The organism is Shimazuella sp. NTD247 (genome assembly GCF_059510415.1).
On sequence record NZ_JCAJZU010000006.1, the window covers coordinates 230,687 to 284,474 of the forward strand.

Here is a 53,788-nt window from a genome sequence, read left to right on the forward strand (position 1 = left end):
CCCATGTCTCAAAAGATTCACGCTTATGTCATGGATTTAGACACAAACAATATTCTACCTGTTATAATAAGCAATGGACTTTCTTTCATCCCTATGAATCATAATGATAAAGGTGATACCATGTTAGGTAAGATAATCGCTGGCAGGTACGAGATAATCGAAGATATCGCTGGTGGTGGAATGGCTACCGTTTATCGAGGTAGAGATACTATTTTGGATCGTATTGTTGCTATCAAAGTAATGGATCCGCATCTCGGCAAAGATGACGAATTTGTGAAAAGATTTATATTGGAAGCACAAGCAACAGGTAGACTATCCCATCCCAATATTGTGAATGTGTACGATGCCGGAGAAGAAGACGGCTTGTATTATATGGTAATGGAATTTGTCGAGGGTATAACACTCAAAGACTACATTATCGAAAAAGGCTTTTTATCCGCAGAAGAAGCAGTTGAAATTTGTATGCAGATCTGTGATGGGTTGGAACATGCGCATAAACAAGGCATCATTCATCGCGACATCAAACCTCACAATATTTTGTGTACACCAGACGGCAGATATAAGTTAACCGACTTTGGAATAGCTAGATTAGTTGATGGGGCATCACATTTAACAAAGACAGGTACTGTGATGGGTTCTGTCCACTACTTCTCACCTGAACAGGCAAGCGGACAAACAATCTCTTATCCATCTGATTTGTATTCTCTCGGTGTTGTATTATTTGAAATGATCACAGGCTCTGTTCCTTTTGATGCAAAAGAACATATTTTAGTTGCCATGATGCATCTGCATGATGAAGTACCAGACCCACGATTGGTGCAAGAAGATCTACCAGAATCATTAAAACATGTTCTGGATCGTGTGCTGGCAAAAAAACCTGAAGAACGCTATCAAACAGCAGGCGATTTTAAACAAGCATTACAACATATTTCCTCTCCGACTATCGCTGAAACACCGATTGATTTTACGGAACCTTATACTACATTAAGAGCAGAAGATAATTGGAATCAAGCGCCAATCCAAGAGAAAACCTCTTCAAACAGGTGGAAATACACAATAATTATAGTTGGAATGATACTAGTTGCCGGTTTAGGTTATTTCTTTTGGCCACCTGGTGAACCAAATGCAGATGAACAAAAAAATACACCTCCGCAGCAACAAACAAATCAGCAAAACGTGCAATCCTATATTATCGTAGCAGGTCTTTTTCAGCATCGTGCCAATGCTGAAAAATTGGTAGAAAAATTGGGGAAACATGAGCTGAATGCAAATATTTCTAAAATCGATAAAGATGGAAAAACACGCTACCAAGTGTACCTTGGATATTATGCAGATAAAGAAAAGGCAAAAGAACAACTTGCTATTGTACAAAAATCGGGAGTAGCTGATTCCAAAGAGGCATATATTACAGAAGCAAATTAACAAAAAGAAGGTGGTTCTAGTATTAGAACCACCTTCTTTTATATTTTAATAAATTCCGTGACTAGACAGAGAGGATTATCATCTTCATCGTATCCCCAATAAGTAGGATAAATGCCATGACCTTTGCCTGCTTGAAAACAAAAAGCATTGTAACCTACTTGGTTCATCGTTTTTTCGCCCCAAGTCCGGTTATCTTTGTACAATAACTTCATCCAATCTCCACCATCTTCTACTTCATCGCGACGAAAACGCAAGAGCTTAGCTGTTTCTAAATCCATAAAACATCCCACACCAGCATCCACTGCGTAACCAAATATTTCGCCATCGTTTAGCGCTCGACTATCTTGCCCTTTGGTAGTGGCTAGCTCCCACCGAGCTACGATCCCATCACCAAAACGCAACATCGCATGAGCTACTTGTCCATTATTGTCGTCATCGGAAGTAATTCGGTGCAAATACACGGGATAACGCCCTTGTGGTACCACTTGTACAAATGGTTCGTAATCTTCCCCTAATGGATATATGTATGGATCACAAGCAACGATCCGCCCTGTAGGAAGCAATATGGTTCCGATTTTTTTCCAATCTACCTCTGTAATATTAACGAAGCGATCCTTTTGTAAAGAAAATTGACTCATGGTACCCCTCCAATTTTTTTCTTATCATAACACAAGGAAAACGAAATTAAATTTCAATCATATTTCAATACATTAACAGTACATCATCACAAAGAAACATATCAGAAATAATTATCCGCCTATTTTAATCAAAAAGATTCCGACAATGAGCATCAGAATGCCGATAAATTGATTTTGTTTGATTTCTTCTTTAAAGAAAAACCATCCAATCAATGTGCCAAAAGCAATGCTGAGCTCTCTTGTCGCGGAAACATATCCAACAGGCGTACTTTGAAGCGCATACTGGGTTGCAGCATTTGCTCCAAAAGTAAATACTGCTCCAATAAGGGAGTGTAACGGATAGGAACGAAAAGTTTTGTAATAAGTGCGAAATGGCTTTTGATCCATGATCAATTTGCCAACAAAAATCCCAATAAACACCAAATATTTAAATAAAATACCGGACATCAACGCAGCACCCATACTATCAAAGGTTAACGCACATCCATTGATCGAACCAGCAAGAAATGCCCAACTTGTACCTGTTTCTAATGTAAATCTCCCTCGAAACTGCATCAAGAGAATTCCGACAATCACAATGAATATTCCAGCGAATCCCCAAGCAGTTAACGTAACCCCTAACAAAAATGACAACATCGTCGAAACCAGTGGTCCCAAACCTCTGACGATTGGATAAGCATAACTCAGTGGTAATGCTTGATAAGCACGGGCAAGTCCATAAAAATAAATCAATTCACAAGCAGTACTGCCAACCATATAAATCACCGCTTTTGGCGGGATAGATTGGTGCAAAAATAGATAAAACGCAATGGGGAAATACAAAATAATGGCGATTCCTGTGATTAAGGTAAAAAATATATCTTTTTCGATTACTTGCTTTGATACCGCATTCCAAGCTGCATGACCACATGCAGCGATGATAAGCAATACTAAGATAAATCCAGTCAATTCTCTTCTCTCCTCTTCTTTCCGGTGTAACATTTCTTATATTCTGATAGGAGTACTATAGTTTTTGCATGATAATCTATAAATAGACACATAAGATAGGAAATTGTGTTTTATTTTTTTAAAATAATAAAATTATTATATAAACCACTCCCTCATATGCGGTTTACATTTTCCCAATAACATTCTAGACACCGATAAAACGCTAACATAGCAGTGTGCTAAAGTTTCCCAAACGCAAAAATATAGCTTGTTTTCAACAAAATTCAGATCCTTTGATGAATAATCAAAAAATTTTTTAAAAAAATTTCGGAATATACTAGCCATTTCGCTTTGTCTATACTATAATAAAAGTGTAATCAATCCCAACCTGAGGAGCTATATATAGCCCCATTAGTGTTTTAGGAGGCATCATGCCTGACACGCCCCGTTGCCCGCACGGCGTTGACCCTCGTGGTGAGGGTTGCGAGAAGTGCGAGGCCGTCCGCCAGAAGAAGTAACTGGCCCTCAAGAGAGGATGGGAAGGATGAACCCCCGGTGTGGTGATCATCCGAAGCCTGCATATTCTACCTTGGTGATTTGGAACTCTGTTTCTAAATATAAGCTAGGTGTGCAGGCGAAATCAACAAACACCTGACGGTGTTTCCTATAGAATCGTGAAAAAACATGCGAACAGCATGTTTTTTCTTTGTGTGCAATTCAATATAATAGTGTTGTGTACTCACTCCCTGCTTTCATAAGGAGCATCATGAAGTCTACCGACTACCCCATTGATGAAGCATACACATCACCAAAAAAGGTGAAACTGAAGGAATGGGTAATTCTCGCAACCACAATCGAATCTACTGCTCACAAAAGTAATTCCAATGAATTTTGCGAAACTTCTGATGGGTATGAGTTTAAGCAAGGAGTAGTAATTATCCGTGGAAAGCTCGTGAAGAAGGGCTCCTGTCTAAAGCAGAAGCGGGCAGGAAAGCACTGGACCGAGTACAAGATTTCGAGTGACTTGACGCTTTATCATCTCCCTCGATAATCAACTGGGCAACCTTTACAAAGGTTGCCCAGTCTGCTTTTTTCATGAAATCCAATTCATTTCCTGTTCATAATCATAAGATATTGTTTTTATATTATCTAAAACTTCCATGAAAGGAACAAGAAAATGAATCAACAGGAAACAAATACGTTAAAAGTTCCTGGAGCCAAACTTTTTTATGAGATACATGGTACTGGTCCTGTATTACTTCTTATCCATGGAGCGTGTGGAGATTCAAGGACTTTTCATTTTATTGTCCATCAATTAGCAAGATGGTACACCGTTGTTGTGTATGATCGTCGTGGACATTCCCGAAGTACGCTCGAAAATCCGAACGAAGCCTATCATATTTCCACCCATAGTGAAGATGCCCATCTCCTCTTAAATCATATAACAGACCAACCTGCATATGTATTTGGCAGCAGTTCAGGTGCTGTCATTGGATTGGAACTCGCTTTGCGATATCCGCATCAAATTCACACGCTGATTCCCCATGAAGCACCTTTGTTGCAACTACTAGCTGGAAAAGACTTATCCTTTGCTAAAAATACAATGAAAGAATTACTTATAGATTATAAAAAGAAAAATACATCAACCGCGATGAAGAAGTTCTCCAGAGCAATTGGAATGCATGACAATTCCCATTCACCTGGTAATGAAGAGATAGATGATAATACAATTTATTTTCTTGAATATGAAGCAAAAGGTGTACTTGATTATCAGTTAGATTTGTTTACATTAGAGAAAAAGATGGATTCCACTGCTTTAAAGATATTACCTGCTGGAGGCGAAACAGGAAAAGACTTCTTCCCTTACAAATGTGCATCCTTATTGGCTAAAAAATTAGGTAAAAACTTAGTCGAATTTCCCAGTAATCATATCGGGTACATTTTTGCAGGACAAGCCTTTGCAGAACAGCTTCATCAAACCCTAACAAAAACAGTATAAGTTTCGCTTCATACAGACCAGATTCCGTTGATCTGTATTTTTTTTATGTTTTTTAGAAAGAATAGTCCTTTTGAGTCATATCAAAAATGTGTCTATCTTTTATACTTATTGTGAATACGAACGGGCGATGTGATGGGTGGGTTCAACTTTATGCGACGATTCCATATTGGATTTTTATTGTCTTTGGTTCTTTTATTTGCATTTTGTTTTCCAAAGCTTGCATCTGCACATGCTACGTTACTGGAAACCAACCCCCAGCAAGGCGCATTGCTGAAAACAGCTCCAAAAGTAATTGAACTGCATTTTAGTGAACAACTGCAGCTCGATTTGGTTACTATCAACATCACCAATACAAATGGTCAAAACCTCCCTGTCGATACTCAGCTTGCTCCAAAAGATCCCAGCCGTGTAATCGTAACCTTGCCAGCCATCAATAAAGGGACATACACGGTAAATTGGTCTGTTCTCTCCGAAGACGGGCATCCGGTAAATGGTATCTATACCTTTGCCTATGGGCAAAAAATTGCCAATACGTCAGGCGAGACGCAATCTTCAAACACACTTATTACTTTCTGTTTGATCAGTCTGCGGTTTTTGAATGAAGGATGGATATTACTCAGTGCAGGATTTATATGGATATCCTTTTTCGCGAGCAAGCGCGGACTGCTAACTGCTATTTGGTTTCCAGTTGATCGGGCAAAAGTTTATACAGCAATCGGCTGGCTGGTCATCCAAGTCATGATTTGGTTTTTATATGCTTCTGAACTGCCGCAAAATCTACCGACTAAGTGGCTGTTATCTGGACAATTTGACCTACTGCTGCAAACCCCATTTGCTTTTGTACTGTTAGTGCAGATCTGTTTGTTTGGATTACTGCTCCTGCCAAATATGGTTACAAGCTGGTACTTGGCTTTGTGGACCCTGTTAACTGCCTCCTATGCCTTTAGCGGACATACTTGGTCGAGTACAGATCACCTTCTCTCTTTATTTGCTCGTATACTTCATTTGGGATCAGGTGCGCTTTGGCTTGGCGGAATTGCTTACTTGCTTTTTATCGGAATAAAACAACAAACAAAGTTTGTTGGTGTTCTAAAACAATTTCGTTCCTTTTTCTCAAAAGCTGCACTTATTGCTTCTGGATTACTTATACTTAGCGGACTATTACTTGTAGGTGTCCAAACTGATTGGAGTGCAGTATTATCGCTTCAAACATTTTGGAGCCGATTTTTACTCCTGAAAATGCTTCTCGTCTTGGGCATGCTCTTATATGCATTTCTTCAAACAAGACAATGGAAAACGTTCGGCACATTAGAACAAGATTCCCTTCGTACCGAATGGATACTGGGATTACTCGCATTATTGCTTGGCATATGGATGAGCCAGATCGCATACCCTATTTTGGCTCAATGAGGAGAGATTTGAGATGAAAAAGTATCCTATCATGATAACCTGTTTTCTTGTATTTGTTTTTTTTGGAATGGTAAATATTGTCGATGCTCATGTAACCGTATGGCCCAAAGAATCGACGACAGAAACTTGGGAGAAATACACGATGCGTGTACCATCTGAAAAAGACAGCAGCACTACAAAAGTTCAACTCGATTTTCCAAAAGATGTTTCGGTAGAAACAGTAGAACCTGTAGCAGGATGGACTTATCAATTTATAAAAGGTTCAGATGGAAGAAATACAGGAATTATTTGGACAGCAACGGGTGATGGTATTAAAGCACATGAATTTTTTGAATTTCCTTTTATTGGAGCAAATCCAAAACAAGCGACAAGTTTATCATGGAAAGCACATCAAACATATGCTGATGGTACAGTAGTCGACTGGACAGGAGCACCAAATAGTGATAAACCAGCTTCTGTTACAACGATAAGTGTAAAATCGGATACAAATGCAGCTGATCATTCGATGATGAATATGAATCAAACATCCCAAAATACATCTACTTCGAAAATAGACTGGATCGCTATCGGGCTTGCAGCAGTTGCATTATTGTTATCGTTGATCAGTTTGTTTCGCAAGAAAGCTTAAAAAATCTCTCCATTAGGAGAGATTTTTTACCACTTTGGATATACTTTATAAGCTGCTTTAGTAGGAACTTGAATCATTAACATACGCAGCACAGGGTTTGTTTTCGATTGCAAAATAAATTTTTGATCATTTGCTGCATCCAATACAATAAAGTCTTTCTCTTGAAAATCGATTGTTCCTCTGCTTGTCCAACTTCCATCACCACGAAGAGACAAAGTAGCTAAACTGTATCCAGCAGGAACGATGTGTTCGTACTTATTTCCTTGCTCCACTTGTATATCCCACATCTGTACATCTGATGTAAGATGAATGGGAGAATCTTTTCCTATGATTGTCTTGTTCACCACACCATCCCTACTTTGAACAGGAAATGCAGACTCTTCAAATTGATGATAAGTTGGTACTTGTTTGATGGCCTCCCCAATAAATGGTTCAAACCAAATTTGAAAGCCTTCCATATTTGGTCCGATAAATCGCTCTTCATGGGAGACACCTGACCCTGTCTGCATGACTTGTGCTCCACCTGATCCTACTATACTCTTAGTTCCCAATGTATCCCCATGCTCTGCTTTTCCATTTATGATATATGTTATTATTTCAAACGCTTGATGGGGATGAAGTGGTATATAACCTTCTTGGTCCGCTTTTGCCCATGCCCAATAAAACAAAGGTCCGACTCGCTTTACCAAGGAACCTTCTCCAGAAAACCCAATCGGCTTTTGTTCTGTTATTTTTCCGTCATCAAAGCTACCAACTGCTTGTTGTTCTGGAGAATAAACTGTTATACCCATGAAAGACACCTCGATACTTTACATAAATACAAACCTATGTGCTACTATGCTATTATAATCAATCTACTTACTTTTGTGAAGTTGCTTTGAAAAAACTCTTCTATGAGAATGGAAACGAAATCAAAAGGCGTTGTATTAAAATAAACTGTGGAAGGAGGAAAAATATGAAATCAATTGCTATTTTTTGTGGTTCCAGCAGCGGTGCATCACCATTATATATCGAATCAGCAAAACAAGTAGGACAAGAACTTGCCAACCGAAATATTGCTCTCGTATATGGTGGAGCAAGTGTTGGTGTAATGGGAGCTGTCGCTGATGCAGTTTTATCAGCAGGCGGCAGTGTTATCGGTGTAATCCCACACTTTTTAGACGAACGAGAAATTGCCCATACTGGGTTAACAGAATTAATAACTGTAGAAACCATGCATCAGCGTAAGGCGAAAATGATGGAGTTATCCGATGGATTTCTCGGATTACCCGGGGGTGCTGGAACATTAGAAGAGTTTTTCGAGGTATTTACATGGGCACAATTAGGGCTTCATCAAAAACCATGCGGTCTGCTAAACACAAATCATTACTATGATGCACTCGATTCTTTCTTTTCACATATGATCTCGGAGAAATTTATGCAAGAAAAATACCGTTCTATCCTTACAATAGAAGAAAATATTGGAAATCTACTCGATAAATTCGAAAAATATACTCCGCCAGCAGTAAAAACATATATTAAAAATGTCAAGCAAACATAAATAAAGCCCAAACCAATAACGGTTTGGGCTTTATTTATTACTCTACTACATGAAGTGCCACATCAATATTTCCTCTTGTTGCTTTAGAATATGGGCAAACTTGATGCGCTTCTTCCAGCAATTGTTCCGCAGTTTGTTTGTCCACTCCTACGATTTGAGCATCCAATTGTACAGCAAGTCCAAAACCGCCATCTGTATCTTTTCCGATAGATACATTAGCAGTCACTTTTGTACTTTGTACTTCTTTTAATCGCTTTTTACGAATAACTAGATTTAAGGCACTATCAAAACATGCTGCATAACCAGCCGCAAATAACTGTTCTGGATTGGTCGCTTCCCCGCCAGCTCCACCTAGTGATTTTGGCATCTTCACTTCCAAATTAATAATCCCGTCATCTGATGTTACTCTGCCGTCTCTTCCGCCTTCTGCTGTTACTTTCGCCGTATACAATGCTTCCATTTTATATACCCCTTTTCTTATTTTTCTTTGAAATGATTCATTTGTTTGGTCAAACTTTGCAGACGTTGCAGCATATCATTAATTTCGTCTGCGGTTAGACCACTCTTGGAAAATAATGCTTCTGGAATACAGTAAGCTTTCTCTTTTAAAGCTTTTCCTTTTTCTGTTAAATTTACCAAAACAACTCGTTCATCTTTTTGCGAGCGATAACGTTTCACAAAATCATTGGCTTCCATCCTTTTCAGCATGGGAGTAAGGGTCCCCGAATCCAAATAAAGTAAACTTCCTAGTTCTTTAACAGAACACTCCTGATGTTCCCAAAGAACCAGCATCACCAAATACTGTGGATAGGTTAATCCCAAGTCTTCTAGCAATGGACGATATAGACCAATAATCTCCCTGGAACAAGCGTAGATGGAAAAGCAAAGTTGGGAATCCAGACGTAGCATTTCCTCTTTTGACATAACTATCTATTCTCCCCGAACTGCTTCATTGCTTATCAACACCAGCAAAACAGCCACCTTCTTTTGATTTTGTCAAATTGAATTGTACACAATTAAATTAACATCAATTTAGTTTCGTGTCAAGCATTCAGCTTTTCTATTAATTATGGTTGGTATTTCTGCATTTTTTTAAACTTATAGGCAAAAATGATACGCTACCAACATTGTTGATCCCACTTCACCATTCACTTGACATTCGACCACCAACATCGAAGAAAAAAGGAAGCAACCTGACTCCTTCTAGTTTTCGGAGAAAGGCTGCTTCATTTATGGGCAACACATTATATGCTCGACACTACTAGAATCTCTAGTAGTGTCTTTGTTCTCAAAAGGACGAAAATCGACTACTGCTTCTTCATGTTATTGTAATTCTGGAGAAGAACCGGCAAATTTTCCATTGAATTGTCTTCTTCAAAGTATTCGATCGCAGTCTGTCTTGTCTCCGTTCCATTTTTTATCCTAGTCTGACGTGCTCGATCTTCTGGAGACAGAAGATAAGGATTAGCCTGAAGCAAAGCCACAACGACCTTCGTAGCTAGTGCCGTCTTGGACTCAGCCATGAGAACCTCCATGTAGATGGTGAAGCAGCGGTTGCTACTCTTCTACATTTTACCACATACTTCCTTGGACATTTCTTTTCGAAGACGAGTTGCTAATGCATTCATGAATTAAATCTCATAAATCACTGGTTTAGCAAACTTATTTATAATAAACTTTAAACTATAATTTATATGCAACTTTGATAAGGAGATAAAAAATGGATCAATTTCACTTCAAAGTAAATCTCAAAGGCATGATTGATCTACTTTCGAACCATTTATACAGTACTCCACAAGTATTTATTCGAGAGCTCATCCAAAATGGCGTGGATGCCATTACTGCTCGACAAAAAATACAACCTGATCACCAAGGTGAAATAGGGTTGGAACTATTTACATCTGAAAACAGCAATCCCACTTTGTATATAGAAGATAATGGTATTGGTTTAACAGAAGAGGAAGTCCATCATTTTTTAGCACAAATTGGACAGACCTCAAAAAATAATCGAACAGATGATGATTATATTGGAAGATTTGGCGTGGGCTTGCTATCGTGTTTTATTGTCAGTGACGAAATTATTTTATTAACTCGCTCAATCAAAGAAAACAAAACAATTGAATGGCGTGGAAAACCAGACGGCAGTTATACGATTCAAGTTTTGGATCAGGAAATGGCACCTGGAACACGGATTTATTTACAATGTAAAAATGGATTTGAATCTTACTTCACGATCAAACAAATTCAAGAAATGGTTCGTTATTATGGGGAATTCCTCCCTTATCCAATCCATTTCTATGATCAGGAAAAAACGCGATTAAACGCAGACAAAGCACCTTGGGAACTGGGCACAAACGAGGCACTGCAGTATGCACAAGAACAATGGAATATCGAATATTTAGATGCCATTCCTCTATTTTCTTCTACTGGAGAAGCCCGGGGAATAGCCTATATTCTCCCTTTTTCCGTAAGAGTAAATGCAAAGCAACGTCATCGTGTTTATGTAAAGCAAATGTTACTGTCAGAAAAAGTGGAAGGTATGCTACCTGATTGGGCATTTTTTGTGACAAGTATTTTAAATGTCAATCAACTAAAACCTACCGCTTCTAGAGAAGAGTTCTCCAACGATGAGCGTTTAGAACAGGTGCAAAAAGAACTTGGTGCATGCATTAAGCGTTATTTAGTTCAACTCACTTACACCAACCCAAAGTTATTTGAGCAAATCATACAAATCCATTATGAATCGCTGAAATTTTTAGCAAAGGAAGATGATGAACTGTATGCATTATTCATCGATTGGCTGCCATTCTCTACGTCTTTAGGAAGAATGACAATCAAAGAAATTCGTCAATACAGCGACAACATCATCTATACACCAAACATGGATGAATACCGCCAGATCAGTCAAGTTGCAAAATCACAATCGGTTTGTGTGATTAATGGAGCCTATGTTCACGACTCAGAACTGATAGAAAAGCTAAACACGGTTTATCCAGAACTCACGATTGAAAGAACAAATCCGAACACATTTATGTACCAATTTACCGATTTATCCCTTGAAGATCGTCGAAAAGCTTTTGACTTCATTGAATTAGCCAATCAAGTACTACAAAACTTTCAGTGTACTGCTCAAATGAGAAAATATGAACCTACCGAGTTGCCTGCCCTTTATACGACTAGTGAAGAAGCGTTATTTATGCGAACAACAGAGCAAACACAAGAAGAAGCAAACGATCTATTTTCTTCTATTATTGGACAAATGACTAGTAACAAAGTAAAAGCAAATGATGCTCAGCTCTGTTTCAATTTCCGCAATCCAACCATTCAAAAAATAATACAATCGACCAATCAAGAACGAAACAAATTGGTGATTGAAATGTTATATGTTCAAGCATTACTGTTAGGCAATTATCCTCTGCGAAAACAAGAGTTTCAGCTATTAAATAAAGGACTTATTTCCTTTATTGAACAAGGGTTAGGTGAATAGAAGATGATCGAACAATACGAAGATTTATTAGAACAAGCATATCTTGCCCCAAGAGGAAAAGTGAAGATTGGTTTGTTAGAAGAAGCTATTCGGATCGCAGATGTACACCTCGGACTTGATGAACAATTTGAAGCAAGAATGGAATTGGTTGACACCTGTATTTTTTCTGGACATGGAGAAAAGGCTATTGTCGCATTTGCATGGTGTCTAGCTCAATACGACAAAAATCCAGAAATGTACAATGAATATCAAATGATGTGGAATTATAAATGGGTCACTGACCGCTTGCTTTTATTTCCAGATATTGAATTGGAAAAAGTCGAAGCAACACTAGAAGATCTCAGAAAACGGTTTATCCAAACAGGACACGGTTCTCATTTTTACTATTACATTAAACAAGAATTAGCTATGAATCTGGATAAACCTGATGAGGTTCAATACTATTATGACAAATGGATCAGAGAACCAAGTGATATGCTTTCGGATTGTCGTGCTTGTACACTAGCCAATCAGACAAAAACATTATTGTATTTAGGGAAATTAGATGAAGCATTAGCAGTTGCTGAGCCGATTCTGCAAAAAAAATTATCTTGTCACAGTGTTCCTCATCGCACGTATGGCGACTTTTTACTTCCTTTGTTAAAAGCGGATCGAAAAACAGAAGCAGATTCGTATTACGAAAAATGTTACCAGCTTATTTACAATCAGACGGGGTTTATGGATACATTGATACCTTTACTTAAGTATGCAACAATCACAGATTTATCCAAAGCTATCCCTATTTTAGAGAAATACTTTCCAGAAGCTATCGACACAGATGAATCTGCGATCCAATTTCAATTTTATACCATTGCTACTGCACTATGGGATCTCTTAGACGAAGAAAGCCGAAAGATAATAAACTTACCAAAATCAGTAGACATAGAAGAAATTCGCAAAGAACAATATCGTCTCGCACAACTGTTTGACCGTCAAAATAAAACAGAAGCTTTCTCCAGACAAATGCATCATACACTATCGGAAATCAAAAAACTCCATAAACAGCTTCAATAAATTTTTCAACCCTGACAGCAATTGTCAGGGTTGTTTTGGCATACTAGAAAATAGTTAAACACATGGAGGTTATCACTATGTTTTTTACAATGGAACAATTTCAAACAGAGTGGAAAGAGCATATTCAAAGCACACAAGAACTATTTAATAGACTAACGGATGAATCCCTAGATCAAAAAATTGATCAAGATCACCGTTCTTTAGGGGAAATCGGCTGGCATTTGATACAAACATTACAAAGCATGACAATAGTAGGACTTGCGCTGCCTAAAATAGAAGAAACAGAAGTGAAATCAGCATCTTATTTGGCTCAATCCTATAAAGCATTGACAGATGGATTACTTCATGCAGTTTCTACAGAATGGACTGACAAGACGTTACAAGAATCAAAAGAACTTTTCGGCGGTCAATGGAAAAATGGAGCCACACTGCGTCTAACACTTAACCATTCGATTCACCATTGTGGACAGATGACTGTTTTAATGCGACAAGCAGGACTTAATATCCCTGGCTTATTTGGTCAAACAAGAGAAGAGCAAATTGCCCAAGGAAAAGTTCCACTGCGTTAAGGGAGGATTCAAATGAGCAAATATGGGATGTATGTAAAATTTATTACTCATGATGGAAAACGCCCAGAATTATCGAAAAATCTACTACAAGTTGCAAACATGATGCATACAATAGATGGCTGTGAATTATATATCATAAATGAATCGCTAGATGACCCAAACGCGATTTGGGTAACAGAAGTTTGGTCCAGCAAAGAAGCACATGAGGCGTCGTTACACTTAGCAGGCAGTAAAGAATATATTGAAGCAAGTATCCCACTTATTAAAAAGGTAGAGAAAATAGAAGTCCAGCCCGTAGGGGGACATGGCATATCCTAATATCATTTATTTTTACAAACAGGACAAAAAAATTGTTCTGTTTTTTTATGTAGCTTAAAATGAATAATACCACCCTAACATTTGTGTTAAAATCCGATAAAGCACTTCAAAAATGAAATAATGGAGTTTTTTCTTATGGATGAGAAACAATTAAAACAGAAAAGCAAATTTCTTAGTCTTATTTTACGGCATCAACCTGAATTAATCGGTTTAGAACTTGATAAAAATGGATGGGTCCCTATTCCTTTGTTACTAGAGCAATGCAAAATACACAAGAAAATGATATCCCGACAAGAGTTGGATTATATTGTCGCAAACAATAACAAACAGCGTTTTGCTTATGATGACAAGAAAGAAAAAATTAGAGCAAACCAAGGTCACTCTATAAGCGTTGATTTAGCTTATGAACCAAAAATACCGCCAAACTTGCTCTATCATGGAACTGCAAAGCATCTGCTAGCAGAAATTTTACAAAGTGGATTAGAAAAAAAATCTAGGCACCATGTTCATCTGTCCACTTCAGTTGAAACTGCTAGAGAAGTTGGCATTAGACATGGTTCTCCGGTTGTATTAGAGATTCAGGCAGCGGACATGCATCGTGACGGCTATAACTTTTTCCAAAGTGAAAATGGTGTTTGGCTGACAGATCACGTACCTAATAATTATATCAAAGCAATACAGCCCTCTTGGGACCCTTCACGACGAAAATCATGAGATTCTTAGGTATTTGATTAAACAAACAAGATTCCATTCATTTTGAAAAAAGAAAACAATACTTAAAACATTATTTACGAGTGGGGAGAAGTTTTGGAGTAAAAGCTTTGAATACGCGCAATACATTACGATCATATGAAAAATACTTATAGAAGGAGGGATGACAATGGATCTTATCAATATTGACATTCGTATACTAACTTCCGCTGATGAACTAAAAAAGGTACGTGATTTGGAGACAAAAATTTGGATTGGAGATGACCCAATTCCAGTCCATCAAAGCGTAACCGCAGTGAAGCACGGAGGGCTAGTACTCGGTGCTTTTGACCAAGATCAATTAATCGGTTTTCAATATAGTTTTGCTGGGTTTAATGGTACAAAATCTTATCTTTGCTCTCATACACTTGGCATTATCCAGAAATACCGAAGCTGTGGGATTGGAGAAAAACTAAAACGAAATCAACGAGAAGAAGCAATTCGTTTAGGCTATGACTTGATTACATGGACATATGACCCATTGGAAACCGCAAATGGCTATCTAAATATAAAAAAACTCGGTGCGATCTGCAAAAACTATCTCATAAATGTTTATGGTGATATGACCGATTCACTCAATAGAGGGTTACCAAGTGATCGGTTTATGGTGGAATGGTGGATAAAGCAAGATCAAAAGCTGCAACCAGCGCTCACATCGATACAGGCAAATTCGATTTCTGTTTTGGACACCATGTATAATGAGAACAATCATTTGATGGCTATGAACCTAGATTTAACAAAGATAAATGCACAGACATCGCTCCTTGTTCCCGTACCAGCAAATTTTCAGTTTTTAAAACAACAATCCCCTGAAATTGCTTATGATTGGCGAATCAAAACAAGAAAAATTTTCGCTCATTATTTTCAACATGGCTGGTATGTAGCAGATTTTATCAAAAACGATAATGCTTCGAATGCTTTTCACCAATACGTTTTATTGAAACAAGGAGGGTGATATCAATGATCGACATAAAGCAAATTGTAATTCGACATATGAAAATGCAGCTGTTATCCCCCTTTACGACCAGCTTAGGAACGGAATATGACAAAGATTTTATTTTGGTTCAGATTGTATCCAAGAATGGTATCTCTGGATGGGCGGAATCTGTAGCATCCATTGATCCTTATTACAAAGAAGAGACTGTTCACACCAATTGGAGTATGATGAATGACTTCCTTATTCCCTTGTTATTGGAAGAAACAATGGAACATCCAGATGAAGTTAGCCAAAGATTTGCTCCTATTCGTGGAAACTATATGGCAAAAGCAGCGTTGGAGGGTGCGATTTGGGATATATATGCAAAACAACAAGGTCTATCACTTTCCAAAGCATTAGATGGAACCAAAAACCAAATTGATGTTGGAATTAGTATCGGCATCCAAGATTCCATCCCAAAATTACTCGATTTAGTACACGATTATATAAAAGAAGGATACAAACGAATAAAAGTTAAAATTCAACCAGGCTGGGATATCGAACCAATCGCCGCTATTCGTAAACAATATCCCACTATCCCGCTGATGGCAGATGCGAACACTGCTTATACATTAGCGGATATCGATCATTTGAAACAACTGGACTTATTTAATCTTATGATGATAGAACAACCACTGGCACATGACGATATTGTCGATCATGCAGCCTTGCAGCGGCATATCCAAACTCCCATCTGCTTAGATGAGAGCATCCACTCTGTGGAAGATGCACGCAAAGCCTTACAATTAGGGAGCTGTAAAATTATTAATATTAAAATTGGACGGGTAGGCGGTTTGACAGAAGCAAAAAAAATTCATGATTTTTGCGAGGCAAACCAAGTTCCAGTATGGTGTGGCGGCATGTTAGAATCGGGGATTGGTAGAGCACACAATATAGCAATAACAACGTTATCCAATTTCATTTTACCAGGTGATACTGCAGCATCTTCCCGGTACTGGAAAAAAGACATTATTGACCCAGAAGTAACCGTAGAAAACGGAGTAATTCGCGTTCCAGAAAAAAAGGGAATTGGGTATGAACCTAATTTAGAACGAATACAAGAATATACATTGTATAGTAAAAGTTATACAAAAAAATAGATACCATCTATCTTTATATGGTATCTATTTTTTTGAAAACTGCGAACCTTACAATAATAATAAATGAGAAGCAGTTATTACTATCATGGTAAAACATTTTCAGACGAAAATTCGATCTCACCTTAAAATTGTAATTTCTCTATTATTACTATCCAGCACTTCCATCTTTAGTGTACCGCCAAGATGATGTGATACTAATTCAGCCAATGTTCTAAGCGAAACAAGAAATTCATCGCTTCTTGTTTCGTCAATTGATTCTATACAGAGAAATGCATTTTTCGTATCTTCTGTCAGCATTGTCCTTTGGGCTTCCCGCCAATTCCAACATCTGCATATTGCTCCCTCATCATCTTTGTAAACAATTTCTCCTTCGTATGGGGAAGCGTTTTTATCACTTCCCAATGGGACAAACGGTTCATTACCATTTGCCCTTGTCAGCCGAATGTCACCTGCAAAATTGTCCATATCTTCTCCGCCGCATGGGAGCCCATAACGCAACGAAATCGCATTATAAATATCTACAAGCGGGTTTATTGTTCCGATATGATTTCCATTTTTCACTCTTTTTAATAGCCCTTCAATGGAACTCCTTGCTCCTTTCTTTGTCTTGAATTTTTGAAAAGCCTCTCTCCAAACCTGTATAACAGGGTTACTACTAAATTCCGCTAAACGGAGAAATCGATGAGATTCTTGCTCTGCTTCCTGCAGCAGATTCTTATAGATCTCAACATCCTGTATCGAATTATTAATTCCCTTACAAATAACCGTACCTATCTTTGCATGAGGAAATAACGACCAAAAATCACTCTCAATGATAAATCTAGTCATAAAATAATGTCTCCAATTCATTCATATCTTCTTGTCTCCGCTGTTTTATACTCTAATTTTCTTATGTTTTGGAAGGACTGGCAAAAGCGGCGAATATGCCTAGAACAATATAGAAACAACCAATAATCCGGTTTTGTAACTTTGAACTTCTTTTACTACCTGTAATCCGAGTCCTAATACTTGCTGCAAGAATAGCATACAAACCATCACTAATGAATGCCAGGATAATATATACTGCTCCGAAAAACAAAAATTGAATCGGAACTGATCCAGATGAAGGGGAGATAAATTGCGGAAAAAACGCTAAAAAAAAGAGTGCTGTCTTAGGGTTCATTATTTCCACGATCGCTGATTGATAAAAAATCTTAACTAATTTTTTGCGAGGTGCTTTTGAAATATCTAATGTTGTACTTTCGGATGTAGTAAACAGAGTCCTGCATCCCAGATAGATAAGGTACACAGCACCTAAATATTTAACTATATTAAAGGCTGTTGCCGATGTCATGAGGATCGCAGAAACTCCAATTGCTCCAGCTAAAACATGAATAGATCCTCCAAGAACTACTCCAAAAACAGATACCATACCCGCTTTCTTCCCTTGCTGTATGCTTCTTGTCATAATATAGAACACAGCTGGCCCCGGTATGATTAACAATGTAACAGCAGCAATTACAAACAGCCCAATCGTTGAGAACTCCATATAAAATGCAACTCCTCTTTATGATTTTTTATACATGATTGAATCGGGTTGCATGATAAACAGATCCACGGAACTATAATAATTTAGTCATTCATTACTTAAATAACTCTTTTCGCTGCTTACGCATCCACTGAGCTACCTGACTTTCCCCTTGTTCATTTGAATTTTCAAGTTCATCCACAATCGATTTATAATCGGTGTCATTTCGATTTTGACTCATTTTGGCTGCAGCTTGAACTGATGTGATTTCAATTTCAAAACCAACGATTCCTTTCATTTCCCTCTGAAGAAACTTTGGATCAAATGTATCCCAAGTCCGACCGTTTTCTCGATGAGACTCATAATGTTTAAGCATTGTTTTTAAAGACGTTTTCAGTTCGTCATCTGTTATTACCCGAGATGTTCCATAAGCATGTACAGCTAGATAGTCCCAAGTTGGAACTTCTTCTCGCTGATACCAGCTTGATGAAACGTAAGCATGCGGTCCTTGAAAGATGAGTAATACATCATTATTTTTATCTAACGTCTTTTTCTGGGTATTTCCGTATGCAATATGCCCTGTAGCATAGATTTTTCCATCCTCTTCCCAAATTTCCAATGGAATATGTGTAGCCAGAGGACGATGTCCATCAACCGTAATCAATAAGGCAAACGGGTTAGATTTCATCATTTGAACTGCCTCATCATGATCCATACGATACTGCTTAGGAATGTACACGGCAATCATCCTTTCCACTCATGTTTAATCTTTTAAAAATAAATATCCGATAAAAAAATAATATGATATAAATTGACATATAAAAAGGTACAATAAATAACAAATATACATGTCAAAAGAGGATACAGATGAAAAATACTATTTTTTCTTTTAAAAGTGATGCTCCTAAATATAAACAAATATACGAGCAATTTAAGTCTTTTATTGAACATGGTGACTTGCGGACTGATGAACAATTGCCATCTATTCGCCAACTTGCAGACTCGCTTCAAGTAAGTCGCAATACAACATTAATGGCATATGAGCAGCTTGTAGCAGAAGGTTACATTCGTGGTGAAGGAAAAAAAGGTTATTTTGTAAATGAATTAGAACCTTATATTTTCCAAGAACCAACCGCACTTCCTAACAAAAAACACACATCATCAATGGACTCTTATATCGTTGATTTTCGCGCAGGTGCGATAGACCAAACACATTTCCCCATAAAAACGTGGAGAAAGATATCCAATCAAGTACTCACTTTAAAAGAGAGCTTTTTTTATGGGGAACCCTTTGGTGAAGGAAATCTACGACAACAAATATCTGCATATCTGCTTCAATCCCGTGGAGTGAAAACAGATGCAAATTCCATTATTATCGGGAGTAGTACCCAACAGTTACTTCTCTATCTTGGGCATATTCTAAAAGAGGATTTTTCTAGTGTTATCGTAGAAAACCCAGGATACGATGGAGCTAGAGAGTCTTTTCAATTAAATGGTTTTACTCTGGAAGCCTTACCTGTTTATGAAACAGGTGCTGATTTTTCCCCATTAGAACAAATGAAATCACAATTAATTTATGTAGCTCCTTCCCACCATAGCCCACTTGGAGTAAGTATGCCCATCCAGCAGCGTCATGATCTTATTCGTTGGGCTAATAAGCGGCTGGGATACATTATCGAAGACGATTACGATAGTGAATTTCGTTATACACAACAACCATTCCCAGCTCTAGCATCTATCGATCGGGCAAGAGTAGTTTATTTAGGAAACTTTTCTAAATCCTTTCTTCCAGGAATTCGTATAAGTTATATGGTGTTACCACCATCTCTTCTCAATCGTTACAAAAATCGTTTCCTTCATTTCGAAAGTACCACTTCTCTTCTAAGCCAGCTCACAATGGCTAAATTTATGGAAGAGGGAGAATGGAATCGCCACATTAAACGCATGCGTCTTGTTTATAAAAGAAAAATACAGCAATTAGTATCTGTATTAAGAAAAGAATTTGAGCAAAATATATCTATTATAGGTGAGCAGTCTGGTCTGTATGTATTAATCAAAGTACACCTGGAGCATTCAGAAAAATGGCTGATCGAGCGCGCCTATTATCATCGTGTGAAAGTATATCCGACCTCCATTTACTTTATAAAAAATAATACAGAGGCACCAATGATCAAACTCGGTTTTAGTAATCTTACTTGTGATGAAATGGAACTTGGTGTTAAGTTGTTAAAAAAAGCATGGATGTAAATGGAAGCGATATTTTCTGAAATAGAAATCACATCTATCTGTTTCAATGACAATTTAACAGCAAAATAAAATGAATATACAAAAACACCCCAGATTGATAGTATCTGGGATGTTTCCAGTTATGTTAAATAGATTGCTTGTTTCTTTTCACTGCTCCATTTTGCTAATTCGATTAATTTTATGGTCATTAATCCCTCTTCTGCTGTTACAGGAGATGATTTCCCTTCACAAATATGCTCGTAAACCTTTTGATAATAAGTCACATATGATCCTGCAATCGTTTTCACTTTTTGCGTTACAGGTTTCCCTTCGATTTCAATCGTTAATTCCCCGTATTTGTCTGGATCATCTTGTCCCCAATCTGCACCAATTGGTTTCTTTCCTTCTATTAATGCTTGTTCCTGATTATCAAAACCGCATTTTATAAAACTTCCTTTTTCACCATGTACAATATATTTTAAGTCATGAGCAGGGGCAATTGATCCAGCATGTAAAATTGCTCGCATCGTATCATACCCAAGCACGACATGGAAATAATCATCTGTGACAGCACCTTCTCGTTGATTCACAACATCTGCCTGTACAAACTGTGGTGTACCGAACAAGTGCAGAGCTTGGTCAATCAAATGAGAACCTAAGTCATAAAGTATACCTGATCCTTCTCCTTCTTGCTCTCTCCAGCGGTTCTCTACATCTGGTCGATAACGATCAAAATGGGCTTCATAGATCTGAATTTCACCTAGTTTTCCTTGCTGTATCAAGTTTTTTATCGTCAGAAAATCATTGTCCCATCTTCTATTTTGATAAACACTGAGCATACATTTGTTCTCTTTTGCAATAGCTAATAGCTCCTCTGCCTCTTCTACGGTATTTACCATCGGCTTTTCTAACACAACATGTTTACCAGCTAACAAAGATCGTTTTGCCATCTCAAAATGAAGTTTGTTTGGAGTAGTGATGATGACGAGGTCAATAGAAGGATCATCTAATATTGGTTGGATGTCCGATACCACTTCGACATCTCCTATATCTTCTCTCACTTTGTCAGGATTGGATGAAAGAACAGTTTTGATCTCAAAGTAATCCAATACCTCTAGCAAAGGCGCATGAAATGTTTGACCTGAAAAACCATATCCGATAAGCCCTACCTTTAGTATTTGCATATTAGAACACCCTCTTTTCTTATTTATTCACCTCTTCTATATTTTCTGATAAACCAGCTCTTAAAGCAAATAGTGCAGCTTGTGTTCTATCTCGTATTTCCAGCTTTTTTAGGATAGAAGAGATATGATTTTTTGTTGTTCCTTCACTAATAAACAATTTTTGCGATACTTCTTTGTTATTCAAACCTTTTCCTAACAGACAAAGCACCTCAAACTCACGATTAGTAAGCTGTTCTAATTTTCTGCGTTCTGCTTTTTCTAATAAACTTTTGTCTTGCTTATTCTCGTGTTGATCTACTAGCTCTTCGATTAATTTTCCTGTTACCTCTTCTTGCATGACAACCCCACCACGATAAACACTGTGAATCGCTTGCACGATCGCCTCCGAAGGCATATCTTTGAGTAAATAACCTCTTGCACCGCTTACCATGGCAGAAATAATCAGCTCTTTATCATGAAATGTTGTTAACATTAAAATTTTCGTTTTCGGGTATTTTGCTAAAATTTGAGTTGTTCCTTTCACACCATCTAAAATCGGCATCCGGATATCCATCAAAACAACATCAGGTTGATATTTATCTACTAACTCCACTGCTTCTATTCCATTTGCACCTACTGCAATCACTTCAAGTGACTTCTCTAAATCTAATATCATCGATAATCCTTCCCGCATCAATCGCTGATCATCTACAATAATTATCCGGATCATTTCCCAACCTCCTCTCGCTGGTTGATAGGGATAACAACTCTTGTCTTAAACCCATTCCCTTTTTTCGTATAAAATGAACATGTTCCGCCAAATTCTTTCACGCGATTTTGCAAATTTTTCAATCCAAAACCTTGCTTTAAATGGTCAGTCCCCATACCATCATCTTGTATCTCTAATTGGCAGTATTCTTCTGTAAAAATAATTTTTATTTTAACTGTTTTTGCATCCCCGTGTCTTTTTGCATTTGTTAATGTTTCTTGCAATATACGATACAAACCAAAACTATACTGTGGAGATAAAGATTCAGGAAGATCCCCATGCCAATCATAACTAATTTCTAATTGTCTCATTTTTCATCTGATATACATAACGAATCAAAGCTCCTGTAATACTCGCAAATTTGACAACTCCACACGGCTAAAGCCGTGGGATTCTTGGGTAATCCCTGGTATTCCAAGGAAGTTTACCAAGCTTAGACCGTGAGCCCCACGGCAAGTAATCTTCTACCTTCTTTCACTATGTTTTTGGCTGCATTGATGTCTCGATCATGGGGAACGCCACATTCTGGGCATGTCCATTCCCGCAACTGGAGTTGCTTCACTTCTTTGTTTTTATAGCCGCAACTCGAACAAAGCTGACTCGACGGGAAGGATTTTCCCACTTTCACCAACTTCCTTCCGTATTCTTTCGCTTTGTATTCTAACATCGTAACAAACTCCGACCACGAAGCATCGGTGATCGATTTCGCCAGCTTCTGATTCTTCACCATGTTTTTTACTTGCAGCGTTTCGATGCTGATGACTTGGTTTTCGTTCACCAGTTTTGTCGATAGTTTCTGTAAAAAATCATGGCGGGCATGGGTAATTTTTTCATGGATGCGAGCAACTTGAATACGAGCTTTGTGCCAGTTGGAGCCATCTTTTTTTCTTCTTGCCATCGTTTGCTGCGCTCTTGCTAGTTTTTGTTCATATTGGCGAAAAAATCGGTTCGCATTCTTTTTCGTTCCATCATCAAAAATCGCAAAATCTTTCAGACCCAAATCAATGCCAATCGCTTCTTTTCTCGCTGGTATGGATCGCAAATAGCACCCCTCGCAAAGAATGGATATTTTATATTTACCTGTAGCTGTACGACGGATCGTTGCGGATAAAATACGACCACTTATTTCTCGGGAGAGAACAAACTTCACCCAGCCTAATTTTGGCAATTTAATTTTGTTTCCCTCGATTTCGATAGTTGGTCTACTACTTTTGGGATAGTTGCATTGACTCGTATACGCTTGCATCCGATTTTTCCTGCTTTTGAAACGCGGGGCATCGTTTTGTTTTCGAAAAAAGCGCTGAAAGGCATCCGCAAGATGTTTGATGGTGTTTTGCAGGGAAGTAGAATCAACTTCTTTCAACCACACCAACTCTCGCTTTTTCTCCGTTAGAAAACGGGAACAGATGCCATAGGTCAGTCCTTTCCCGGTTGCTTGATACACTTTGTTCCATTCACCAAGAAAATGATTGAATACAAAACGGCTACAACCGATGGATTTATGGATCATTGTCGCCTGTACTCTGGTAGGTCGAAGACGGTAAGAAAAAGCTTTATGCATGGAATCACCCCCTTATTGGAATTTTGCGAATAGTATAGATCGTACGTTCGATTCTTGTCAAGCTTACCTGAAAAATAGTCACACTTACGAAAGAACAAAAAAGTATCTTCTTCTGATGCTCGCTTTCATCCCACTACCCCTACCGTGGGTTTTCTTACTCGCAATGCTATAATAAAAGAGTAATTAATAATGACTTGCATAATGGGATGTAGCGTAAAAACAAACTCCAATGTAATTAACAAATAAACGTTGATGATAGTAGAGAAACAAACCTAATCCTACTAAGCCGATTAATAGCGGATATGGAAAATCAGTGTAAATATAAATCAAACCAGATACCAGCGAAATAACTAATTCTACTAGAAACATAATCCATAATCTTTTTTTCCATTTTAAAATTAGTACCGTCGTTATAACAAAAACCAAAATTGCTGAAAGGTTAAATAGGACATCCATGTTTGGCATAAAAAAATTTGCGCTTGCCATACACACCATTACGATCAAGCGGAATACCATTAGAGATGGATAAGGATTTTCTAAAACTTTTTTCATCTTACCCTCCTGTAAAAAGTATAAAATCACCTTCTCAATATAGAAAAGGCAATTAATTAAGTGAATTATTCTATAACTTCTCTCCGTTTAAAAACGAAACTAGCAATCATATAACAAAGGAATCCAAAAGGACCGAACATTAATGTGAAAAACAAAAGAACCGATTGCACCACAAGTGGTATTTTTTTGTTTTGTCGATTATCTTGAAATATATAGTGACCAACAAACAAATCAAAACAAAGCAAGTGAATCCAACATAGCAAAGCCAAATCAGGGTTTGACATAAGATGAATCACACCTGCAGAAGACCGAAAATCCTGCACAAAACCAAATCCATTTTGACCAATATATACGACTAGTCCAATTGTATACAAAATGGCTAGATAAATAGGAATTATTTTCTTATCCACAATAAATTGAGTGACTTTCCACTTTGGTAAAAAAATAAGAAACAACCAAAAGAATATAACAGTATTTGCAAATGAGTATAATGTTTCAAACATTTTTTGTTTCCCCTTCTTTAATAAAGAATCGTTTTACAAATGAGCTGATCGCAGCATACAGCCATATAATACAAGCTAGCAATGCAGCCACTGTGTAAACCGTTATATCAAAGACATCATTTCCTGTAGAAAATTGCAGGAACAAACTGCTGCCAACGATTAACCATGCAACTCCAGCCATATGAACAACTTTTCTTGCCTCTTTTAGGAAGTACCTTCCATTCATCGCCATCCACCCAATAACTGGTATGGCCTGAAGACCATGAAAACCAATAAAATGCAGCAGCATCTGATGTGGCATTTCTGGTTTTGGCGCAGGTTCATTGGTTATCATTACTGCATATACAATCATCCACACACCAGCTAGTAAAGCTAGTAATATCGAAAAACTGGCATAACGAGTTGCTAACAATATGAGAGGATAACTGCTCTTTTTCTGCTTCCAAACTAGTATCATAAAATAAAGAAGAAATATAATGATAAAAATCGAATCAATACCTAATCCCAAACCAACCAGCTGATCCATTCTTGTTCCCGCTTGGGTGAACCTCGGATCAAATCCTCTTATATTTTGTATCGTCTCCACTGCATATGCGATCCAAAATGTAACTACAAGCGGGTTCACAAACCATTTCCGCTGTGAACTTTGCAACTCGAGATATGAAAGTAACAAAGCAAGAGTTATAGAAAAAATACCAATCGCCAGATCAAATGAAATAAGCTTCGACCATTTTCCTTCTGGAGGAATCGTATTTCCATAGAGCAAATAAAAAAGATTCCGATCAACCCTAGTACTATACCGATTAAGCCTGTCAAAAAAAGCAACTTTTCTCTTTGATAAATTTCTTTCCAATGTAACAATGCTCTCTCCCCTTCTAATGATCTACTTCTATTTAACGAGAAAAAGAGATTTTCTACATCATCCATCGGATACAAAAAGGAGATGACTATTTTCCATTTCTATATTTGAAAAACATGACTTTTTTCCTATAGAAAATACAAAAAAATCATCGCTTTTATCAGCGATGCATTGATAGGTAACCTTAGTACCAGTATGGATCTTTGCGATATGATTCAGAGTAAGTATGTCTTGATTTGGCAGTCGATACTTTCGTCACTTTTTTCGGTTTTTGCTCATTTGTTCCAGCAAGACATTCATCAGTAGGTCCGATGACAATTTGTTGATTATCTAACGGGGCGAGCGTTTTCTTTAACAGTTCTGGATCAAGACAATACGTATGAGCTAGAACTTCAATCGGTGTTTTCGTCAAAATATCTGATCCAAATACATATTCAGGATATGGCGCATCAAAAATAGCGAGCAAATGAGTATTATCTGCAGTTGCTTCCTCCCAATGCCACCATCCTTTTGGTATATTGGCTACTTGCCCGGGGGTAATAGGAATATCACTACGTTTATTAGTAAAAGGGTTGATCAGCGAAACTAACGCACCTCCGCAAATACAATAAACCAACTCTGCCGCATTTTGGTGATAGTGTGGTTCTACTACCCTTCCTTTGCTCAAATAAATATCGAGTAAAGAGTTATTGCCTAATGTATTTAAATTATCTCTCCCCAAACGATTGATATAGTTTTCCGCATTTCGTGTATTTAAACGATTTTTATTGACATCAAAAAAGAATTGCAGATCACGTCTCGTATATTCTCTCCATGGATTTTTCGCCATTTTTCACCACTCCTGCCCAAATCATTCCTGTTCGCATTATATGGCTAGGAGAAGAATCCGTGACAAATGACTATTTTTTTATTTGATTCCATACATGAGGAATTCCGTTTTGACAGTACAATTCGTTAAGAGTTATCTATTTTTAGAGTAATACGTTTGGTTGATAAAATCACGAGACGGTAGACAACTTCTGCTGTCTACCGCCTTTGTTTGGTTATACCAGACTACTACAGACTCTGCTGCAGCTCTTTCGCATAGTTAACGGCGTCGTTGTAATCTTTGAATTCACGACCCTTGTTCGGATTCTTCTCATCCGGACGTCCCATACCGGCTCGTTCAATACTTTTCTCACCTTTACAGATGATCCAAATCTCAGTCAGAGCACTGCTGTCATACTTAACAGGTTCAATGAGCTCTACAGCCTTGATTCGATCACCCTTATTATTAAAGTTAAGCTTCTTGACAGCCTTCTTAACCTCTGCAACAGTAGTCATGGTTAACCTTTCCATCTTCTATATACAGGAAGGATTTCTTCCCAATTTTACTATATCTAAATGATAGCTACGAAACAAGACTATTCGAAAAAGAATAAATAAACCACGAGACGGCAGACAACTTCTGCTGTCTGCCGTCCTATTTGCTCAATCCATGTACTTACAGCTGCTGCCGCAGACGTTCTGCAAACTCATGAAGTGCCTTTTCGAAATTCGAGCCTTTATGAACCGGGAAGCGGGGATCTTTACTGTGATTTTCAAACCGCTCACAGCAGGAAACGCCCTTTTCAACTTCAAAAGCCAACCCAGCTTTATTAACAGCATCTACTCCAAGGCAAATGATGTAAATCTCACCAATCGGTCCGCCGGTCTCCCCCAGCTCTCTGCGGAGAGGGTTCAAAAGCTTTGCAGCCTTCTTTCGATCACCAGCATTCATCAGATTGAGTTTCTTCACTTCCTGCTTCGCATTCTCAAGAGCAGCAGACATGGTTGACCCTTCTATCTACGGTATAGGAAGATTGTTCTTCCTATTGAAATTATATAGTTTACCAAATTTTTTCGCAATTGTATTATACAAATAACATCAATGTTGTCTATCACCTTACATTGGATTGTCGTTTTCTCATTTCACCACATTAAACAGATGAGTAACCACATCTACCCGCAGCATATCATCTACTCTCATACATGTATATCCTCTCGAAATCACCTCTGGTAAAACTTCTTCCAGTGCTTGGATGGTACACAATGGCGCATCAGTATTGGCACCAAACGTATCCCCGCTATCATGTAATAAAATAATATCGCCATCTTTTATGTTTTCAAGCAGATTTCTTCGAATTCTTTTGCTTCCTCCTTTGCTTCGCCAATCTTTCACCATCAAAGACCAGAGTATGATTTTATAATGTTTACGCAGTGCAAGATCAAATAAATTCAACAGTCCCCAAGGTGGTCGATAATAAATTGGACGCTCCCCAGTAATTTGTTCAATAAGACTTGCTGATTCATCCAATTCCCGCCTGGTTGTCCAAGGCAAACGAAACCAATTTGACTGATGTATATAGTTGTGCACTCCGATCAAATGCCCTTCTAAATAAATACGACGAATGATATCAGGATATTGCTTTGCTTTGGAACCAAGAACAAAGAAGGTAGCTTTGATGTTATATTTCTTTAACAAATCTAATAGGAAAGGAGTGTAATTTGGATCAGGACCATCATCAAAGGTAAATGCTAATCCTTGCTGGGAGGGGGAATTTTTATAGACACCCTTCCCAAACCGTAACGTAACAATCGCTGGTAAAACCGCGTAAAAACAAAAAAAAGTTATTAGCAATAGAAATAAGCTCTCTATTAATGTCCTTCCCTCGAAGATATGTCCTTTTAAATAATACATGTGATTAACTCCTCTTCTTGTCTCCAAGGTTTTCTTTTTAATAACAACATCATATATTCAATACTCAAAAATTAAAAAAATCAACAAGAAGCTTTCTTATCAAAAAAAATTCATAACTTTTTATTTAAATATTTCATAGTCCATTTTAATCGATTTTTAAAGATATACATATTATAACATTGCGAGCTGGAAAACCCACGATAGGGGTAGTGGGATGAAAGTGAACATCAGAAGAAGATACTTTTTTGTTCTTTCGCAAGTCTGACTGATTTTTTAGATACATTTGATAAACAGCGAACGTACGATCAATAATATTCACAAAATTTCAATAATGGTGGGGTGATCTTATTGTTACGATGTTATAATACAAAGCGAAAGAATACGGAAGAAAATTGGTGAAAGTAGGAAAAACCTTCCCGTCCAGTCAGTTTTGTTCGAGTTGTCGCTATATAAACAAAAAGTGAAGAAACTCCAGCTGCAAGAATGGACATGCCCGGAATGCGGCGTTCACCATGATCAAGACATCAATGCAGCTAAAAACATAGTAAAGAAGGTAGAAGATTACTTGCCGTGCGAAGTTGTCAAACAATAAAGAACTCCTTCCTATTTAAAGGAAGGAGTAGGGTGTGTTTAAATTTCAACTAACTCTTTTGTTTTCTTTTCATCTTTCGTATTTTCACTCGCACGTACTGATTCTTTCGGTCTTATTTCAAGTCTCCTAAATTTCCCGACAGAAGCATACAACACAGGCACGAAAAATAGTGTCAGCAAGGTTGAAGTAGTTAATCCACCTATCACAGTGATAGCTAGTCCCTGTGAGATCAATAAGCTAGAATCTGTCGATAGTGCCAATGGGACTAAAGCAAAAATCGTTGCCAATGCAGTCATTAATATCGGTCGCAAACGCGTTTTTGCAGCATCCATAATGGATTGTTCCAATCCAAAGCCAGCTTTCCGCTTTGTTTCAATTCGATCTAACAATACAATTGCATTGGTAACAACGATACCAACTAGCATCAATAGCCCTATCATTACACTCATGGAAATCGGCTGATTGGTAATTAATAATCCACCAATTGCTCCAATAGGTACAAATAAGAGCGAGGATAGGATCACAAGTGGAGTTAATAATCCTCCATACGTCAAGCTCAATATTACAAATACCAAACCGATGGCAATAACAATAGCTATCCCTAAATTCGTAAGTCCTTCGGTAATATCCTCATTTCCTCCGCCGATCTGTGCTGTCACACCACTAGGAAGGGATAGAGCGTCAATGTCTTTTTTGATTTGTTGAGTAACATTTAGTGTGTTATCCCCTTTCACCAGCGCACTTACCTCTGTGTACATATCTCCATTTTCATGAAGAATCGATGCTGGGACATTACTCGTTGTGATTGTGGCAATATCAGATAACTTTTTATTACCAATTGGTGTTGGAATGGAAATGTTCTTCAAATCAGTCACTGTAGTTATTTTCTTATTGTAATCGAGTACAATTGTCTGATCCAATCCATCTAGCTGATAAGTGCCCACATCCAAAGGTTGCAAATACTGATTCACAATACCCATCACTTGTTGTGGCGTTAGTCCTAAATCTTTGCCGTCTTTATTTAACGTAATCTCCCATGCTTTTCGTGTTTCTTGGCTATTATTAGTAATATTTTTTAGATTGTTATTTTGCTCAAATAAATCTTCTACTTGATTGGATGCTGTTGTTAAATTTTTGAGATTATCACCATATAACTTCACTTCTACATTGTTTCCAGCACCAGGTCCAGATTGTGCTTGTTCAGAAACTTTCACTATCGCTTTTGGATATTTGTCCTGGCTGATGTCTGTTAGTTCATTTTCCACTTTAGTCAATGTATTATCGAGCCCTACTCCTTTTTTCAGTTCAAGGGAGAAGGTTATCTTTTGTTGATCCGTACGGTTCATCTGCAAAGGGTTGTTTGATGTGCCAACTGTCACTTGTTGTTTGTCAAAACGGTTCATCTTCTTCAATTTATCATCGATTTTATCTGCCAAATCTTCTGCCGCACCAAGTGTAGTACCTGTAGGCAAAGTAATCTCTGATGTAATCATATTTGCTTCACTAGTTGGCAAGAATGAAAAACCTAACTGGGGAATCAACGCCAAAGATCCGATCAATAAGAAAAGAGAAACAATAATCATCAGTGTTTTTTGACGAAGTGCTCCGTTCAGCATTTTGCTATAAATACGAGAAAGTCTCGTTTCTTCAGGATGATGTTTCACTTTTTTAAAGAACGAGGCTCCAAGTATAGGAATCAATGTAAATGCTACTAACAACGAGACAAGTATGGAAATCGCTACCGTCAACGCGAAAGGACGGAAAATTTCTCCAATCATATCTGAAACAAAGGCAAGCGGCAGAAAAACAGCTATGGTCACAAATGTAGATGAGGCTACAGCTGTTCCCACTTCCTTGGTAGCATGAACCACCAGTTCTTTATTTGATATTGTATCTTTTTTCTGTTGTTTCCAGCGAAAAATATTTTCTATGACCACAATGCTATCATCGACAATTCGACCCACTGCTACTGCCATACCACCGAGTGTCATGATATTCAAGGTATAGCCTAAAGGCTCCATCATCGTCAGCGTAACAAGAATCGACAGAGGGATCGATAAAAGAGCAATGATGGTTGCTCGGAAGTTTCGCAAGAACAGCGCTATAATCAATACAACGAAAATCGCTCCATAAAGTGCTTCATGTATGAGGCTTGAAATCGATTTTTCCGTTTCCTTCCCTTGGTCAAAAATCGGGTGAATCTTAAATGCTACATTATCTTGATACTTCTCCAAGATTTCTCGTACAGACTTAGAAACATCCGTTGTATTCGCATCTTGATCTTTGGTAACTTGAATTTGAAAAGCACTTTCCCCATTGACTTTGCTGATTTCATTTTGTTCTGAGATATGTTTGATCTCTGCGATATCCCCTAATTTAACAGGAGCTGCTGGAGCAGTTAGCTGCTGATTCATTCCTGCTGATGCGCTATGAATCGGCACATTTTTTAAATCGGTTACTTTTTGCAAGTTTCCAACCAAACGTACAGCAATCGTATTATCTTTTGTCTCTGCAGAGCCAGCAGGCAATGAATAATCTTCGTTTTGCAGTGATTGCTTAATGTCATTTAAGGTTAATCCTTTAGCTTTTGCTTTATCTAAGTCTACATGGATAGAAACTTTAGATGTTTTGGTTCCACTTACTGTTACAACATTTACCCCTTTTGTTTTTTCTAACTCAGGAACAATTTTATCTTCCAGTTCTTTTTGTAAATCTGTTTCATATTTCGTAGACAAGGAAGCAGAATATACGGGAAGATCATTTAAGTTTATTCGTTTGATTTGATAATCTGCTTCCTCTGGCAGATTGACTTTGGCAAAATCACTATTTAACTCCTGTACTTTTTTATCCAAATCAGCTCCATACGGATAGGTGATTTGGATGTTTGTCATATTATCACTTGATGTGCTAGTCATATTTTCATAGTCATTTTGCTGCTTGATCACATCTTCAAGCGGTTTGGTTATATTTTTTTCGATATCTTCTGCACTTGCGCCCATTTGATTGGCTTGTACTGTCAAAACAGGATTACTCACATCTGGTATAGTCTCTAGCTTTAGTTTTCCAGAAATAAGTACTCCAGACACGATGACAATGATGGCAAGCAAGAAGATTACTACATTGTTTTTTAAACTCCACTTCGTCACCTAGACTCCTCCTTTATTCACTTAGATAAACCTACTCTTTTAAAATGAACTCAACATGAACAAAAAGTAAAAATCATGTCAAAACAGCGAACAAAAAACAGCCTCTTTTTTCCAAGAAGGCTGTTCTGCTAAGGATAGATAGAAAAATACCCTAAACGTCTCGCTTCGGAAAAATAACGGTAAATGTTGTTATTTTTCCCATTTCACTATTTACTATAATGTTTCCATTATGCAAATCGATGATTTTTTTGGCAATAGACAATCCAAGACCATTACCAGACTTTAATCGATTTCTTGCAGGATCACCTGTATAAAAACGATCAAATATATGAGAGAAGGAATCTTTTGGGATTCCTATACCTGTGTCTGAAATAGACACGGTCACTTCATTCTCTGCATCTACAAGATCGATAGCAATTTTACCGCCTTCTGGTGTGAATTTAATACTATTGCCAATAAGATTCAGCCATACTTGGCTAAGCTGATCTTGATCAGCGGAAATAAAGCTTTCTTCCAGTGTCAAACTCATATTAAGCCTTTTTTGTGCCCATTGAGGTTCTAAAAATGCAATGAGTCTTCTTAATTGCTCATCCAGACGATAAGTTACTGGATGGTAGGGGTGATGATTGGATTCAAGAGAGGCCAATTTTAGCAGATTTTCACTTAAACGAGATAAACGCTCTGTCTCTTGCTGAATAATAAGCAGAAACGAATTGCGTTCTTCTGTTGATATTGCTTCATCCATCAACATTTGCGAATAACCTCTAATTGAAGTTAGTGGCGACTGAATCTCATGAGAAACATTTGATATAAAATCCTGTCTCATCTGTTCAATTTCCCTTAATTCTTTTGCCATCGCATTAAAACTATCTGCGAGCACACCAAGTTCATCTTTTTGTTTTACACGGATATCAATATCAAAGTTTCCCCCTGAAAGCTGCTTGGTAGCAGAAGTCATCGCTTTTAATGGCCGGACAATATATTGGGATGCAATAACGATTAAAATACTGCCGACAGTAAATATAATAAGCAAAACGGTATCAACAATCTTATCGAATGTCCCCATAAATTTGGATACACGAAGTTTGATGAACAGCGCATGTGGCTTTCCATCGATTTGAAATGGAAGACCAACCATTTGCAGCGACTTATTTTTCTGGTTGCCGAAAAAAATACCACCTTTTAAAACATGCTGAATATCCGCTTTTGAAAATGGCTGACTTATTTTTTTGGAAGACGCGGAGCCATAATAGCTCCCTTTTTCATCACTCGTATATAACCAAATATCATAATTTAACCTTGAAATACTCTCTAGGTAAGAATCAATTTCTTTTACAGGATATTGTTGATACATGGTGATGATTTCTTTTCCTTGCTGCACAAGTGTTTGATGAACCTGCTCTTCGAGTTCTTGACGGTAGAGTAAGTTTGCAGTTGCAAAAGAAATAAGGAGACTGATAATCACAATCCCTACAAATGTAATCACCAACCGAACATAGAGGGTGCGTTTCACGAAGTCACTTCCAATCGATATCCAAGACCACGCACTGTAGTAATTTGAAAATCATCTGTCTGCAAGTCTAACCGTTTTCTAAGCCGCTTGATATGGACATCTATAGTTCGGTCATCACCGTCATAATCCATTCCCCAGATACGTTCAATTAATTGATTTCGGGTAAAAATTTGACTAGGATAACTTGCTAATTGATACAATAACTCAAACTCTTTGGGTGGTAATTTGATTGTCTCCATTCCAGTACGTACTGTATAACTATCTGCATCTAGAGTAGTATTACCAAATTGTATCCATTTGCTTGCTGTGATTCGAGCCCGCCGTAACATCGCTTTTACCCGTGCGACTAATTCGTGTGGATCAAACGGCTTTGTAATATAATCATCTGCTCCCAACTCCAACCCTTTGATTCGCTCATCGATTTCCCGCTTTGCTGTCACCATCAAAATAGGAATATCACGAGTTTTGCGTATTTCCCGGCAAACCTCCCATCCATCTTTCTCTGGTAACATCACATCCAAAATTACAAGATCGATGATCTTTTCATTTATAATGGACAGCGCATCATTCCCATTTTCTGATTCATGAATGGTAAAACTTTCCTTTTTCAAATAAAACGCAGTCATATTGCGGATGTTTAAATCATCTTCCACAAGCAGTATATGAATCATCTTTATTCCTCACATTATTTTACTATTTAAGGATGAAAAGCGTAATTTCTGTCTATTTCGCTATGTTTATTTTGTATATTTCATTCGATTTTAATATTATTGTCCGAGAAATTATTACAATCATTAATTGACAACTCCACACGGCTAAAGCCGTGGGATTCTTGGGTAATCCCTGGTATTCCAAGGAAGTTTACCAAGCTTAGACCGTGGGCCCCACGGCAAGTAATCTTCTACCTTCTTTTACTATGTTTTTGGCTGCATTGATGTCTCGATCATGGAGAACGCCACATTCTGGGCATGTCCATTCTCGTAGCTGGAGTTGCTTCACTTCTTTGTTTTTATAGCCGCAACTCGAACAAAGCTGACTCGACGGGAAGGATTTCCCCACTTTCACCAACTTCCTTCCGTATTCTTTCGCTTTGTATTCTAACATCGTAACAAACTCCGACCACGAAGCATCCGTGATCGATTTCGACAGCTTCTGATTCTTCACCATGTTTTTTACTTGCAGTGTTTCGATGCTGATGACTTGGTTTTCGTTCACCAGTTTTGTCGATAGTTTCTGTAAAAAATCATGACGGGCTTGGGTAATTTTTTCATGGATGCGAGCAACTTGGATACGAGCTTTGTGCCAGTTGGACCCGTCTTTTTTTCTTCTTGCCATCGTTTGCTGCGCTTTTGCTAGTTTTTGTTCATATTGGCGAAAAAATCGGTTCGCATTCTTTTTCGTTCCATCATCAAAAATCGCAAAATCTTTCAGACCCAAATCAATGCCAATGGCTTCTTTTCTCGCTGGTATGGATCGCAAATAGCATCCCTCGCAAAGAATGGATATTTTATATTTACCTGTAGCTGTACGACGGATCGTTGCAGATAAAATACGACCACTTATTTCTCGAGAGAGGACAAACTTCACCCAGCCTAATTTTGGTAGTTTGATTTGGTTCCCCTTGATTTCGATGGTCGGTCTGCTATTTTTGGAATAATTACACTGACTCGTATACGCTTGCACTCGATTTCTCCTACTCTTGAAACGCGGAGCATCGTTTTGTTTTCGGAAAAAGCGCTGGAAGGCATCCGCAAGATGTTTGAGGGTGTTTTGCAGGGAAGTAGAATCAACTTCTTTCAACCAGGTTAACTCTCGCTTTTTCTCCGTTAGGAAACGGGAACAAATGCCATAGGTCAGTCCTTTTCCGGTTGCTTGATACGCTTTGTTCCATTCGCCAAGAAAATGATTGAATACAAAACGGCTACAGCCGATGGATTTATGGATCATTGTCTCCTGTACTTTGGTAGGTCGAAGACGGTAAGAAAAAGCTTTATGCATGGAATCACCCCCTTGTTGGAATTTTTGCAAATATTATAGATCGTATGTTCGTTACTTGTCAAGCTTATCTGAAAAATAGTCAAACTTACGAAAGAACAAAAAAGTATCTTCTTCTAATGCTCGCTTTCATCCCACTACCCCTACCGTGGGTTTTTTCGCTCGCAATGTTATAATAATGCAAATGGTTTTCGCCTGCCAACAGATGCAGAATGGCAATATGCATGTAAATCAACTTCAAAAGGATATCGTTATGGTGATATTGATGCGATTGCATGGTATAAAGAAAATTCAAACGGACAACCTCATGATGTTGGGAAAAAAATGCCTAATGATTGGGGTTTGTATGACATGATCGGCAATGTTTGGGAATGGTGCTGGGATTTATATGATGCAGCGACCTTTGGTAACTATCGAATAATTCGCGGTGGGAGCTGGGCAGAAGAAGAACGCGGATGTGGAGCAACATGCCGCCGCAAAAGTATGCCTGATTTTTCTATAGATGATATTGGGTTTCGAATCGCAAGATCTATTTGAAAAAACAAAAATAGGAGGTTTATGCCCCTATTTTTGTTTTTTCAGTTCTTCTAGTACTTTACCTACCTCAACTTCTAAACGGCCATCGATTTGTGTTTTCAGGACCGTTTCTATATCCATAATGTATATATTTACAATTTCAATCTTATAAAATCTCCATGGAGCATTCCCCTCAAAAGATGTAGAAGGACGATACCACCATTCGCGCTCTTTTGGATCAGGAAAGTTAGTCTGAAAATAGTATTCAGAGACATCCTCTAGTTCCCTACCAGATACAACAGTACAATTTCCAATAAATTGCATGCCGTCTACTTCTTCTCCCACTGCTGTAGAGTTATAGATGGCACACATGACCTTTGAATTTTTTTCAATATCTTGAGAGTGACGCGCTTTCAAAGCGGAATAAAAATATAAGTTTCCTTCCTCGCCTATCACATAGTTGACAGGTGCAACCCAAGCTCCTTCATCTGAACTTGTTCCTAGTGTTAGATACCTATTCTCTTTTAGTATTTTCACTGCACGTGTAACATATTGATTTGTCATCTATCTCTCTCCTTTTGATAGAAATTCAATATAAATTTAAATATAAAAATTTCTAAGGAAAAAGTAAAGACAAAGCAAACGGAAACTTGAAGGTTGTCTGGAAGATACAGAAATTTATATCATTAAATACAATATAAATTTGGGATAACCATTTCTGCCTTTATCGAAACAGATTTGTTTTTGTAAGTTCAACTAGTTCATTCCCATGCCCACTTAGTACCGCTTTCAGCATCCACATTGTAAAACCGCGTGCTTGATCGAAAGTAATTTTTGGCGGCAACGCTAATTCCTGACGATTAACCACCACATCCAACACAACAGGGCCGTCATGCTGAAATGCATGATGAACTGCATCGTTCAAATCATACGCACTTTCCACTCGGATACCTTTGAGACCAATAGCTTCTGCCAAAGCTGCGAAATTAGGATTATCTAGATCAGTTCCAATCTCCAAGTATCCTGCTGCTTTCATTTCAAGTTCCACAAAGGCTAGTGATCCGTTATTGTAGACAACGACTTTTACTGGCAGCTTATGCTGTCGAAGCGTGAGTAAATCACCCAGCAGCATCGTAAGTCCTCCGTCACCAGATAAAGAGACAATTTGCCGGTCTGGCTGTGCTACTTGAGCACCAATAGCCTGTGGAAGTGCGTTGGCCATCGTGCCATGATTAAATGAGCCAAGAAGACGCCGCTTTCCATTCATACGCAGGTACCTTGCTGCCCATAAAGTTGGTGTCCCAACATCGCATGTTAACACTGCATTTTCTGCTGCAAGATCGCTTACTACTTTCGTCAAGTACTGGGGATGAATGGTCGATCGTCCTGGTGTAGCAAGTTTGTCCAATTCTTCTCTGACATCAGCATAATGATTGGAAAATTTCCGCAAATGCTCAGTAGAGTGTTGCACAGTTAAATATGGTAATAATGCATCTACTGTAACTTTCACATCCCCACAAACCCCATACGTCAATGGCGTACGGCGACCGAGATGAGCAGGATTTATATCTACTTGGAGAACAGTAGCATTCTCAGGATAAAACTGCCGGTACGGAAAATCTGTTCCTAACATCAATAAAACATCACATTCCATAATGGCATGATATCCAGAGGAATATCCGATCAAGCCGGTTAATCCAACCGAATACGGGTTGTCATATTCAAGAAACTCTTTGCCCCGAAGTGCTATTACCATCGGGGATTTCAAACTATCACACAGATTCATTATTTCTTTATGAGCACCTGCACATCCAGCACCACACAGTAAAGTAATACGTTTGCCTCCATTCAAGTATCCAGCTAAACGTTTCAGTTCCTCTGGATCAGGATGAACAATCGGCTGTGTCGGATGAATAACGCGTATTGGAGTGCGGCTTTCATCGAATTCAAAAGCAGCCACATCACCAGGCAGAACTAAAACAGATACGCTTGATTTAGCAATAGCAGTCTGCATAGCAGTTGTAACAATATGAGGTACTTGCATCGCACCGGTCACAACTTCACAAAAAGCACTGCACTCCTTAAATAAATGATCCGGTTTGGTCTCTTGAAAAAATTCACTTCCAACTTCAGAGCTCGGAATATGTGCAGCGATAGCTAGTACAGGAACACGATTGCGGTAGCAATCATACAGCCCATTGATCAAGTGTAGATTCCCTGGTCCACTGCTTCCAGCGCACACCGCAATACTCCCGTTTAAAGCTGCATCTGCACCTGCAGCAAATGCAGCGACTTCCTCATGTCGAACGTGAATCCATTCTATTTTTCCAGATCGCCTAATTGCATCAAGCAAGGCATTAAGTGAGTCTCCAATAATTCCGTAAATTCTTGTTATACCGGCATTAATCAGCGTTTCCACAATGGAATCTGCGATGGTTCGTTTCATAAAATCGCTCCTTTTATTTTTTTAGTTTTCCGGTTTTTCATGGTGTTATTCCTTTGGAGTATTGATTGTCTGTTCCATCTATCTTGTGAAATGGTGTTTTCTTTTCTCATTTTTTCAGAACTTCATTTTTCATGTTTACTCATAAAAAAAATCCCCTTCTCAACTCGAAAGGATATTCCTGTGTATCACAAAGCGCATCTGTGCGCCGGTGCATCTTCGAATAGTTAAATAAGACATTAAAATAAACAATAAAATACGATTAAAATATTTGATCTAAAAAAGAATAAAGGAAAACCGTAACCCATACGATTTCCCCTTATTTCAAATTTAATTCATAATTATCAGACATTTAATTTTTCAAAGTGATTTCATATAGCTTTTTATATTTATTGGAATACTTCATCTAGAAAATCAAAAACTACTTGACGCATCCGACTTAAATTATTTGCTAGGCAATGAGCAGCTGCTCCCTCTTCAACAGAAAAGATATTTAATATTTTTCAACCGAAAAAAATATTTCAATTCAAGACGAGAGTATGAGAGCTGAGTATTCAAATATAATGTTGACTTTCTCATCAATTTCACTTATATTAAAAAAAGTAAATAAATGATTCATTTAATTATTTTCTGATTTGGAGGAATACCATTATGAGAAAACCAGCCCTATCCAAAGATATGACAAACCGTGCTATTATCATCGGCGGAAGTATCGGAGGAATGTATGCAGCAAAGGTATTATCACCGTACTATAAAGAAATCATCATGATCGATCGAGACGATTTTCCTGAAAAAGCCGAAAATCGTGCAGGAACTCCTCATGCCTTTCATCCACATCGATTTACTGCTGCAGGTGCAGATATTACCAGAAAACTATTTCCTGAATACTATGACCAATTACTCAAACACGGTGCGCATTCTTCTCTCGACAAAACAGTATTGAATTCAAATCAATATGGTAGCAGTACAGTAAAATATGAACGTGATGATCTGAAATTTAGCAGAGCATTATTAGAATGGGTTATTCGAGAACAAGTAAAAAAAATCGAGCATGTAACATTTATCACCAACGCACAGGTGACAGGTTTGCTCGCATCAAAAGATCGTACTTCTATCACCGGGGTCTCTATTCGTAACCGAAATGCGGAAAAAACGGAGGAAATTTACTTAGCAGATTTGGTATTGGATATAAGCGGCCGTGCATCCAAACTACCAGAGTGGTTGTCTACTTTAGGATATCAAGTACCTCAACCTGATATATTAGATGTTCAATTAGGATACAGTACACGTCGCTATCAAACGCCTTCTCATTTGCAACATCTCATTGAGGAGTGGGATGTCATCAACATTGATGGTCAACCTAAAAACGGCACGTTTAAAGGAGTTTTCTCTTTTATTGAAAATGGGATTGCCGAGATGATTTTATATCGTCCAGGTGGAAAATTTCCTCCTATTGATGAAGAAGAGTATGAAAATGAGGTTTCTAAACTTCCTACTCCTGCGGCCCACGAAATTATTCAGCAATTAGAACCAGTCTCCAAACCAAGAGGATTTCGTGTCCCGCAGTTATACCGTCATCACTATGAAAAAATGCAAGATTGGCCAGCAGGATTATTGGTATTAGGAGATGCCTATTGCATTTACGATCCTATTTTTGGTCAAGGAATGACCGTAGCAGCTTTGGAAGCAGAAGCATTAGCGGAAGGATTGAAATTACAACTATCAGAACAAAACCAAAGTTTTGAACGGGATATGATGCAGCAATTTCAACAAATAATTGAGAAAGCATGGTGGTTAAACTGCGCGAATGATTTAAAATGGGAAGGGGTAACTTACAAAGCTTCCATTCCCATCAAGGGATTAGATTTTGGAAAAAAATACTTAGAACTATTTTTGGAGTATGCTACGACTTCAAATGACTGGGAACTAGTGGGGCTATATTGGGATGTAGCAACTCTATCCGTTAGCCCAAATGAAATCTTACATGCTCCAATCGTCGAAAAAGTACTCCAATCCTCTGAAGATGGGAAAAAATTTCTGGAGGATTTACTTTTAGAACATAACAAACCATTTGAAGAAATCCTCGATGAGATTTTACCTACTTTTGCTTAAATAGCTTAAAAATAATATCCTAACTATAAATAGGATAGTTTACAGGGGGACAAATCCACAACCAAATCCAAATAAAAAGGAGCGAGCATCGTGTCATCTCATATAGATAACCCGTCCTCTTCCCAAAAACAATTAAAGCGAAGAAAACAAATACTAGATGCAGCATTAAAAGTATTCTCGAGAAAAGGTATTATGGGTACAAAAATAAATATGATAGCGACAGAGGCGGGAATAAGTCCAGGTCTTCTCTATCGGTACTTTGAGTCGAAAGATGAAATTTTAACGATACTTGTAGAAAATGCTTTAAAAGAAGCCAAAAATGAAATTTTACTGTTTGCAGAATCCTCCGGTTCGCCGATGGAAAAAATCAAATCTCTGACAGAATCCATACTAGATGAACAAGGACAACAATATTTCATGCTTATTCATCAAGTTCGAACTTCAGAAGGAGTTCCTAAGGAAATAAAAGATTTGATCTCTGAATACTCTCTAAATAGTTATGTCGATTTACTTGAACAACTCATTATCGATGGACAAGATACAGGCGATTTTGTACAAACAAATCCGAGAGAACTTGTTTCCACCTATTTAATGGTGTTAAATGGATTAATGACCTTAAATTTTCATGATGATCCTGAGTATACAACTCCTAGAATCGACCTGCTTCTGAGGATTATAGTGAAATAAAAGTATAATGTAATCATAGTAGAGGAAAAATCGCCTTCTAAGAAGCGATTTTTTTGTTTTCCCTTTGGGTCCACCTTATTATATGAATATGGTTAAGTTATTCGTCAGATGCTAGAATACATAACGCTACTATTTTTTAAAAATATTATATTTCAATTGACTCTTTTGAATAAACGGCTATAATAGACTTATATTATCTATGATATCTCTTAATGGAAGGTGAATCTCCATGGCATATAGTATTGGAGTTGAGTATGCCTTACACTGTCTTGTGTGGTTAGTTAATCCTCCGGTTCAGCAACCGATCGCCATAAAAGACTTAGCCGAATTTCAAGGTGTTTCGGTAACGTACTTATCAAAGATATTTACCAAACTTACAAAAGCAAATATTATTCAATCGACACCTGGGGTAAAAGGCGGATATGAACTAAAAAGGCCCCCTGAAAAAATATCTTTCTTTGATGTGGTTGAAGCAATTGAAGGTCGCCGGCCCATCTTTACATGTAGAAACATTAAGGAGAATGGACTAATCCCTCAATTTGCAGATGAACCGACACATCATATTCCTTGTCGCATTAACCTCACGATGTTGGAAGCGGAACAAAAAATGGAGAATTATTTAAAAGAAAAAAACCTTTTATGGTTAAAAGAAACACTTGATCGAGAATTTCCATCTGAAATTTTGGAGAAAAAACAAGAATGGTTCATGAATCGTATTAACAAGTAATTTTTTTCGAATTAATCATAGATAATTATTATCTATTATATATCTAATTAAAATTAATAGTTAACTGGAGGCTCAAAAACAAATGAAAAAATCAGCAGGGAAACAATTTGATGTTGCTGTAATAGGTGGAGGATTAGCAGGTTTGACGGCAGCCATTTATGCTGCAAAAGCTAGAAAATCAGTTGTTTTGTTTGAAAAAGCAAAAAAATTAGGAGGTTTTTCTCAGACAACGAATCAAAAAGGAGCACTATTCAACTTTGGCCCTCACGCAATGTATGAAGGAGGAGGTGCGCTAGAGGTATTGAAAGAGCTGAAATGTGTTCCAAAAGGAGGATATGCTCTTAAGGGCGGAATGATTGGGGTATATCAAGGGAAAATCATCCAGATGCCTACAGATGTATCTTCAGACGAAGAAAAAGAGTGGATTCAGATTATGGAAGAACTAAGTAAAATTGATACCAGTTCCCTCCGTTCAGTTAGTATCCAAGAATGGGCGGAAAATAATATTGTTCATGATCGAGTTCGCCTTTTTTTCCTCGCTATGTGTAAGCAATGGTCCTATAGTAATAATCCGAGCGCCATCAGTGCAGGCTATGTCTTACAACAAGGACAACTTGCAGGCCAGGGAGTTCGGTATGTAGAAGATGGATGGCAAAAAGCTGTAGAAAAGCTATATGAACTTGCACATCAACTCGGTGTCACCTTTATGACTGGAAAAAAAATAGAACGAGTTTTAACAGACACAGGCAAAGTACATGGAGTTTTATTAACGGATGATCAACAAATCGAAGTAACTTGTGTCATCACAGCAATAGGGCCGCATGAAGTCTATAAACTCGTCAATGATGCAGAGAAAACATCAATAAAGAAATGGAAAGATGAGTCTTATTCACTCTATGCAGCTTGTCTAGATGTAGCACTGAAACAATTGCCTTTTCCAGAACGTTCTTTTGCTCTTGGTTTAGATCAGCCTTTTTACTTCGGTATTCACTCATTATCCGTTCGATTAAGTGAAAATGGTTCCCATGTCCTTCATGTTTTGAAATATCATGACAATCAATCAAAAACAGATACAAGAGCAGATAAACAACAACTGCTTTGTTTGCTAGATCTCCTCCAACCTGGATGGGAAGAACAACTTGTTACACTGCGTTACCTGCCAAATATATTGGTTGCTCATGATGCACATACCATACATCATATGGGAGCTGGATCAGCGCCAAGTCCAATTGTCCCAGAAATAAAGGGTTTATATGTTGCTGGAGACTGGGTTGGACAAGAAGGTCGATTAGCCGACGCAGCAATGCTAAGTGCAAAATCAGCTGCACAGGAAGCCATTCGTTATGGACAATGATGGAAAAAATAGCCTACTTACTACTAATGCAAGAGAAATCGACATATCACAACAGGATGAAAGTGAATTGGAGCAAATTTAACCATAAGGAAATCGCCGTTCTCCTGAGAAGGCAATTTCCTTTTATTCTACTTATTTTACTCAAAAAAGTGTATTAAAGGTACACTTGGCTCTTTCACAAAATACAAATTGTTTTCTTTTGGGTTTATCAAGTTACTTTATTGGTATAATCAATATCTAACTTCTTCTATCAACATCTCTTCCAAAAGTGGTAAAAGCTGCTCCAGACTGAAAAATCTTTGAAATCGAATATTACTGCCAAAATAAATAATCATTATATTTTTGAGATTATTATGGGAGGTTAGCTTTTTATGCATGATAATTTATTCAATCAATTATCAGCGACAACTACTCCTTTTTATCAAAAACAATCTTATGAACATGTTTTACACTATCATCCTGATATTGCCGAAGGCAAAGTGACTCGCTATCTGATACGTGATGGTTTTGAATTAATCATTAGAGATTTAAAAATGCATCAGTCTTTCCAATTGCAAACTTATCAAGCGACCCCTTTATTTGAACTTGGTTTCAATCTAAATGGAGATATGCTGTTTCAAGCAAACCATAAAACTTATCAAACACAAAAAAACCAGATTAGTATGAGTTTTTTACATGAATCTTCTGTAAGTCTGAAACAATCTGCTGGCGATAAGATTTTAACAGTGGGTATACATCTTACTGAATCCGCTATTCAAGATTATTTTCTGCAAATCTTACAGGATAAGAAACAAACCTTAGATTTTTTTTTCAAAAAGGGAGAAGCTAAATTTATACAAAAACCAACTGATGTAACATTGCAGGTAATTCTTCAACAAATATTACAATGCCCATATACAGGAAATATGGGGAAGTTTTATTTAGAGAGCAAAGCATTAGAACTATTAACTATCTTTTTTGCGAAGTATGAAAATAGGAACAAACCAAAACATACTATTATATGGTCAAAATCGGACAAAGAGCAAATCGAACAGGCACAAGTGTGGATATTAAGCCATTTAGACGATCCCATGACGATTCGTTTGATTTCAAAAGCAGTAGGAATGAACGATTTCAAGCTTAAAAAGGGATTTCGCGAACTGCTAGGTACGACCGTTTTTCATTATATACGTGATCAAAGACTAGCAAAAGCACAACAATTACTTACTATAGGAGAAATGAATGTTACCGAAATCTCCCTTGCAGTCGGCTATCAAAATCCAAGTCGTTTTGCAGCAGCATTTAAAGATAAGTTCGGCATCACACCAAGTCAATATCGGTTTACGAGGTAACCTAAATTCAGGTTACTTTTTTATTGCTCCCGATTGGATTCAAAGTGATCCCAGTTAGAGCTGTGCTGATTGCATTAATCATCGATAATGACAACAAAGAAACGAGGTGTCTAATTCGATGAATCCAAAATGGATTATTTTTTCAAGTGTCCTTAGTGGTTGGATGGGGATCGCAGTGATCAATCCTTTAATAGGTCCAATCACACGTAGCATGGGATTAACGGAAATGCAAGCTGGATGGCTTATTTCGATCACAGCTATTATGACAATTGTAGGAAGTCTTTACCTTGGGCGAAAAAGCGATGTAATGGGGCGTAAAAAAATTCTTCTTATCGGAATGACTGGATTTACGATTACCATGATATTATTTGGCATTTTGATTCAAATTGGTTTATCAAACCATTCCTCTATATTAGTAATCTTTCTGTTATTAATATTGATTCGCTTGTTGCAAGGTTTATTTTTTGGAGCAATCCCGTCTGCTTCACAAGCTTATATGGCAGACATCACAACTGGAAAAGAACGACTTTCAGCAATATCTCTGATTGGCAGCGCAAATGGACTTGGGTTTGTATTAGGACCGATGTTAGGTGCTTTAACTGCAGGATTCTATATAGCAACGCCATTTTTAGTGACAGCCTTTTTGACAGCAGGTGTCACGATATGGCTTTGGGTTTCCCTAAACAACAAAAAACCAATCAACAACAATAGTGCGAAGGATACTATTATAAATCCCATACAATTCTCGAAAGTATGGTTACCGCTTACTTGCAGTCTATTGCTGTCGATGTCATTATCCATGATGCAAGTCATTTCTGGTTTTTATATTCTAGATACCTTACACCTATTGGTAAAAGATGCAACTCGTTATGTCAGTATCTTGATTACCACCGCAGGTCTATCCTTTGTGTTTTCCCAAGTACTTATCGTCAATCGGGTTCGTTGGTCACCAAGCAAATTCATGAGAACTGGATTGCCGATTGTTTGTCTTGGCTTTCTTTTGTTGTCCGTTTCACATGAGATTCTTTATTTCTTTGTTTCCTTCTTCTTAATTGGCACGGGAATAGGGATGACTTTATCAGCCTCTATTTCGGCAACCTCGCTAAACGTAGATCGGACGCAGCAAGGGAAAATTGCAGGAATCATTACTTCTTGTAATGCAGCAGGGTCCATAATTGCTCCATTACTGGGAACCTCACTTTACCAGTTGTCCCCGCAAATTCCCTATTACACTTGTTTTCTTTTGCTGTTAATAGCAAGCTTATTGATCTGGACTTTAGGCAACAAAATGCTCAAACCATCTAATACATCAGTAGGTGAACATTCATGAATATTTTGATCTCAGGTGCTGGTATTGCTGGGCTTACACTAGCAAGACGGCTGTTACTGGAAGGCTATAACCCAACCGTAATTGAAAAAGCAGCTTCCTTTCGTTCCGTAGGATCTATGGTCGAACTAAACCAAGATGCGATCTTCGTCTTAAGAAAACTGGGCTTGATAGATGAAATAAAAAAAAGAAATGTACAATTAGCAAAACGGCAATTCCTTGATGAAAAAGGAAACATATTATATGAAATTTTTTTAGAGACAACACGGGGTACGGAATTAGAACGTGTACTTATTCACCGTTTCACATGGCATAAAATTCTTTATCGATCAGTTCGAGATCATACACCCATCCAGTTTGGAGCAAACATTTCAGCAATAATAGAAGACAGAACAGGTATTCAAGTAACCTTTCAAGATGACACACGGCAACACTTTGATTTGGTCATTGGTGCAGATGGCGTTCATTCACAAACACGAAAATTGTTACTAGGAAATCGCTATGAACACCATGAGGATATTGGTTTTATGGTCTTTACAATAAAGAATCCCACTAAGAAAAATATACCTGGTCATCTAGAATTGGGGGTAAATTATGCTACTTATCTGCCAGGCTTTTATCTGCAATTTGGTTTTGATGAAAACTATGCTTCCGGTCTATTCATGTATCAAAAAAATCGAAATATCAAACTTTCAGGAGAACAGAAAAAGATATTCTTACTACAGCAATGTAAGTCTATTGAATGGGGAATTGATCAGGTGATTGAACAGATTGACCCTGACTATATATATGAAGACTCAATGACGATTATCAACTTACCTATGTGGAGTTACGGGAGAACTGTCTGGGTTGGTGACTCCGCACATGCAATGACTTTTATGCTTGGAACAGGCGGCGGCAAAGCAATGCTCGGAGCGGATCATTTAGTAGATACATTGATGAAAAGTTCTAATTACCAGGAAGCATTCACGCAATACGAATCTCTTCATCGATTTGATGTAGAGAGATTACAGCGAAAATCCGTGGAAGCCGCAAGGTATACTGTCTCTAACAATCTAGAGGACTTCGAGCAGAAAAAACTTTTGCTTCAACATGCTCCTAATGAATTACTGAAAAAATACTCCTCTGAGTAATTATATAAATTTTGTATTTCCTGATTTTACTGTTGGGTTAATGAATTATGATTTACCAAATAATGAAAGGTGCGAAACAGAATATGACTAAATTACTTGAAGAAATAAGAGCGTTCAGAGAAACATTTATCAAAAATGTTTCTCAGGAAAAGTTAAGATTAATGGAACAGGCCACAAAGGAATTAGAGGAATCAGAAAGCGCACTAGGACTGAAAGCGGGAAATCAAATACCAGCTTTTAAACTTCCTGACGCAACAGGAAGAACCGTGGATATAATGAAAGAACTTTCAAAAGGACCCATAATCTTGATTTTTTACCGAGGCGGCTGGTGCCCATACTGCAATTTAACATTAAAAGCTTATCAAAGAGAAATAAATACTATCAAAGACATTGGAGCAGCATTAATAGCTATCAGTCCGGAATTACCAGATGCCTCTTTATCTACTAAAGAAAAAAATGAGCTGGAATTCACTGTTCTTAGTGATAAAGGCAATAGAGTTTCTGAACTATTTAAATTGGTATTTAAATTACCAGACTATCTGATCAAAGTGTATCAGGACTTGGCAATAGATGTTCCAAGCCACAATGGAAATGATGTATGGGAACTTCCCAAACCAGCTACATTCGTAGTTGAACAATCAGGTAAGATTGTGTTTGCAGAAGTCCATTCTGATCCCACAAAACGTGTAGACCCGTTTAAAGTAATCGAATTTGTAAAAAAAAGTATCTAAAAATGATTCATCACTTATGCAGGTTTTACATTAATCGCCTTCTCAAACATTCAGAAGACGATTTTTTTTATGACATTCCTGTAAGCATTAAAAATATGTTTATTTTGGAGTCAGATTCAACTTTATCATCTTCATTATGTGGCTTGCATCGGCATTCATAATCTAATAAATTCTTTTATGGTTCCCTTTGACACTGTCTTATATTTAAAATGAATCTGTAATGTTTTGCCTCTATTGCTAGACCAATCTGAATAAAAAATGAAAGGTGGTTGCTTATATGTGGTGGGGAAGTAACAGAAGCGGGAAACCAGATAACAGTCAAGAGATTAAATATCTAAAAAGAAAAATTGAAAAAATTAGAGATGAAATTCGACGTACGGAGCGATCTATCGATGATCTTGAGCGTAAAAGAAAACGATTGAAAAATGATCTTCGCGATTATGAACGAGATTTATATCGTTTATATTAATCTATCAATATTTTTATCACCTTGAAAGAGACAACAAATAACTAGATATCCCTGTTTATTACCTTTTTAAGACTTCTGGTTGAAACGGCAGTTCAATACACTTGTCAGTTGATTATAATATCCAATATATTTTTTGAGGTAAAATACTTATTCTTCATAAGAAAATAAGGTAAAACACTTATATTCCCTTTGTATCTCTATATATTAAACACTCTATTTTTTTTACACTTTACTCATACAAAAGAAGTGGAGTGATAATTTATGCGAGTAGCAGCAATTGAAGAATATGGGCAGCCTGAACAAATTAAAATATTAGATCTACCCATTCCGGAACCTAAATCTGGAGAAGTTCGAATTAAAGTTCATGCAGCAGCACTAAATCCAGTTGATCTAGTTACAAGAGAAGGCGTTCTTATACCAGATGATAAAAAAGAATTAAGAAATAGACCATTTTCGGTAGAACCTGCAATTTTCCCAATGGTCTTAGGTTGGGATGCTGCAGGAGTGATCGATATGGTTGGCTCAGAAGTATCAGAGTGGGCAGTCGGTGATAAAGTCATTGCCTTTTCTCATCAGGTGGTAAACCATGTTGGAACATATGCGGAATATATCGTGCTTCCAGAAGACGCGATTGCCAGAGCTCCAGAAAGAATTGGTTTTGCTGCTGCATCTACCATTCCACTCGCTGGATTAACAGCATATCAATCATTGGATTGGCTCAATCTACAGCCAAACGAAACTCTGTTAATAAACGCACCGCTTGGTGCAGTTGGTGGTTTTGCTGCACAAATTGCACATCACCGCGGAATAAAGGTTGTAGGAATTGGTAAAAAAGAAGACATGCATTTTGCTTATTCCCTCGGAGTCGACACCATGATAGAACGAGATGGTGATATCAAAAAACAAATAACTGATTTATTTCCAAAAGGTGTAGATGGGGCTTTAGATGTATTAGGAGGCGAGATGGCTAACCATACAATCGCTTCGGTTCGTGATGAAGGAAGATATTCTTCCACTGTACCTAGCTTTCAAAGAAAAGGAGTTTCAAATATTGATCAACGCGGTATAACGTCTCATGCTACATGGGTTCAAGGCAATTCAGACCAATTAGCAGATCTATCTCATTTAGCGGAAATTGGAAAATTAACATTACGGGTATCAGAAGTATTTCGCCTAGAACAAGCAGCTTCCGCACATCATGTCTTCTCTAAAAATAGATATCGTGGTAAGATCGTTCTCGTTCCATGAGAACGATCTTACTGTACTTTTGAAAAAGGAATCTTTTGTTCAAATTCAGTTGCCATTGTAATCATCGTTTGAGAAAATCCAAACATACTTAGTTTACGCAAAAAGTCAGTTAAGGTTTCATTTGATTCAGTTACTATTTTCATCATGTAATTATATTCTCCACTCATACGATAAAGTTCTACAATTTCAGGTGTCGATTTGCTGAAGTCAAGAAATTGGTTACATTGGTTCGTTTTAAGTTGAACAAAAGCAATAGTATTTTTACCTAATGTTTCGTGTGATAACTTAACTTGATACCCAGAAATAACCCCTTGTTCTTCCAACTTCAATATTCTTTCTTTAACAGATGGTTGGCTCAATACGATTGTTCGGCTGATTTGTGCTATCGAAATTCGGGCATTTTCATATAATAAGTTAAGAATTTGTTTATCTATTTGATCCATCAAACTGACACCTCCTAATAAATATATTGATATAAGTAGGACATTTAATTATCCAGTTTTTTTACTAATCTCTATTTTTAATCAATCAAATAGAACTATAAGGATAACTTAAAAACTATGTGCATTAATATCAAAAAAACTGCAAAAGATTATATCTTTCCATTTTATTCAAAAAATTCCTTATTCATTAGTTCAGAAAGATAACGATCCATCTTTTCTGCAGGGATTTTCCGATCATTTTGGAACCACCATGTACTCATTAAGGCAATTACTCCTGAGTAAAATTCTGTTATGATCTCGATTGGTACAGTGATCTTTTTACCTCGTTTCGTCATTTCTTGTATATCATTCTGCAATGTCTCCTTGACTTGCTTCTTTATAAAGCCATTGAGAATAGCATCTATCTCCTGTGTTTTTACTATCTTCTCGATTAAACCTAAATTCGGCATTTTCGCCATATTTTCAAATGGTTTTTTTAACCTTTCCTCTAAACTTAACTTCAGATAGTCACTCTTAAACTGGGACATGCCATAAAACAGCAGATCATATTTGTCCTCAAAGTGCTTATAAAAAGTCGTTCGGTGCACCATTGCCCTCTCACATATTAGGTTCACTGTAATGCTGTTAAAAGCTTGATTTGGTTCGGAGAGTAACTCCTCCAATGCATTCCACAAAAGTTTATGTGTCCTCCTTACTCTCAGATCGCTTTCTTTTTTTGACGGTTTCATCTATATCTCACCTCTTTATGTAGACTAAATAGACAGAACTTCAAATTTGATTCTTACAGCATATAACCTACATGTGTATATTATATATCATAAATCAATTATTCTACATATGTAGATAAAGGAGGAAGAAGGAGTATACATTTGTGTACAACCAAAAAATTTCAGCACATACAAGTATTAATTTATCAAATATAAAAAGAATACCAATTATAATTACATTAATTTTTGGTGCGTTTGTTGCGATATTGAATGAAACGTTGTTAAGCAATGCATTACCAAATCTAATGAATGAATTCGGAGTACCTGCAACTACCATTCAGTGGTTAACCACAGCATACATGCTCGTTATTGGAATTTTATTACCAGTTACAGCCATATTGCAGCAATGGTTCACAACAAGACAACTATTTTTATCTGCTATGCTCACTTTTTTAGCAGGTACGTTTATTTCTGCTTTTTCACCAACATTTGTTTTTTTGCTTACTGGTCGTATCGTCCAGGCATTGGGAACAGGATTAATGATGCCCATAATGATGAATACCATTTTGATCATCTTTCCACCTGAAAAAAGAGGAGCTACAATGGGATTAATTGGTCTAGTCATGATGTTCGCACCAGCAATTGGTCCAACACTTTCCGGCATTGTCATTGATACTTATGATTGGTGTTGGCTATTTTATATCGTCATTCCTCCTGCGGTTATCTCTATTACGATAGGTTTGAGGTATTTAACGAACGTAATGGAAATTACAAAACCCAATGTGGTATTATCAATCATTTTATCTATACTTGGCTTTGGAGGATTCGTTTATAGCTTTAGTAAATCTGGTGACATTGGTTGGTCAGATCCAGAGGTGTATGGAACACTTGTTATTGGAGTGATTTCATTAATCGGATTTATCATGAGACAATTAAAGATTCAAAACCCAATTCTTGATCTGCGAACATTTCTAAATCCTGTTTTCTCTTTGGCAGTTGTCCTGATGGTTATCATTATGATGACTCTGTTTTCTACTATGACTTTGTTACCTATGTTTTTACAAGGAATATTACTTATAAAAGCATTTCAATCTGGTTTAATTATGTTACCAGGTAGTATATTAAATGGTCTGATGGGCCCAGTAGCAGGAAAACTTTTTGATAAGTTCGGTCCGAGAGTAGTCATTTTTCCTGGACTTGTGTTAATTGCAATGGCAATATGGATGTTTACTAGGATGGATGCATCTACTTCAACAGTACAAATTATTGGGGTTAATTGTTTATTAATGGTGGCAATATCTCTTGTAATGATGCCTACCCAAACATATGGTTTGAATCAGCTTTCAAAAGATCGATACCCACATGGCACCGCAATATTTAGTACATTGCAACAAGTTGCTGGAGCTATCGGAACCGCGTTATTCATTAGTAGAATATCTTCTGTCAAAACAGCTTATTTAATGCAATCACCTCATCCTAAAAGTACTGTGGAAATAGCTGCAGCTAAGTTAGCTGGATTTCATAGTGCATTTACATTAGGTTTGATTATTTCTTTGATTGCAATTAGTATTTCATTTTTCATGTTCCGTGCCAAACGTAAAAAGGAAATTTTAAATATACAAAACTAAGGTTAATACAAAAAACATTGTTTCTTAAACTTAATATTAAAAAAGGGAGTAAACTATCATGGCAAAAACATTGTTTATCAAAGCGAACAATCGTCCAAATGAACAATCTGTTAGTGTTAAAATGTATGAAACATTTTTAAAAAGTTATCAAGATCATCATCCCAATGATCAGATTAAAGAAGTAGACTTATTTCAGGAGCATCTTCCCTATTTTGATAATTTGATGTTAAGTGGCATATTTAAAACAAGCCAAGGATATGATCTGACACCAGACGAACAAGCAAAAGTAACAGTAGCAGATAAATATTTAATTCAATTTATAACAGCAGAAAAAATAGTCTTTGCTTTCCCACTATGGAATCAAACGATTCCAGCTGTTCTTCACTCGTACTTCGACTATCTAAATCGAGCAGGATCAACTTTTCGTTACACTCCAGAAGGACCGATCGGTTTAACACCAGATAAAAAAGTAGTCATTCTAAATGCCCGAGGGGGAGATTACTCTGGGGAACAAAGCACTTCAGAAATGGCTGTAAATTTGGTACTTGCAAACTTAAAATTATTTGGAATTACCGACATCACATCGGTAATTATTGAAGGACATAATCAATATCCAGACCGCAGAACAGAAATCATCCATGAAGGACTTGAACAAACGGAGAAAGTTGCAAAAATTTTTTGAGAGTTGTATATGAGAACGACCACAAACTTTCAGAATGGGAAAGCAAAAGTGATGGGAAAATTCCAATGAAACAAGACGAATCGCGAGTACAGTATTTCTCTTAATTTGGCATCAAATTTGATTTTAGGAAACTATTAGAAAAAATATGTTTATACAATTAAATTTTAATAAATGTTCGCTTATTAATGCCTAGTGATATAGATCTCCGACTTTTGACACTCCACATGGCTGAATCCATAGGATTCTTGGGACGGTAGCCTTCTGACTACTTCATTACCAAGCTAAGTCCGTGAGCCCCACGGTTGAACAGAGTTTTTGTTGCTACGTT

56 protein-coding genes and 1 pseudogene are annotated in these 53,788 nt (G+C 37.4%); 29 read left to right on the top strand and 28 right to left on the bottom strand.

Translation table 11 applies throughout. The features are described from left to right. Positions 1–120: 120 nt before the first annotated feature. Positions 121–1,422: a protein kinase domain-containing protein gene (locus AC5WOC_RS16190; protein ID WP_496056454.1), complete on the top strand. Its 1,302-nt coding sequence runs from the start codon at positions 121–123 to the stop codon at positions 1,420–1,422. Between the two features lie 38 nt (positions 1,423–1,460). Here the strand turns inward: AC5WOC_RS16190 and AC5WOC_RS16195 are convergent, their stop codons facing one another. Both AC5WOC_RS16195 and AC5WOC_RS16200 read right to left on the bottom strand, forming a co-directional pair. Continuing rightward, positions 1,461–2,060: a DUF4241 domain-containing protein gene (locus AC5WOC_RS16195; protein ID WP_496056455.1), complete on the bottom strand. Its 600-nt coding sequence runs from the start codon at positions 2,058–2,060 to the stop codon at positions 1,461–1,463. A 111-nt stretch (positions 2,061–2,171) separates the two neighbouring features. Then, positions 2,172–3,008 (bottom strand): EamA family transporter, encoded by an 837-nt coding sequence (locus tag AC5WOC_RS16200; RefSeq protein ID WP_496056456.1) that lies wholly within the window; start codon positions 3,006–3,008, stop codon positions 2,172–2,174. 745 nt (positions 3,009–3,753) lie between these two features. On the opposite strand from AC5WOC_RS16200, the gene AC5WOC_RS16205 reads away from it, so the two are divergent. The 4 genes from AC5WOC_RS16205 (at position 3,754) to AC5WOC_RS16220 (ending at position 7,024) form a co-directional block, all read left to right on the top strand. Continuing rightward, entirely contained in the window at positions 3,754–4,038 is a 285-nt protein-coding gene (locus AC5WOC_RS16205; RefSeq protein WP_496056457.1) for a hypothetical protein, read from the top strand. A 126-nt stretch (positions 4,039–4,164) separates the two neighbouring features. Beyond that, a complete protein-coding gene (locus AC5WOC_RS16210; RefSeq protein WP_496056458.1) occupies positions 4,165–4,986 on the top strand; it encodes an alpha/beta fold hydrolase in 822 nt (273 codons plus the stop codon). A gap of 150 nt (positions 4,987–5,136) precedes the next feature. Then, complete coding sequence (locus AC5WOC_RS16215) at positions 5,137–6,396, top strand: copper resistance CopC family protein (RefSeq protein WP_496056459.1); 1,260 nt, start codon at positions 5,137–5,139, stop codon at positions 6,394–6,396. 13 nt (positions 6,397–6,409) lie between these two features. Beyond that, positions 6,410–7,024: a YcnI family copper-binding membrane protein gene (locus AC5WOC_RS16220; RefSeq protein WP_496056460.1), complete on the top strand. Its 615-nt coding sequence runs from the start codon at positions 6,410–6,412 to the stop codon at positions 7,022–7,024. Positions 7,025–7,050: 26 nt separating this feature from the next. On the opposite strand, the gene AC5WOC_RS16225 is transcribed toward AC5WOC_RS16220, so the two are convergent. Then, positions 7,051–7,815, bottom strand: coding sequence for a pirin family protein (locus tag AC5WOC_RS16225; protein WP_496056461.1), 765 nt, complete (start codon positions 7,813–7,815; stop codon positions 7,051–7,053). A 164-nt stretch (positions 7,816–7,979) separates the two neighbouring features. On the opposite strand from AC5WOC_RS16225, the gene AC5WOC_RS16230 reads away from it, so the two are divergent. Next, entirely contained in the window at positions 7,980–8,564 is a 585-nt protein-coding gene (locus AC5WOC_RS16230) for an LOG family protein (RefSeq protein ID WP_496056462.1), read from the top strand. A 37-nt stretch (positions 8,565–8,601) separates the two neighbouring features. On the opposite strand, the gene AC5WOC_RS16235 is transcribed toward AC5WOC_RS16230, so the two are convergent. The 3 genes from AC5WOC_RS16235 to AC5WOC_RS16245 form a co-directional block, all read right to left on the bottom strand. Beyond that, positions 8,602–9,024, bottom strand: a complete 423-nt coding sequence (locus AC5WOC_RS16235; RefSeq protein WP_496056463.1) for an organic hydroperoxide resistance protein — start codon at positions 9,022–9,024, stop codon at positions 8,602–8,604. Between the two features lie 17 nt (positions 9,025–9,041). Further along, on the bottom strand, positions 9,042–9,488 hold the full coding sequence (locus AC5WOC_RS16240; RefSeq protein WP_496056464.1) for a MarR family winged helix-turn-helix transcriptional regulator: 447 nt from the start codon (positions 9,486–9,488) through the stop codon (positions 9,042–9,044). Between the two features lie 383 nt (positions 9,489–9,871). Beyond that, the gene (locus AC5WOC_RS16245) at positions 9,872–10,087 is read right to left on the bottom strand and encodes a hypothetical protein (protein WP_496056465.1); all 216 of its coding nucleotides are present in this window, start codon (positions 10,085–10,087) and stop codon (positions 9,872–9,874) included. A 197-nt stretch (positions 10,088–10,284) separates the two neighbouring features. On the opposite strand from AC5WOC_RS16245, the gene AC5WOC_RS16250 reads away from it, so the two are divergent. The 7 genes from AC5WOC_RS16250 (at position 10,285) to menC (ending at position 16,817) form a co-directional block, all read left to right on the top strand. Further along, entirely contained in the window at positions 10,285–12,051 is a 1,767-nt protein-coding gene (locus AC5WOC_RS16250) for an HSP90 family protein (RefSeq protein WP_496056466.1), read from the top strand. A gap of 3 nt (positions 12,052–12,054) precedes the next feature. Next, entirely contained in the window at positions 12,055–13,104 is a 1,050-nt protein-coding gene (locus AC5WOC_RS16255; protein ID WP_496056467.1) for a hypothetical protein, read from the top strand. Positions 13,105–13,181: 77 nt separating this feature from the next. After that, entirely contained in the window at positions 13,182–13,673 is a 492-nt protein-coding gene (locus AC5WOC_RS16260; RefSeq protein WP_496056468.1) for a DinB family protein, read from the top strand. A 12-nt stretch (positions 13,674–13,685) separates the two neighbouring features. Continuing rightward, positions 13,686–13,991 carry a putative quinol monooxygenase gene (locus AC5WOC_RS16265; RefSeq protein ID WP_496056469.1) on the top strand — a complete coding sequence of 102 codons (306 nt, stop codon included), beginning with the start codon at positions 13,686–13,688 and terminating at the stop codon, positions 13,989–13,991. A 135-nt stretch (positions 13,992–14,126) separates the two neighbouring features. Beyond that, positions 14,127–14,705 (top strand): RNA 2'-phosphotransferase, encoded by a 579-nt coding sequence (locus tag AC5WOC_RS16270; RefSeq protein ID WP_496056470.1) that lies wholly within the window; start codon positions 14,127–14,129, stop codon positions 14,703–14,705. A 166-nt stretch (positions 14,706–14,871) separates the two neighbouring features. Next, positions 14,872–15,696 carry a GNAT family N-acetyltransferase gene (locus AC5WOC_RS16275; RefSeq protein ID WP_496056471.1) on the top strand — a complete coding sequence of 275 codons (825 nt, stop codon included), beginning with the start codon at positions 14,872–14,874 and terminating at the stop codon, positions 15,694–15,696. A gap of 8 nt (positions 15,697–15,704) precedes the next feature. Then, positions 15,705–16,817 carry an o-succinylbenzoate synthase gene (menC, locus tag AC5WOC_RS16280; protein WP_496056511.1) on the top strand — a complete coding sequence of 371 codons (1,113 nt, stop codon included), beginning with the start codon at positions 15,705–15,707 and terminating at the stop codon, positions 16,815–16,817. 117 nt (positions 16,818–16,934) lie between these two features. Here the strand turns inward: menC and AC5WOC_RS16285 are convergent, their stop codons facing one another. From AC5WOC_RS16285 to AC5WOC_RS16295, 3 genes are all read right to left on the bottom strand, one after another. Continuing rightward, positions 16,935–17,645, bottom strand: a complete 711-nt coding sequence (locus tag AC5WOC_RS16285; protein ID WP_496056472.1) for a B3/B4 domain-containing protein — start codon at positions 17,643–17,645, stop codon at positions 16,935–16,937. 61 nt (positions 17,646–17,706) lie between these two features. After that, the gene (locus AC5WOC_RS16290; protein ID WP_496056473.1) at positions 17,707–18,345 is read right to left on the bottom strand and encodes a LysE family translocator; all 639 of its coding nucleotides are present in this window, start codon (positions 18,343–18,345) and stop codon (positions 17,707–17,709) included. Between the two features lie 94 nt (positions 18,346–18,439). Next, complete coding sequence (locus tag AC5WOC_RS16295) at positions 18,440–19,072, bottom strand: FMN-binding negative transcriptional regulator (RefSeq protein WP_496056474.1); 633 nt, start codon at positions 19,070–19,072, stop codon at positions 18,440–18,442. Between the two features lie 119 nt (positions 19,073–19,191). Between AC5WOC_RS16295 and pdxR the strand changes: the two genes are divergently transcribed. After that, entirely contained in the window at positions 19,192–20,571 is a 1,380-nt protein-coding gene (pdxR, locus tag AC5WOC_RS16300; protein ID WP_496056475.1) for a MocR-like pyridoxine biosynthesis transcription factor PdxR, read from the top strand. Between the two features lie 119 nt (positions 20,572–20,690). On the opposite strand, the gene AC5WOC_RS16305 is transcribed toward pdxR, so the two are convergent. The 11 genes from AC5WOC_RS16305 to AC5WOC_RS16355 all read right to left on the bottom strand — a co-directional run bounded on the left by AC5WOC_RS16305 (position 20,691) and on the right by AC5WOC_RS16355 (position 28,676). Next, positions 20,691–21,734 carry an oxidoreductase gene (locus AC5WOC_RS16305; RefSeq protein WP_496056476.1) on the bottom strand — a complete coding sequence of 348 codons (1,044 nt, stop codon included), beginning with the start codon at positions 21,732–21,734 and terminating at the stop codon, positions 20,691–20,693. Between the two features lie 19 nt (positions 21,735–21,753). Next, positions 21,754–22,443: a response regulator gene (locus AC5WOC_RS16310; protein WP_496056477.1), complete on the bottom strand. Its 690-nt coding sequence runs from the start codon at positions 22,441–22,443 to the stop codon at positions 21,754–21,756. Beyond that, on the bottom strand, positions 22,440–22,793 hold the full coding sequence (locus tag AC5WOC_RS16315) for a sensor histidine kinase (RefSeq protein WP_496056478.1): 354 nt from the start codon (positions 22,791–22,793) through the stop codon (positions 22,440–22,442). The genes AC5WOC_RS16310 and AC5WOC_RS16315 overlap by 4 nt, the downstream gene beginning before the upstream one ends. A 122-nt stretch (positions 22,794–22,915) precedes the next feature. Continuing rightward, positions 22,916–24,043: an IS200/IS605 family element RNA-guided endonuclease TnpB gene (gene tnpB, locus AC5WOC_RS16320; RefSeq protein WP_496056479.1), complete on the bottom strand. Its 1,128-nt coding sequence runs from the start codon at positions 24,041–24,043 to the stop codon at positions 22,916–22,918. A 183-nt stretch (positions 24,044–24,226) separates the two neighbouring features. After that, positions 24,227–24,595 (bottom strand): hypothetical protein, encoded by a 369-nt coding sequence (locus tag AC5WOC_RS16325; protein WP_496056480.1) that lies wholly within the window; start codon positions 24,593–24,595, stop codon positions 24,227–24,229. A gap of 65 nt (positions 24,596–24,660) precedes the next feature. Beyond that, complete coding sequence (locus AC5WOC_RS16330; protein ID WP_496056481.1) at positions 24,661–25,098, bottom strand: ABA4-like family protein; 438 nt, start codon at positions 25,096–25,098, stop codon at positions 24,661–24,663. Beyond that, the gene (locus AC5WOC_RS16335) at positions 25,091–25,951 is read right to left on the bottom strand and encodes a hypothetical protein (protein ID WP_496056482.1); all 861 of its coding nucleotides are present in this window, start codon (positions 25,949–25,951) and stop codon (positions 25,091–25,093) included. Before AC5WOC_RS16335 ends, AC5WOC_RS16330 begins: the two co-directional genes overlap by 8 nt. Positions 25,952–26,141: 190 nt before the next feature. Beyond that, positions 26,142–26,786 (bottom strand): cupin domain-containing protein, encoded by a 645-nt coding sequence (locus tag AC5WOC_RS16340; RefSeq protein WP_496056483.1) that lies wholly within the window; start codon positions 26,784–26,786, stop codon positions 26,142–26,144. Between the two features lie 227 nt (positions 26,787–27,013). Continuing rightward, a complete protein-coding gene (locus AC5WOC_RS16345; RefSeq protein ID WP_496056484.1) occupies positions 27,014–27,280 on the bottom strand; it encodes a hypothetical protein in 267 nt (88 codons plus the stop codon). A 160-nt stretch (positions 27,281–27,440) separates the two neighbouring features. Further along, positions 27,441–27,767, bottom strand: coding sequence for a hypothetical protein (locus AC5WOC_RS16350; protein ID WP_496056485.1), 327 nt, complete (start codon positions 27,765–27,767; stop codon positions 27,441–27,443). Between the two features lie 135 nt (positions 27,768–27,902). After that, positions 27,903–28,676, bottom strand: a complete 774-nt coding sequence (locus tag AC5WOC_RS16355) for a polysaccharide deacetylase family protein (RefSeq protein WP_496056486.1) — start codon at positions 28,674–28,676, stop codon at positions 27,903–27,905. Between the two features lie 395 nt (positions 28,677–29,071). On the opposite strand from AC5WOC_RS16355, the gene AC5WOC_RS16360 reads away from it, so the two are divergent. Together AC5WOC_RS16360 and AC5WOC_RS16365 are read left to right on the top strand one after the other, a co-directional pair. Further along, complete coding sequence (locus tag AC5WOC_RS16360; protein ID WP_496056512.1) at positions 29,072–29,140, top strand: hypothetical protein; 69 nt, start codon at positions 29,072–29,074, stop codon at positions 29,138–29,140. Continuing rightward, the gene (locus AC5WOC_RS16365) at positions 29,116–29,268 is read left to right on the top strand and encodes a zinc ribbon domain-containing protein (RefSeq protein WP_496056487.1); all 153 of its coding nucleotides are present in this window, start codon (positions 29,116–29,118) and stop codon (positions 29,266–29,268) included. Before AC5WOC_RS16360 ends, AC5WOC_RS16365 begins: the two co-directional genes overlap by 25 nt. Positions 29,269–29,306: 38 nt before the next feature. Here AC5WOC_RS16365 and AC5WOC_RS16370 read toward each other — a convergent pair whose 3' ends face one another. The 4 genes from AC5WOC_RS16370 to tnpB (AC5WOC_RS16385) form a co-directional block, all read right to left on the bottom strand. Continuing rightward, positions 29,307–32,414, bottom strand: coding sequence for an efflux RND transporter permease subunit (locus tag AC5WOC_RS16370; protein ID WP_496056488.1), 3,108 nt, complete (start codon positions 32,412–32,414; stop codon positions 29,307–29,309). Between the two features lie 151 nt (positions 32,415–32,565). After that, positions 32,566–33,927 carry an ATP-binding protein gene (locus AC5WOC_RS16375; protein WP_496056489.1) on the bottom strand — a complete coding sequence of 454 codons (1,362 nt, stop codon included), beginning with the start codon at positions 33,925–33,927 and terminating at the stop codon, positions 32,566–32,568. Then, positions 33,924–34,598: a response regulator transcription factor gene (locus AC5WOC_RS16380; protein ID WP_496056490.1), complete on the bottom strand. Its 675-nt coding sequence runs from the start codon at positions 34,596–34,598 to the stop codon at positions 33,924–33,926. Before AC5WOC_RS16380 ends, AC5WOC_RS16375 begins: the two co-directional genes overlap by 4 nt. Before the next feature lie 199 nt (positions 34,599–34,797). Beyond that, positions 34,798–35,925, bottom strand: a complete 1,128-nt coding sequence (gene tnpB / locus AC5WOC_RS16385) for an IS200/IS605 family element RNA-guided endonuclease TnpB (RefSeq protein WP_496056491.1) — start codon at positions 35,923–35,925, stop codon at positions 34,798–34,800. 165 nt (positions 35,926–36,090) lie between these two features. On the opposite strand from tnpB (AC5WOC_RS16385), the pseudogene AC5WOC_RS16390 reads away from it, so the two are divergent. Continuing rightward, positions 36,091–36,459, top strand: a pseudogene (locus tag AC5WOC_RS16390) (formylglycine-generating enzyme family protein); the annotation flags it as partial. A 27-nt stretch (positions 36,460–36,486) separates the two neighbouring features. Here the strand turns inward: AC5WOC_RS16390 and AC5WOC_RS16395 are convergent. Next, the gene (locus AC5WOC_RS16395; RefSeq protein ID WP_496056492.1) at positions 36,487–37,002 is read right to left on the bottom strand and encodes a pyridoxamine 5'-phosphate oxidase family protein; all 516 of its coding nucleotides are present in this window, start codon (positions 37,000–37,002) and stop codon (positions 36,487–36,489) included. A 160-nt stretch (positions 37,003–37,162) separates the two neighbouring features. Next, positions 37,163–38,884 (bottom strand): ubiquinone-dependent pyruvate dehydrogenase, encoded by a 1,722-nt coding sequence (poxB, locus tag AC5WOC_RS16400; protein ID WP_496056493.1) that lies wholly within the window; start codon positions 38,882–38,884, stop codon positions 37,163–37,165. A 648-nt stretch (positions 38,885–39,532) separates the two neighbouring features. Here poxB and AC5WOC_RS16405 point away from each other — a divergent pair. The 10 genes from AC5WOC_RS16405 to AC5WOC_RS16450 all read left to right on the top strand — a co-directional run bounded on the left by AC5WOC_RS16405 (position 39,533) and on the right by AC5WOC_RS16450 (position 50,000). Then, positions 39,533–40,993 (top strand): NAD(P)/FAD-dependent oxidoreductase, encoded by a 1,461-nt coding sequence (locus AC5WOC_RS16405; RefSeq protein ID WP_496056494.1) that lies wholly within the window; start codon positions 39,533–39,535, stop codon positions 40,991–40,993. 90 nt (positions 40,994–41,083) lie between these two features. Then, positions 41,084–41,680, top strand: a complete 597-nt coding sequence (locus tag AC5WOC_RS16410; protein ID WP_496056495.1) for a TetR/AcrR family transcriptional regulator — start codon at positions 41,084–41,086, stop codon at positions 41,678–41,680. A 229-nt stretch (positions 41,681–41,909) separates the two neighbouring features. Next, on the top strand, positions 41,910–42,407 hold the full coding sequence (locus AC5WOC_RS16415; protein ID WP_496056496.1) for an Rrf2 family transcriptional regulator: 498 nt from the start codon (positions 41,910–41,912) through the stop codon (positions 42,405–42,407). 82 nt (positions 42,408–42,489) lie between these two features. Continuing rightward, entirely contained in the window at positions 42,490–43,761 is a 1,272-nt protein-coding gene (locus AC5WOC_RS16420; RefSeq protein WP_496056497.1) for a phytoene desaturase family protein, read from the top strand. Positions 43,762–44,132: 371 nt separating this feature from the next. Further along, the gene (locus AC5WOC_RS16425) at positions 44,133–45,092 is read left to right on the top strand and encodes a helix-turn-helix transcriptional regulator (protein ID WP_496056498.1); all 960 of its coding nucleotides are present in this window, start codon (positions 44,133–44,135) and stop codon (positions 45,090–45,092) included. Between the two features lie 118 nt (positions 45,093–45,210). Beyond that, complete coding sequence (locus AC5WOC_RS16430) at positions 45,211–46,422, top strand: MFS transporter (protein ID WP_496056499.1); 1,212 nt, start codon at positions 45,211–45,213, stop codon at positions 46,420–46,422. Next, positions 46,419–47,552: an FAD-dependent monooxygenase gene (locus tag AC5WOC_RS16435; protein WP_496056500.1), complete on the top strand. Its 1,134-nt coding sequence runs from the start codon at positions 46,419–46,421 to the stop codon at positions 47,550–47,552. Before AC5WOC_RS16430 ends, AC5WOC_RS16435 begins: the two co-directional genes overlap by 4 nt. Positions 47,553–47,635: 83 nt before the next feature. After that, positions 47,636–48,283 carry a peroxiredoxin-like family protein gene (locus AC5WOC_RS16440; RefSeq protein ID WP_496056501.1) on the top strand — a complete coding sequence of 216 codons (648 nt, stop codon included), beginning with the start codon at positions 47,636–47,638 and terminating at the stop codon, positions 48,281–48,283. A 277-nt stretch (positions 48,284–48,560) separates the two neighbouring features. Continuing rightward, positions 48,561–48,752, top strand: coding sequence for a hypothetical protein (locus AC5WOC_RS16445; protein WP_496056502.1), 192 nt, complete (start codon positions 48,561–48,563; stop codon positions 48,750–48,752). A gap of 261 nt (positions 48,753–49,013) precedes the next feature. After that, on the top strand, positions 49,014–50,000 hold the full coding sequence (locus tag AC5WOC_RS16450; RefSeq protein ID WP_496056503.1) for an NADP-dependent oxidoreductase: 987 nt from the start codon (positions 49,014–49,016) through the stop codon (positions 49,998–50,000). A gap of 8 nt (positions 50,001–50,008) precedes the next feature. On the opposite strand, the gene AC5WOC_RS16455 is transcribed toward AC5WOC_RS16450, so the two are convergent. Both AC5WOC_RS16455 and AC5WOC_RS16460 read right to left on the bottom strand, forming a co-directional pair. Beyond that, positions 50,009–50,443: an Lrp/AsnC family transcriptional regulator gene (locus AC5WOC_RS16455; protein ID WP_496056504.1), complete on the bottom strand. Its 435-nt coding sequence runs from the start codon at positions 50,441–50,443 to the stop codon at positions 50,009–50,011. Between the two features lie 164 nt (positions 50,444–50,607). Beyond that, positions 50,608–51,171: a TetR/AcrR family transcriptional regulator gene (locus AC5WOC_RS16460; protein ID WP_496056505.1), complete on the bottom strand. Its 564-nt coding sequence runs from the start codon at positions 51,169–51,171 to the stop codon at positions 50,608–50,610. Between the two features lie 143 nt (positions 51,172–51,314). Between AC5WOC_RS16460 and AC5WOC_RS16465 the strand changes: the two genes are divergently transcribed. Together AC5WOC_RS16465 and AC5WOC_RS16470 are read left to right on the top strand one after the other, a co-directional pair. Continuing rightward, positions 51,315–52,778: an MDR family MFS transporter gene (locus AC5WOC_RS16465; RefSeq protein WP_496056506.1), complete on the top strand. Its 1,464-nt coding sequence runs from the start codon at positions 51,315–51,317 to the stop codon at positions 52,776–52,778. A 58-nt stretch (positions 52,779–52,836) separates the two neighbouring features. Further along, positions 52,837–53,460 carry an FMN-dependent NADH-azoreductase gene (locus AC5WOC_RS16470; RefSeq protein WP_496056507.1) on the top strand — a complete coding sequence of 208 codons (624 nt, stop codon included), beginning with the start codon at positions 52,837–52,839 and terminating at the stop codon, positions 53,458–53,460. Positions 53,461–53,788 lie beyond the last annotated feature (328 nt).

Bases quoted from the DNA above. Each gene is read 5' to 3' on its own strand.
- AC5WOC_RS16190 (WP_496056454.1), top strand. From the start codon at position 121: ATGTTAGGTAAGATAATCGCTGGCAGGTACGAGATAATCGAAGATATC.
- AC5WOC_RS16195 (WP_496056455.1), bottom strand. From the start codon at position 2,060: ATGAGTCAATTTTCTTTACAAAAGGATCGCTTCGTTAATATTACAGAG.
- AC5WOC_RS16205 (WP_496056457.1), top strand. From the start codon at position 3,754: ATGAAGTCTACCGACTACCCCATTGATGAAGCATACACATCACCAAAA.
- AC5WOC_RS16210 (WP_496056458.1), top strand. From the start codon at position 4,165: ATGAATCAACAGGAAACAAATACGTTAAAAGTTCCTGGAGCCAAACTT.
- AC5WOC_RS16215 (WP_496056459.1), top strand. From the start codon at position 5,137: ATGCGACGATTCCATATTGGATTTTTATTGTCTTTGGTTCTTTTATTT.
- AC5WOC_RS16220 (WP_496056460.1), top strand. From the start codon at position 6,410: ATGAAAAAGTATCCTATCATGATAACCTGTTTTCTTGTATTTGTTTTT.
- AC5WOC_RS16225 (WP_496056461.1), bottom strand. From the start codon at position 7,815: ATGGGTATAACAGTTTATTCTCCAGAACAACAAGCAGTTGGTAGCTTT.
- AC5WOC_RS16230 (WP_496056462.1), top strand. From the start codon at position 7,980: ATGAAATCAATTGCTATTTTTTGTGGTTCCAGCAGCGGTGCATCACCA.
- AC5WOC_RS16235 (WP_496056463.1), bottom strand. From the start codon at position 9,024: ATGGAAGCATTGTATACGGCGAAAGTAACAGCAGAAGGCGGAAGAGAC.
- AC5WOC_RS16240 (WP_496056464.1), bottom strand. From the start codon at position 9,488: ATGTCAAAAGAGGAAATGCTACGTCTGGATTCCCAACTTTGCTTTTCC.
- AC5WOC_RS16245 (WP_496056465.1), bottom strand. From the start codon at position 10,087: ATGGCTGAGTCCAAGACGGCACTAGCTACGAAGGTCGTTGTGGCTTTG.
- AC5WOC_RS16250 (WP_496056466.1), top strand. From the start codon at position 10,285: ATGGATCAATTTCACTTCAAAGTAAATCTCAAAGGCATGATTGATCTA.
- AC5WOC_RS16255 (WP_496056467.1), top strand. From the start codon at position 12,055: ATGATCGAACAATACGAAGATTTATTAGAACAAGCATATCTTGCCCCA.
- AC5WOC_RS16260 (WP_496056468.1), top strand. From the start codon at position 13,182: ATGTTTTTTACAATGGAACAATTTCAAACAGAGTGGAAAGAGCATATT.
- AC5WOC_RS16265 (WP_496056469.1), top strand. From the start codon at position 13,686: ATGAGCAAATATGGGATGTATGTAAAATTTATTACTCATGATGGAAAA.
- AC5WOC_RS16270 (WP_496056470.1), top strand. From the start codon at position 14,127: ATGGATGAGAAACAATTAAAACAGAAAAGCAAATTTCTTAGTCTTATT.
- AC5WOC_RS16275 (WP_496056471.1), top strand. From the start codon at position 14,872: ATGGATCTTATCAATATTGACATTCGTATACTAACTTCCGCTGATGAA.
- AC5WOC_RS16285 (WP_496056472.1), bottom strand. From the start codon at position 17,645: ATGACTAGATTTATCATTGAGAGTGATTTTTGGTCGTTATTTCCTCAT.
- AC5WOC_RS16290 (WP_496056473.1), bottom strand. From the start codon at position 18,345: ATGGAGTTCTCAACGATTGGGCTGTTTGTAATTGCTGCTGTTACATTG.
- AC5WOC_RS16295 (WP_496056474.1), bottom strand. From the start codon at position 19,072: ATGATTGCCGTGTACATTCCTAAGCAGTATCGTATGGATCATGATGAG.
- pdxR (WP_496056475.1), top strand. From the start codon at position 19,192: ATGAAAAATACTATTTTTTCTTTTAAAAGTGATGCTCCTAAATATAAA.
- AC5WOC_RS16305 (WP_496056476.1), bottom strand. From the start codon at position 21,734: ATGCAAATACTAAAGGTAGGGCTTATCGGATATGGTTTTTCAGGTCAA.
- AC5WOC_RS16310 (WP_496056477.1), bottom strand. From the start codon at position 22,443: ATGATCCGGATAATTATTGTAGATGATCAGCGATTGATGCGGGAAGGA.
- AC5WOC_RS16315 (WP_496056478.1), bottom strand. From the start codon at position 22,793: ATGAGACAATTAGAAATTAGTTATGATTGGCATGGGGATCTTCCTGAA.
- tnpB (WP_496056479.1), bottom strand. From the start codon at position 24,043: ATGCATAAAGCTTTTTCTTACCGTCTTCGACCTACCAGAGTACAGGCG.
- AC5WOC_RS16325 (WP_496056480.1), bottom strand. From the start codon at position 24,595: ATGAAAAAAGTTTTAGAAAATCCTTATCCATCTCTAATGGTATTCCGC.
- AC5WOC_RS16330 (WP_496056481.1), bottom strand. From the start codon at position 25,098: ATGTTTGAAACATTATACTCATTTGCAAATACTGTTATATTCTTTTGG.
- AC5WOC_RS16340 (WP_496056483.1), bottom strand. From the start codon at position 26,786: ATGGCGAAAAATCCATGGAGAGAATATACGAGACGTGATCTGCAATTC.
- AC5WOC_RS16345 (WP_496056484.1), bottom strand. From the start codon at position 27,280: ATGACTACTGTTGCAGAGGTTAAGAAGGCTGTCAAGAAGCTTAACTTT.
- AC5WOC_RS16350 (WP_496056485.1), bottom strand. From the start codon at position 27,767: ATGTCTGCTGCTCTTGAGAATGCGAAGCAGGAAGTGAAGAAACTCAAT.
- AC5WOC_RS16355 (WP_496056486.1), bottom strand. From the start codon at position 28,676: ATGTATTATTTAAAAGGACATATCTTCGAGGGAAGGACATTAATAGAG.
- AC5WOC_RS16380 (WP_496056490.1), bottom strand. From the start codon at position 34,598: ATGATTCATATACTGCTTGTGGAAGATGATTTAAACATCCGCAATATG.
- tnpB (WP_496056491.1), bottom strand. From the start codon at position 35,925: ATGCATAAAGCTTTTTCTTACCGTCTTCGACCTACCAAAGTACAGGAG.
- AC5WOC_RS16395 (WP_496056492.1), bottom strand. From the start codon at position 37,002: ATGACAAATCAATATGTTACACGTGCAGTGAAAATACTAAAAGAGAAT.
- poxB (WP_496056493.1), bottom strand. From the start codon at position 38,884: ATGAAACGAACCATCGCAGATTCCATTGTGGAAACGCTGATTAATGCC.
- AC5WOC_RS16405 (WP_496056494.1), top strand. From the start codon at position 39,533: ATGAGAAAACCAGCCCTATCCAAAGATATGACAAACCGTGCTATTATC.
- AC5WOC_RS16415 (WP_496056496.1), top strand. From the start codon at position 41,910: ATGGCATATAGTATTGGAGTTGAGTATGCCTTACACTGTCTTGTGTGG.
- AC5WOC_RS16420 (WP_496056497.1), top strand. From the start codon at position 42,490: ATGAAAAAATCAGCAGGGAAACAATTTGATGTTGCTGTAATAGGTGGA.
- AC5WOC_RS16425 (WP_496056498.1), top strand. From the start codon at position 44,133: ATGCATGATAATTTATTCAATCAATTATCAGCGACAACTACTCCTTTT.
- AC5WOC_RS16430 (WP_496056499.1), top strand. From the start codon at position 45,211: ATGAATCCAAAATGGATTATTTTTTCAAGTGTCCTTAGTGGTTGGATG.
- AC5WOC_RS16435 (WP_496056500.1), top strand. From the start codon at position 46,419: ATGAATATTTTGATCTCAGGTGCTGGTATTGCTGGGCTTACACTAGCA.
- AC5WOC_RS16440 (WP_496056501.1), top strand. From the start codon at position 47,636: ATGACTAAATTACTTGAAGAAATAAGAGCGTTCAGAGAAACATTTATC.
- AC5WOC_RS16445 (WP_496056502.1), top strand. From the start codon at position 48,561: ATGTGGTGGGGAAGTAACAGAAGCGGGAAACCAGATAACAGTCAAGAG.
- AC5WOC_RS16450 (WP_496056503.1), top strand. From the start codon at position 49,014: ATGCGAGTAGCAGCAATTGAAGAATATGGGCAGCCTGAACAAATTAAA.
- AC5WOC_RS16455 (WP_496056504.1), bottom strand. From the start codon at position 50,443: ATGGATCAAATAGATAAACAAATTCTTAACTTATTATATGAAAATGCC.
- AC5WOC_RS16460 (WP_496056505.1), bottom strand. From the start codon at position 51,171: ATGAAACCGTCAAAAAAAGAAAGCGATCTGAGAGTAAGGAGGACACAT.
- AC5WOC_RS16470 (WP_496056507.1), top strand. From the start codon at position 52,837: ATGGCAAAAACATTGTTTATCAAAGCGAACAATCGTCCAAATGAACAA.